Consider the following 57,492-nt stretch of genomic DNA (forward strand, 5'->3'; position numbering starts at 1 on the left):
TTTAGAGATTTAAATCATAGGAAATTAAAGTTTACCTTATGATTTTCTTATTTTTTCAATACAATTAGCAATAAATATCTATTTTGTGGAGATAAATTAATGCAAGTAAAGGCAGCCGTAGCGTATGAAGCAGGAAAACCACTGACTATTGAAATGATTGATCTTGAAGGACCTAAGCCAGGTGAAGTTCTAGTGGAAATTAAGGCAACGGGCGTATGTCATACAGATTTATTTACCTTGTCAGGTGATGATCCAGAAGGGCTATTTCCAGCTATCTTAGGCCATGAAGGCGCAGGTATTGTGGTAGAAGTTGGTGCAGGTGTGACTTCAGTAAAGACTGGCGATCACGTCATTCCTTTATACACGCCCGAGTGTCGCCAATGTGAATATTGTCTTTCTCAAAAAACAAATCTTTGCCAGGCAATCCGTAGTACTCAGGGACAAGGGCTTATGCCAGATGGAACCAGTCGTTTTAGTATGAATGGTAATAAATTATTTCATTACATGGGTACGTCAACCTTTGCTAACTACACTGTATTACCGGAAATAGCTGTAGCAAAAATTCGTGAGGATGCTCCTTTTGAGAAAGTATGTTATATCGGTTGTGGTGTAACTACAGGTATTGGCGCCGTAATCTACACGGCGAAAGTTACGCCTGGTTCTAAAGTAGTTGTTTTTGGCTTAGGAGGTATTGGGCTTAATGTCATTCAAGGAGCACGTTTAGTTGGAGCAGCTGAGATTATTGGGGTCGATATTAATTCAGAACGTCAGATATTAGCGAGAAAAATGGGAATGACTAACTTTGTAAACCCTAAAGAAATAGGCAATAAAGATTTAGTTGCCTACCTTATTGAACTCACTAAAGGTGGGGCTGATTATAGTTTTGAGTGTGTTGGAAATACTACTTTAATGCGCCAGGCCTTAGAGTGCTGTCATAAAGGTTGGGGCGTTTCCACTATTATTGGGGTAGCTGGCGCAGGTCAGGAAATATCCACAAGACCTTTTCAGTTAGTGACGGGAAGAGTATGGAAAGGTTCTGCATTTGGTGGCGCCCGAGGACGTTCTGATGTGCCTAAAATTGTTGATTGGTATATGGATGGGAAAATTAATATTGATGATTTAATTACTCACGTTATGCCTATAGAACAAATTAATGACGCGTTTGATTTAATGCATCATGGGAAATCAATTCGTACGGTAGTTACTTTTTAATTTTTACATTGAGGTCTAATTATAATGACTGTGGAACTTATTGAAGAGCATCTTTGTTTTGGTGGATTACAACGTGTGTATGCGCATCAATCTATAACTGCTCAGTGCACCATGCGTTTCGGCCTCTTTTTGCCGCCTCAAGCGGCTAAACATAAAGTCCCGGTCTTGTATTGGCTTTCAGGATTAACCTGTAATGAGCAAAACTTTATTACCAAAGCAGGAGCGCAACGAGTTGCAGCCAAGCTAGGTTTAGCACTTGTTGTTCCTGATACTAGCCCCCGTGGAATTAATTTGCCTGGTGACCAGGACAGTTATGACTTTGGAGTTGGTGCTGGATTTTATATTGATGCCATACAAACACCATGGTCAAAGCATTATCGAATGGCTACCTATATTCAAGAGGAATTACCTACGCTTTTACAAAAATTTGCGCCATTTGATAAAGAAGCCTGTGGTATTTTTGGACATTCAATGGGGGGACATGGCGCGCTTACTCTAGCATTGAAAAATCCAGAGCAATATCGTTCTGTTTCTGCTTTTGCACCTATCTGTGCACCAAGCCAATGTCCTTGGGGACAAAAGGCATTCACTGGTTACTTGGGAACAGATAAGGCCATTTGGAAAGATTATGATGCGTGTGAATTAATCGCTGCTAGAGGATGGCCTCATCAAGTTATTTTAATTGATCAAGGCACACAAGATCCATTTTTACAAGAACAGTTAAAGCCGAGGTTATTTCAAGAAGCTTGTAAGCAAACTGAAGTCACACTTAATCTACGTATGCAAGATGGTTATGATCACAGTTATTATTTCATTGCTAGTTTTATTGAAGATCATTTACGTTTTCATGCAGATAGATTAAAGAAAAAGTAGGCAAGGATTAAGCTGTTTGATGTATTTGATGGTAATGCAAATGAAGCTCTTCTTTAATTTCTAGAATAATAACCATACTCGTTGTAATAACACATGAACTTTAATTATCGCAAGCCAGTTCACTTAAAATGAAGATGAACAGAAAAATATTTTCAATTAAAAATAAGGATAACTCAGGATCATTGAGTATTGTACTTAAACTAAGCAAAATAAAATAATTTAAGTTCGATATGTTAGATAAGATGGTTAATTTATTGATTATAAATGTAATTTAGGTTTTAGAAGGTTGTAACACCACTTAAGCTACCAACAAGTACTTTATCAGCTAAACGTTGGGCAAATAATCCATTTTCAACCACGCCTGGAATTAATTTAATTACTTTTTCTAATGTTAGAGGTTCATTAATCGTTAAATTATAAATATCTAAAATGATATTACCATTATCTGTAATAAAACCTTCGCGGTAAACCGGGTCTCCCCCTAATTTTACAATTTCACGAGCTACAAAACTACGGGCCAAAGGTAACACTTCAACAGCAATTGGAAAGTTACCTAGATGAGAAACTACTTTTGCTTCATCAACAATACATATAAACTGTTCGGCAGCAGTTGCTAAAATTTTTTCACGAGTCAAAGCGCCACCACCGCCTTTTATTGTTTCTCTTCGCTTATTTACTTCATCTGCTCCATCAATATAAAGGGGTAACTCATCTGCAACATTTAAGTCAATGACTGGAATATCCACTGCTTTAAGGCGAGTTTCAGTTACTTTAGAACTGGCAACACATGCATCAATACGATGCTTAATTTTTGCTAGCGCCTCAATTAAAAAATTGACTGTAGAGCCTGTCCCTACACCTAGTATAATATTATCCTCTATATAATCTAACGCAGCTATGGCTGCTTTTTGTTTTAATTCATTCATAGTTTTAATTATTAATATTAAAATTTTTAATTGTGCTTACGTCAATTAAGGTTTTATCTTTATAGCCTGCCAGTATAATATCTTTTTTCTTACTAGGATATCTAGGATATTATACTGGTTATTAATGTTAATCGTTACTTTAATATTTAGTTAGCAGTAGAAACGACATAAAACCTTAACTAAGATTAGCTTAGTACTTAAATTAACTGGTCTAGTCAAGTTAAATTTTTACTAAGTTTATTAATCCACTGCGGGCGTCATTGTTGGTACTACCGGCGAATCTAGAGCACTTCCTGCTGTAGCACTTGCCTTAGGCGTAGTTGTCGCTGCAGAGCTTGCACTTGAAGTGCCAGAATTATAATCAGTGTCGTTAGATGTATCTGAGGCTGCTCGTGCTGTTGTATTAGCCGCTTTATTTTTAACAGATGATGAGGGAGTACTAGTTTCAGTTCTCGATGTCTTCTTATTAAATTTATAATTATTTTGATATTGAGTAGTATTCTTAGGATTTGAATAATAAGGTCTATTGTTATCGCCCCATAAACCTGGTAATGCATCACAACCTACAAGCAACAATGGCGCGCCGAATAAAGCAGCGTAAAAACTCCCTATAAATAAATGATTTTTTTTCATAGTATCATCCTTATTATTATTTTATTTTAAAGTTTAGTCCTACTGTTAACAGATGTAAAATTAAGAATAAACTATAATTCATATTATCTCTTTAAGAGTGAAAAAAATATTATAGATAATTAGTGAATAACTTGCATTTGAGATATTAAGAGCTGGCCTTTATAGCAAGGCATTGACTTAAATAAAAATAATTTCGTAAGGGAATATTATGTTATCTAACAAATATTTTAACTTTTTAAAAGATCTCTATTCACATTATAGTGAAGACCGAATTGCTATTTTTGCTGCTGCCTTAGCTTATTATACTGCATTTGCACTAGCTCCCTTTTTAATTATTTGTACCTCCGTGGTAGGCTTAGTTTATAGTCATGATGCAGCACAAGGACAAATAATTGATCAAGTTCGGGTAGTAGTCGGCAAAGAGAGTGCTGATCTTATACAAACGATGATTGCCAATGCTAGTAAACCTAGTTCAGGTATTACAGCCCAGATTGTTAGTATTGTTCTTTTAATACTTGCTACATCAGGTGTGTTTGGCCAAATACAGACGGGTTTAAACTACATTTGGGGTGTTGAACCTAAACCTGGGCGAGGAATATGGGGAATCATAAAAGATAGATTTTTATCGTTTACCATTGTATTAGGTGTCGCTTTCTTATTACTTGTATCCCTTATTTTAAGCGTAGTCATTACCTTTATGAGTGACTATTTAGGCCAGGTATTACCCGGTGGTGATTTAATTGCTTGGAGTTTAAACTTTGCTATCTCTTTAGCTGTCATTACTCTTTTATTTGCCATGATTTTTAAAATTCTGCCTGATGTAGAATTAACAATACTTGATGTCATTTGGGGCGCGTTTTGGACAGCTGTTTTATTCACTATTGGTAAAACTTTATTAGGTGTTTATTTAGGACAAAGCCACGTTGCAAATGCTTTTGGCCCAGCAGGCTCACTCATCGTCATTTTAATTTGGGTTTATTACACAGCTCAAATTCTTTTTATTGGAGCTGAGTTAACCAAAATGCATGTTACTAAACATGGTAATAAAATTAAACCTGATGTTGATGCTTATGTTAAGGAAGAGAAGCAACGCCTGGCGAATTAATTTACTGAAAAATTTGATAATTTTATTAGGCGGCGACGTTTTAGATCGTTATACTATTTTTATATTCATTATTTATGGTCTAACTATGATTTATCAAAATATCCTCGCAACTATAGGTAAGACACCTGTAATAAAAATTAATCGATTAAGTGAGGGGCTGGCCTGCGAACTGTATGCAAAATGTGAATTTTTCAATCCTGGTGGCTCAGTTAAAGATCGTATTGGCTATGAAATGGTAAAGCAAGCTGAACACGATGGGATTATCAAACGAGGTGATACTTTAATTGAACCTACATCTGGCAATACTGGAATAGGCATTGCACTAGCAGGCGCTGTTTTAGGATATAACGTAATTATTACAATGCCTGAAAAAATGAGTCAGGAAAAACAATTCGTTTTAGAACGCCTAGGGGCAACAATTTATAGAACACCTACCGCAGCTGCTTGGAATGATCCAGATAGCCATATTTCGTTAGCAAAAAAATTACAACAAGAAATTCCTAATGCTCATATTTTAGATCAGTATACCAATCCCCATAACCCTAATGCCCATTATTATGGTACAGCTCAGGAAATCATTGATGATTTCGGTACCGATTTAGATATGGTAGTTGCTGGTGTTGGTACTGGTGGAACAATTACAGGAATTGCTAAGCGTTTAAAAGAATTTAATCCAAGTATCAAAATTATTGGTGTTGATCCAATCGGTTCAATTTTAGGTGGAGGCCACGAAGTTAAACCTTATCATGTAGAGGGGATAGGATATGATTTCTTTCCTGAAGTGTTAGATAATCAATTAATTGATGAGTACATTAAAATTAACGACACAGATTCTTTTATAACTGCTAGACGTCTCATTCGTGAGGAAGGCTTACTCATTGGCGGCTCAAGCGGCGCTGCAATGTGGGGTGCTTTGCAAGCCGCTAAAACATTAAGCGCAGATCAGAAATGTTTAGTGATTCTACCTGACTCGATTCGAAATTATATGTCTAAGTTTGTGAGTGATACTTGGATGGAAGCTGAGGGCTTTGCTATTTCTTAGTCTAATTAACTAACTCCAAATCCATGTTTATGAGAGGTTGGTTGATCGAGAGATTCATAAACCAAATTCTCATCTAATCGCCCAATAGTCATTTCACGTGCCAATGTATTAATAAGCTCTTGAATAACGTGGCTATCATAATTAACGACATTTGGATTACTAACTACACTACTAGAACTTGTCATAGGACGCTGTGTTTGGTTGTCTTGGATGACTTCAAAGAAGTGCTCGCTACCGTGCTCAGTTCCAACATACTTAGTACTCTCAATTAATTGTTTCCTATCTTTCACGCTACTAATATAGATAGCAATTAACTGATCTTTAGTAGCCTCCATGCCATGAATAAGACTCATATCTTGAACAAGAAATTCTAGACGTCGTTTATGTGCTTTAAAGCTAGCCAGTAAATCTTGTCTTTTTAAGTCAATCTTATCAAGAACAGTTTCTATTGGCGGATCATTTTCCACAGATTCTTTTGGATGGATTATTTGATTAGAAGAGTAAGTTGTTTGAAAGCTTGCAGGGTTTCTTAGATAAGGGATATAAGCTTTACCTTCTAAGCGGATCTGCACCCCCTGGGGTGTATTAAAGCTTGGCTTAGAATCAGGACCATAATCTAGCGTTGCATGTAAACTTTCTCTAGGTAGCGCAGGATTAATTATAATGGGAATGCTTAGAGCATCTGCTAGCGCAGCAATGAGTGTTTTTCCATTCGTCGTATTAGGATCTCGCATATCTCTTATTGAACTGTCCTTATTTTCTTCGAGAAACGTAAGCATATAACGTTCTGGATCTTTAAGTAATTGATCCATAGCGATTTGTCTAAGAGTATAAGCAAACTCTGCTACAAATTTTGCCATTTTTTCTGGTCTATCTGGTCTATTAATAAGCTGTAATAACCGCTCAGTCGGCGTTAATAAACCTGCGCCTTCTGGTAAATTAAAATACTTACTGTAACGCTCTAGAATTTTGTCTAATAAAGGTTTATTCGCGGTTATTCTGCGATCATTTAATACATTATCAATAAGAGCGGCAGCCACGGCACGAAAAGCACTATCAGCAACCTTACCAGTGCTTTGTAATAAAATACGTTTAGCCAATTTCTGGCTTGTGAAAAATGTAGTTGCCATAACCTGCTCATTTATAAAAAATATATCTATATTTTATTTCATAAAGATTAAGAAAATATTAATTATAAGCTTGTTCCAATTGATCAAAGATCAAACAAATAGCCTATTTTCTAAATAAAATTATTAGCCTAGCACTTAATTTATAGTTAAGAAGTCTTAAAAAGACAATGTTTGTATATAAATTTATTAATTATATCAAAAAATTGCTTGTCCCAAAGGTTATTGTGACCTCTTTTTTCAAAATCTATAAATTCTTTAGGCTCATTGGCTTTATTATAGAGCTCAAGACCTTGCGCATAAGGCACAATGTTATCTTGTCTGCCATGAAGAATTAGCACAGGCGCTGTAATTTCATTAATCCGTTTAATTGAATCAAATTTATCTCTGAGCGGAATAGGCAACCAGGGATAATGGACTCTAGCTAAGGCAGATAAACTTGTATAAGGAGATTGTAAAATTATCGCACAAACCTTGTATTGTGTGCCTAGTTTAGTGGCAACACCTGTACCTAATGATTCGCCATATAAAATTATTTTTGGAAGCAAGATGCCTTGTTCTTGTAAAAATTTAATGGCCGCTTGTCCATCTAAATATAACCCCTGTTCATTAATTTTACCTTCATTACCTCCATAACCTCGATATTCAACAAGTAAAACACCATACCCTTCATTTAAGAAATAGCGAATAAATGGCATACGATAACCAATATGTCCCGCATTGCCATGAAAGTAAATGATGGTAGGCATGTCAGATTGCGCTGGTTTATACCAAGCCAAAAGCTTTAATTTATCTTCAGTATTTAAATAAACCTCCTGCATATCATCAGCGGCAAAAAATTGGCGAATTGGCATTACTCTTGCTGGAAAATAAATAAACTGGCGCTGGAGCAGGTACATACTTACCATGACCAAAATGATAAAAATCAACAGAAAAACAAGATTTTGTTTTAGCATCGTTTTCTCTTTAAAGGAGTTAATCGTAAGACATAATTCATAGCTATAAGACAGTAAGACTTAATCTTTTAAAAATAGATTATTAATCTATATCTAACAATGATACAAATATAATTTCATAGTGCTATTAACAGTAGCCTTACGGTGTTAACAGTAATAAAAAAGTAGGAGAAGAATTATGGAAACACTTCATGATTCTGATATAACAAAATTAAAGGAGTTATTACGTCACTTAGGAGAATTTATTGCCTATTTTGAAATAGCTGAGTCTAAGATGATGGCCTGGCATCAGGAGCTGGAAACGCATTCCCAGATTCAAGAAAAAAAAATAAATCATCAACTACAACATTTACACCAAGAGCTTGAAGGTTTACAAGAAATATTAACTCATGCGGGGATTGCAAGGTTAAGGCATAATCTTGAAAAAGCATTAAAAGATGGCGAAGCTCATCTTGGGCTATTAGAGAAAACTAGCCAAAAAATCTTAGCTAACTTAGACTTAAAACAACAAGAAGTTAACAAGCTCATGCTATCAGGACTTAATCAAATAGAGCAGTATACCTTACAAGCTCTCGAGCAAATTAATAGTCAATTAGCAGATTATGATATTGATCATTTTCGTAGGGTCACAAGTGAAAGTTGTCTTCATGTTGAAAAAGTAGCCACTTTAGCTATGCGTAAAAGTGCTAATTTATTAAAAGCTTTCCAATGGCGCTCAATTGCCTTGGCTTTAGCTACTACTTTTTTAACCGCTTTTGCAATTAGTTTATATGTAAGCAGTGAAACACCTTGGGAAAGTCACCAACGCGCGTTAAATGAACGGCAGGCAGGACGAGTTTTAATTAAAGCTTGGCCACAGCTTTCTCATCAAGAAAAAGATAAAATATTAGCTAGTTATATGCAACAAAAAAGTTAATATGTTAATTATTTTAACCAGCTTAATAGTCTTAATAGTAATAAGTCTTAGTCTGCTGTTACTTTACCAGAATAAACCAGATAAAAAGATAAAAAAGTGGCAACGCTCTCTTCAACTTAATATACATCAGCCCATCTTTAATAAATTATACGCAGATATTAATGGTTTTGCCCTTTCGAAAGCAGCCCGAGTTAATCAAGATGCTATTGAATATACGTATGGCGAGATCGAGTTTGAATCATTTATTGCTTTATTATCACTTTGTAAACCGCAATCAAATACCGTCTTTTATGATCTTGGCAGCGGGACTGGTAAGGCTGTGATTGCCTGCGCTATGGTATTTGATATTTGTAAAAGCTATGGTATTGAATTATTTTTACCTCTACATAAGTGTGCTCAAAAACAACTACAATGTTTAGCACAAATAGAAATTTACCAAGAGAAAGCTAAGAAAATAATTTTAAAACATGAAAATTTTTTAAAATCGTCTATTTTAGATGGAACAATTATTTTTATTAATGCGACAACTTTTATCGCTGAACTTTGGGAGCAAATAAGCAAGCATGTTGAACAAGTCAAGCCAGGTACTTTAATCATCTCAACAAGTAAGGCACTGACGTCAAAACACTTTATTGTAACAAGAATTGTACCGCTTAAAGTAAGCTGGGGGGTTGTAAATGCTTATATTCAGCAACGCATATAAGATGAATAAGTTTTCCTGAATTTAAAAAGCTATTTACCTCTAATTAACGTGAATTCGACATAAGAGCTATCTAATAGCTTTTATGTCGAATTTGTTTATTTTGCTTTGAATCCCACACAAATGCTACGCATTTTACGGGATAACGTTCGTTTAACGACAAAAAAGAGCCTGCAGCTCTTTTTTGTCGAACTCACGTTAATTATATTGCAATAATAAGCAAAGTATTGATACAGTTAATTGATAAATTGAATAATTTTGTTCTGAGTCTATACTAAAGATATTGATAACTGCTATCTACTGTTGTGTCTTAAGGGATAGCACTATGAAAACGCGGCTAACCGAGGTGGGTATGATTAAATCTGAACTCATAGCAAGCCTTGCTTCCAAAATGACACATCTACCTGAAAAGCAAGTCACAGATAGTATTAACCGCATCCTTGAATTAATGAGTGATGCTTTAGTTAATGGGCAAAGGATTGAAATTCGAGGTTTTGGTAGTTTTTCTCTTCACTATAGACCTCCACGCAATGCTCATAATCCTAAAACAGGTGAAAAAGTAGTTACTGAAGCTAAATACAGTCCTCACTTTAAGCCAGGAAAAGAGTTACGTGAACGCGTTGACGCTTCGCGTGATAAAATTAATTTAGAAGCTGAGGAATAGTTTAGAATCCATTAAAAATAAAAAGAACTATATGCAGCTAGTGTATTAATGCGTAATAGTAGGGATATGCCACTATCTTGGTGAAGGGTCGGAGTTGAGAGTGCAGGTTGTATGAAAATAATTCTGAAAAAGCGCAGCATAGCTATCTATGTGAGCATCCCCATCTACATGGGGACAGGCTTTGACGGATTATTTTCGTGCAAGATGCGCCAAAGACAGCCCTTCGGCGGTAGGAGCTCATCACTTACATTAGTGCTATGTACGAGGTAAAGTCACGCCCGTCTGACCTTGATATTTACCGCCTCTATCTCGATAAGAAATAGCACAGACTTCGTCTGATTCTAGAAATAACATTTGTGCCACGCCTTCATACGCATAGATTTTTGCAGGCAATGGCGTTGTATTAGAAAATTCTAAAGTAACATGCCCTTCCCACTCAGGCTCTAGAGGCGTAACATTAACAATAATACCACAACGTGCATAGGTAGATTTACCCAAACAGATTGTTAAAACATTTCGTGGAATACGAAAATATTCTATAGTTCTCGCTAGAGCGAACGAATTAGGCGGAATGATGCATACATCTGATTGAATATCTACAAAACTATTCGCATCGAAAGCCTTAGGATCAACAATAGCTGAATTAATATTAGTAAATATTTTAAATTCATCGGCACAGCGTACATCATAACCATAACTAGATACACCATAGGAGATAATACGCCCACGATCATTTTCACGTATCTGACCTGATTGAAATGGAGAAATCATGCCATGTTCTAGAGCCATTTTTTCTATCCAGCGATCAGATTTAATTGTCATATTTACTCCATCTATATAATTAACCTAAAACTACCAACTAAGATATTCATAGTATTTCAATGAATCACAAGCGATAACGGTAAAAAATAGACTTAAGCCGATGCAGATATCATTCTAGAGCATCTACTGCTCATTAAGTAGCTACCTTAAGCTTAAGTCCCTCCTGTAACCTAAAAATATACACCTATTTGAGCAACAACTGTATCAGAAGTTCGGCCAGTTCCAAAAGTATTCGCATTAATAATTCCGGGTGGTGCAGCCCCATTTGCATAATTATTGACGCCATAATCGATATCATGACGGTACTCAATACTTTCAACCGTATCCTTCCAAATTGAGATATTAAATACACCACTGATACGTTGTTTGGGTAAATTTAAAGCTAAGGCTTCTTTTGACCATTGATAGCCAATTGCTACTGATGCTGGTTTATCAAACGCTCTAAAGGTCATACCAGTCTCAAGTTGAAGCGCTTGCGGTTTAGCTCCTTGGCCATTGTAACTTAAATCCTGCGACCTAAACGCGCGACCTGCGCCTACCCATTCGGCAGTTACAGTGTAGCGATCAAAACTGACATTACCATGTAGATTTAAACCATTAACTTTTTTAACAGCCTCCGAGCCATTTGTAGGCGAGCCAAAGCCGCCAAAAGTAGTAAACGGTGGAGAGCCATTAATTTGCATGCCTTGCGAGTCATTAAGAGATCCGATTAGACCTGCACCTATTTCACCTAGGAAATTCCCTGCGCCAAGTATATAACCTAAGTTAACACCTCCTACTCCGTCATGGCCTAGCGTTGTATCTGATACAAAACCATAGGCTGCTGCATAAGGGCCAGAATCTCTTTGTGATTTGTAACCTAAAATAAAAGGTCTCGTTTTGGTACGTGCTAAAGACATAGTAAGTGGCGCACTAATCATTGAACTTGCATACTTCCCAAATGGTGCATAGAGTTGTCCTGCTGTAAAATAGAAAGGTGATTTGTCTAAATCGCCAATATTAACAAACCCCAAGTTTAAACTAAATGCAGAGTTTGCAATTCTCGGCCCCCCTATACTAGGCGGCGATTCGTCATAAGCAATCGATATAAATGCCTCCACATCCCTATTTAAAATTGCAGCAACATCCAATTCACTTGAGCCTAAAGTAAAATCGCCTTGGGAATTACCATTACGTGGTCTATTTAGAGTAGCAACTGGTTCTGATTTCCCGCTGACTGCGATAATCGGTATATTAGGTATAGGGTAGCCTATTTGCTGATAGGCACGAAATAAACGCCGGCGTTGTTGCATTAATCGTATGTCACGGTTAATACTAGAAATATTGACAATATAATCAGAGCCATCAAAAGCAGGCCTGTCACCCAAATAAGGAGATGTTACAACAGGTGTTCCAGCAATGTAGGTAATAATTCGATTATCTGCTATTAAAGCAGTTGGGTAAAAACTAATTGACTCTGGATGCGATTCAAGAGTGTGAACTACAATATGGCTTTCATGAAAATTAACTATTTTACCTGATTTAGCTCCCGTTTGTGCTTCTGGCACAGGAGCAGCTGACTTATTAATGGGAGCAGATAAATCTTGGGCATTTTTATGAGTTATCGATTTTTTTGGCTGTCTAGGCACAGTACTATTTGACTGCGTAGATTTATTTACCAGTTGTTTTCTTAAATCCTTTAATTGCGTCTGTAAAGTTTCTGTCTGTTCTTCTAATTGTTTAATCTTTGCTTGCAGTTGATCCGAGTCGGCAGCAATAAGTGTTGAGGATAAAGGAATAGTGGCTAAGGCCAAAATAATTGCTTTAGGTTTCACGCGCTATACTCCTGACTTATTTTTTTACTTCTTTGTCATTGCGCTTGCCAATTGTTGCTTTCTGAAAATATGACTTATACATATTTTGTTTAACTAAACAAATTTTCAACAAAAACGCTGGTAGATTATATACCTGATAATGCCAGTTGTGCGAGTTTTAGTCGCCTATTTTAGAATTTAATTTGCTAGTGATTTTTGTAAAATACTCTAATTAAGATAATACACCCTTTATTGAATGGATTGAGTGACATAAGCCTTAAATTAATCAAGGTTTGCACTCAATCATTATAATGATATTAAATTGTATAGAAGATGTTAGGCACTACCTAACCATTTAACGCCCAAGTAAGGACCATGTAATCCAAAGTCACTGCTAGCGAGCTTTGTTGGAGCTGTAAGTTGAGGACCTTGTAGCGCATTAAAGTAGTTGATAGCTTGATAGCCTCCTTCAATCCTTAATAAACCTTGAGCGAGTGGATACGCGTATGCTGCGCCTACTTTAGCTTCAATGCTTGGCACTATTTGCTTACGACTACCGTATATAGAAGCTGGAATTAAACCATTGTTATAAATGTTCATTGATTCAAATCGAGCTGTTCCATATAAAATAGATCCCGAAGTATTTGCAGTGAGGCTGAATCCATAAGGTAGTACATATGAGTAATCAACGCCCATTGTCGGCCCAAAACCATTGAAATCCGAATTAACAGGACCTCTCACCCCACCAATTGCAGCAGCAAAAATTGGGCTAATATTATAAGTACAAAGTGCATCAGCTTGTATATCAGAATACTGGGCGCCTGCATAGAAACGGACTTTCTTAAATAATCCAAAATCGACATGTTGGCCCACAACTAAATTAACTTGCTCTAACTTATTAGTAATAAATGCACTAAAGGTAGCTGGAAGTACTACAGCCGAACCGCCAGGTAATAATTGCACATATTGGCCATTAAACGTTCCCAGGTTATCATCATCAACATCATAATGTAACCAATTCATTGTAATATCATTGCCAGTATTAAAATGATAGGAACCTTCTACGCGATAACCCCAGCCAAAATCAGGCTCAACAGCTCTTAGGCCTTCTGGAGCCGGTAAGAAAGCGCGACTACCATTATAGATAGGCTGTAAGTATAAAGCTTGTACTCCTAGATCCCACAAACTAGCTTCACATGGCACAGTGACATCACCTGGAACACAAGTAGGAACAGGGGGGGTAGAATACATACCAGCTGCGGCAATTCCACTAACCGATAAGCCCAGTATCATTAAAGATAATTTCTTCACCATTTTTACTCCCTTGGTAAAAAAAAACCCATCAGCAAGTGATGGGTTAAAAAAAGCTTTAAGTTAGATTAGACGTTGCCAACCCACTTCAAACCAGCGTATGGGCCATGGAGAGCAAAGTCACTGCTTGTAAAGCTTGTATGCTGAGCATTGAAGTAGTTGATCCACATATAACCTACATCTAAAGTCACATCGCCTTGTGGCATTGCGTAAGTATATGCAACTCCTAATCTAGCTTCTAACTCAGGAACTAATGCATCCCTCTCGCCATAACCAGTACCAGTGAATGTACCTAAAGCATTAACACTATCACGGAACTTAGACTCACCAATTAAGAGAGCACTAGCGCCTTTACCATAGATTGCTAAGCCATTACCTAAATTGAAATTCATGTCTGCACCAATTCGAGGACCGAAGCCGTGGAATCTAGTGTAGCCAGCAGCAGTACCAGCTGGGATGATAGAAACTGGAGAAGGGAAAGCAGCAACGTTAAGTTCATGTTCAATACGAACGAATTGAACACCACCATGGAAGCGAATATCTTTAAATTCACCAAAATCTACATGTTGACCTAATTCAACGTTAACAGCATCCCATTCAGGCTCAGCGCTCACGCTAACAGGATAGTTTCCAGCAGGAAGCACTGGAGTACCAGGAGTACCTATAATTTCTGGGCTAAAAACTAAATAGCTTGAGTGGTTATCATCGCTCTTAAAGTGGTACCAATTCACGTTAAGGTCGTTACCAGTTCCGAAGTGGTAAGAAGCTTCTAATCTAAAGCCCCAATCCCAATCTGGCTCAATTTCATTATAGTGACGGCCACCTAATGGATCTAAATAGAAACCTGCGTAATGATCAACAACAGGTTGGAGGTACAATGCTTGCACACCAAAATCCCAAGCCATTCTTTCGCAAGGAACAGTAACACTGCCGGGGGTGCACACAGGACCCATTGTTCCAGCAAATACTGCACTGCTACCTAAAGCAAGGACAGCTACTGCTGTTTTTTTTAGATTTAACATGCTTCATCTCCACTTTTTTATTATTAATTTCCGGTTTTTATTGCCAAACCAAACATGGTGTTGACCGCAGTACGCAATCATCGCTCTAACCGAGAACGTACATGGGCAAATTATCAAACGCCACTTTCGCAAAGTCAACACTATTTCGCTTGAATTTCATCATAATTTTAATTAATTAGGTATTGCAAGCTAATATATGTTTCTTTTATGCGCATAGTTATTAATTGCCCGCCATCTTTAAAATTTATATCTAACTAAAATTAAGTTATTTAATGTACAATCTCATATTTTAAATTCTATAAAAAATACTTTTTCAATTTAAATAAAAATACAAGTTGTTGAAAATTTGGTATTATCTTTTCTTCATGCTATAAGAATTTATAAAAGATTAATTTAAATTAGTAAATAGAAATTTTTAAATTTATGAAATTTTTTTATTGGAAAAAGTTATTTCTTAATAAAAAATTAATAACTCTATTAATTAGGTAATAGGATTTATGTTGCAATTAACTATTAATCGCCCTGATGACTGGCATCTCCATTTAAGAGATGGCTTAGCATTAAAAGATACAGTCGTAGCGACTGCTAAATATTTCGAGCGTGCGCTAGTAATGCCTAATTTAAAACCTGCATTAACATCACTTAACAGTCTACTAGCTTATCGAGAACGAATTTTATTAAACATTCCAGAACATTACTCTTTTACTCCTTTAATGACCTTCTACCTTAATGAGGAAGTTCACCCAGAAGATCTTATTGAAAGTAAGAACTATTCTTTTATTACTGGAGCAAAGCTTTATCCTGCAGGTGCGACAACAAACTCTGAGGCTGGAGCACGCTCATTAAAAAGTCTTTACCCACTGCTTGATCTCATGCAACAACTTGATTTGGTTTTGCAGATTCACGGCGAAATAGTGCATGGTGATATTTTTGAGCGTGAAGCTAACTTTATTACAGAGCAGCTACAACCTATTATTGCAAATTTTCCAAGATTACGGATTGTTCTAGAACATATTTCTACTAGGGAAGCTGTTAATTTTATTAGTACTACGCCAGATAATGTGGCAGCAACTATAACACCACATCATCTTCTTTATAATCGCAATCAATTATTAGCTGGCGGGATTAAGCCTCACTATTATTGTTTGCCAATTTTAAAACATGAAAGAGATCAACATGTTCTACAGCAAGCTGCAATAAGTGGTAACCCAAAATTTTTTGCAGGAACTGATAGTGCGCCTCATAGTCAACAAATGAAAGAAACTGCCTGTGGTTGTGCAGGTATTTATTCAGCGCCCTATGCTGTAGCACTTTATGCGCAAGTTTTTGAAAAGTATAATAAACTTAACAATCTTAATGCCTTTATGAGTCATTTTGGCGCTAATTTTTATCATTATCCAATTAATAAGCAAAAACTTATACTTGTTAAACAAACACAAAAAGTGCCAGACATCTTGCCTCTGGGTGACCAGAAAGTTATTCCTATAGCCGCTGGAAGTACTTTACCTTGGAGTGTTTTACATGAAAGGAAATGAAGATAGAATTAATCTAACTTTAAAAAGTCGTTTCCGAGGATTCCTGCCTGTGGTTGTAGATATAGAAACAGCTGGTATTGATCCATTTAAAAATGCACTACTTGAAGTATGCATTGTTTTAATTAATAGAAATGAGCAAGGCTTGTTTGATCGAGAAGCCACTTATTTTGAACATATTATTCCCTTTGAAGGCTCAGAATTGGATGAACAATCCTTAGCATTTATTCAGGTTGATCCTTTTCAACCCTTGCGATTTGCCATCAGCGAGGCAGAGGCATTGAAAAATCTATTTGCACCTATCGAGCAGGCTTTAAAGATAAGTAAATGTCAGCGAGCTGTTTTAGTTGGCCATAATGCTTGGTTTGATCTTCTTTTCTTAAAGGAAGCAGTTAAAAGAACGAAGGTAAAGTCCCCTTTCCATGCTTTCACATGCTTTGATACGGCAACCCTGGCTGGCTTTATGTATGGCCAAACAGTATTAGCAAAAGCGGTAGAAGCCGCAGGCATTCCATTTGATAAAAACGAAGCCCATTCTGCTATTTATGATGCTGAGAAAACTGCTGATCTTTTCTGCGCCATGTTAAATGTATGGGAAGAAAAATTTTCTGGAACGATTTAAAATTATCTATTATTTTTAACGGTAAGTAACCTATTGACATAAATACCATGTTCAAAACATGGTATTTATAATGGACTTAAAGAATTTAAGTTGTCTTGCTTGTTATAATTCTTCAGAGTAAGTCGTTAAATACTCAGCTACGCCTTTAGGAGAAGCCTTCATGCCCGCTTTTCCTTTTTCCCAGCCAGCAGGACAAACTTCACCATTTTCTTCAAAAAATTGCACCGCATCAATGATTCGAATTAATTCGTCTATATTACGACCAATAGGCAAATCATTAACAATCTGTGAACGAACTATACCTTTATTATCGATAACAAAAGCACCACGAAATGCTACCCCAGCCACTGGGTGTTCAACGCCGTAAGATTGACAAATGCTATGGGTAATATCAGCCGCTAAAGTAAAGTTTACAGATCCTATACCGCCATCCTTTATAGCAGTATTACGATAAGCATTATGAGTAAACTGCGAATCAATAGATACTGCGACCACTTCCACATTGCGATTCTTAAATTCATTCATACGTCGGTCTAGAGCAATCAGCTCGGATGGACACACAAAAGTGAAATCAAGAGGATAAAAGAAAATTAAACCATATTTGTTAAGTAAGGCAGTATGCAAGTTAAATTTATCGGTTATTTCACCACTACCTAGTACAGCAGGTACAGTAAAATCAGGGGCTTTTCTGCCAACTAAAACGGTCATCTCAATCTCCTTAGTTAAGTGCAAACAGCACTTTACTACTTTAAAATTCACAAAAATTCGTAGCTTCAGTTTATAAAAGTAATAAAACTATGAATTAATTTAATCTATAAGAGTAAATAAATTAATCAGAGAGCAACAGCTTCACGTAATATTAATTCTAATTCGCCTTGTTGATAAAGCTCAATAATAATATCAGAGCCGCCAATTAACTTACCTTTAACATACAGCTGAGGAAAAGTAGGCCAATCAGCGTATTGAGGTAGAGTTTGCCGAATATCTGGATTAGCTAATACATCAACATAAGCAAAGTCAACGCCACAGGCGTCAATGCACTGTACTGCACGAGCAGAAAATCCACATTGAGGCATTTTTGGCGTACCTTTCATGTAAAGTAATACTGCATTCTCAGCAATTTGCTGTTTAATTTTATTAAGTGTTTCCGTTGTATCCACTGAAGTCACCTCTACGATTAAAATGATCCTAATTATGGCGAAAATACGAACAATTCGCAACTAAAGATTGACTACGAAGTTAAGCTAGGTACTAGAATTTTAATGAAGATTTGATACCTCTTTCTTAGTTTAGTATAGAATAACTCAAGCTATTTTTGTTACATTAGCTGTTAAATTATATGTCCTATAACTTATCTTTATCTGCATTGAATATGTTAGACATCCTGCTAAACTTAATACTTTAACTTTTACTGGAGATTCTTTATGGCTTTTACTCTTCCTCCTTTGCCGTACGCAATGGATGCTCTTGCACCTCATATTTCTAAGGAAACATTAGAATATCACTATGGAAAGCATCACAATACCTATGTAACAAATTTAAATAAGCTAATTATTAATACAGAATTTGAAAACTCAAGCTTAGAAGACATTATTAAAAAATCAACAGGTGGCATATTTAATAATGCAGCACAAGTTTGGAACCATACTTTTTACTGGAACTGTTTAAGTCCAAATGGTGGCGGGGAACCCCAAGGAGAACTTGCAGACGCGATTAATAAGGCATTTGGATCCTTTGATGCGTTTAAAGAGAAATTTACCCAAACGGCAATTACCACGTTTGGTTCTGGATGGGCTTGGCTAATTCAAGATAATGAAGGAGCACTACAAGTTATTAGTACGAGTAATGCAGATACACCCATGACTAAAGGCCAAAAAGCCCTACTTACTTGTGATGTTTGGGAGCATGCTTATTATATTGATTACCGTAATGCAAGACCGGACTATGTAAAAGCTTTCTGGTCTCTTGTTAATTGGGAGTTTGTAGCAAATAATCAACGTTAAGTATGTTAATATAAGATGTGCCGTTTAAATCTATTTGGAGATAAATATTAATAGCGGCTTTCTGTATATAAAGGAGTTGTAATGACATTAATTACGAGTTATAGCCCGCTTCCTATTACCTTCACTCATGGTGAAGGTATTTGGCTTTATGATGAGCAAGGAAAAGCTTATTTAGATGGTTTAAGCGGTATTGCGGTATGTGGCCTAGGCCATGCGCATCCTGATGTTACACGTACAATTCAACAACAGGCAGCTAAATTACTCCATACCTCCAATCTCTTTCAAATCAAAGAACAGCAACAGCTTGCCAAAAAATTAACTTCGCTTACCGGAATGGAGCAAGCTTTTTTTGCTAATTCAGGTGCTGAGGTAAATGAAGCAGCCATTAAACTCACTCGGCTTTATGGTCATAAAAAAGGGATAGAAACGCCATCCATTATTGTTATGGATAGAGCTTTTCATGGGCGAACGATGGCAACTTTAACTGCCTCAGGAAGTCGTAAAGTTCAGGCAGGCTTTGAACCTTTGGTACCAGGTTTTATAAGAGCGCCTTTTAATGATATTGAGGCATTAAAGATCATCGCGCAAAATCGCGATGATATTGTCGCTATTATGATTGAACCCATTCAGGGTGAGGGTGGTATTTATGTAGCCGATGACTCCTATCTACGTGCCGTAAGAGAACTATGTGATCAGCATGAATGGCTTCTTATTTTAGATGAAATACAAACAGGCAATGGCCGCACAGGAAAATTATTTGCTTACATGCATAATCATATTTCTCCCGATATATTAACAACAGCAAAAGGGCTAGGCAATGGCGTACCTATTGGCGCCTGTTTAATGCGTAATGAAGCTTGTAATCTTTTTAAGCCAGGAAATCATGGTTCAACATTTGGCGGTAATCCACTAGCATGTGCTACTGCTCTTACAGTTTTAGACGTTATTGAACGTGATAATTTATGTGAAAAAGCTAAGCGTAATGGTAACTTAATTAAAGAAAAATTAATGCAAGAGTTAGGTTCAAGCTTGTGTGCAATTCGTGGTCGAGGTTTAATGCTTGGCATCGAACTTGACCGACCTGCAGCAGATGCAAGAAAGATTGGTCTTGAGCATGGAATTATATTTAATGTTACCGCTGATAATGTTATCCGCTTACTGCCACCTCTTATTATAAACGAAGAAGAGATCGATGAGCTCGTGAAACGTTTCACAAAAACCTTGCATCAATTTCTAGAAAATTAAACGCTTTAGACCTCTTGCATAACCCGCCCATTTTAGGTAAGGGCAAGACGCAAGTATTTCGAGGAGCGGAGTTTACATTAAATGAGCACCGGAGAAACACTCGCAACGCAGCAATCGCATAAGATGGGCAGGTTATGCAGAGGTCTTTTGTATAGTGCTACCTACTAAGCTTTAACGCCGCTACATGATTCTTTTTTAAATACCTGAAGTTTACTTATGGGAATGACCTCAAAAATTAAAACTTTGACCCCTAGAGACAAAACCTAAGAAGCCGTCTGCTTTTGCGTCAGGTAAGTTTTGCTTATTACTATAATGATAGAGCCACATTTTATGCTTAATGTCGGCCGGTAATTGTATTAACTCATTATAATGAGCATGCACGCCAGACTTAATTTTTTGTGTCTCACAATCATGAAAAATAAGATCGACCTCTTTATTTAATTGTTGAATTAAATAAGGGTTATATTGTGTATCGGCCGAATAAAATATTCGAGTTGAGCCACAGGAAAATAAAAGCCCATAGCAAGGTAATAATTGATAGTCATTATATACATGAATAGCTTGTATTAGCTTAAATTGGATTTTCTGCCAAGTGAAAGAGTGCTCCTGACCTATAACCTGCACATTAAAATAAGTATTTAAAGAGGACTGTTTATAAGCTAGTGTACTTAGGCCACCAACCAGTGAGTGGTTCCAGAGTTCCTTCACTATTTTTTCTGCAACAAATAAAGTTGGCTTTCCCGAATAGGCATCATCAAAATAAGTGGCTAAAGCAAGCCACTCTAGGCCACCAATATGATCGCTATGTAAATGAGTAATATAAATATTACGAATATCATAATAATTACGATTTAATGCAAAAAGTGAATGACGTAAATCAGAACCTGCATCAATTAATAATGAATCACCATTACTTTCCAACAGGACATTTGACTGAAAGTTATCCTCTCCTACAGTAAATGCTGACCCTGTTCCAAGAAAAGTCATTTTTAATGGCATAATTTAATCCTATTTATAATTAACTAGCCTCATATCGAGCTCACGTTAATTAGGATAAGCATCATAAACTTTAGCTACCTTTAAATCGTTATATCAGAAGTCCTAAATACAATTTCATCATTTTCAAACCAGGCCTTAGTAATTGAATATTCAGGGAGCTCTATCCAAGTGGTTCTATCAGATGTCAAGGGCTCAGAAGCAAATAAAATATTTTGCCGCTTGCTACTACCGCACATTTTATAAATACCGCCACTACTTCCATAGGCCTCCCCAAAAGTGGCCCATAAGCTGTGATATTCAAAAAAAGCTTTTTGGACATTATTTTCATTATGGCCAAAGTTATAAACAAAACGGGTCACAATTAAGTAGTCACCATTTGTTAGGAATAAATTAACTGGTGAGGCAATTTTAATGCCGCACTTCTTTCTAACGTCACGAATAATAACTAGCGTTTTAATAACTGCATTAAAGGCTTCATCTAAACTAACCTCACTAGTATAGTCGGTTAATTGTGATAAAAATAAAGCATATAGCCACTCGCTATCTGTTGTCCCTTTTATTTGAGCAAAGATAGAGGGCTTCATCTCTTGACTTAGAGCATGCTTCATTTCAGCCATATTTGCCAAACTACCATTATGAGCAAAAGCAATTTGTGTGGTTTCGAATTTAAAGGGATGAATGTTTTGCTCAGAAATAACTTCGCTAATGCTATATTCAACGCCCCTTACATGAGCGAGCAAACAATTAGCCCAAATTTTTTTAGATAAACGGTATAAATTTTTATCAAAAAAGGGTAATGACGTTGTTTTATAATAAAAAGGAATAAGCGGCTCAGGGGAGCTAACTGACCAAGCGCAAAAACCTAAACCAGCCAGATTTTGAATATGTTGCATTAATTTAGGCGCATAACTCTGATGAGCCAAAGAATTATCAGGTCCATATAATAAATCATATAAAGGCACCTGTTGTTTACCTAAATAAATAAGAACTCTACACATTTTATCCTCATGAAATAGGGTTCATGTATTCGCAATCAATTCTTATAAACTGACGATTAATCATGTAAAGCGATCGCACAAAAGCAGTATGAATGTATTGGCTTATCTTATAAAAAATTTCTGCATCTAGCTGCCTTAATTGCTGATATTGATGAATATTTAGCTCTAAGATTATACTTTCCTCACAAGTTACAAATTTGAAAAGTGACTTTAGATCTTGCGCAAACAAAGGCTGTAAAAATAAATCACCAATACTAATAATACCTATCGATTTAACTAACTTCGTTTGATTAGCTAAAAAAAACATAACAGCACCAGAGAAAACCAAACTAATTTTTCCTAAACTTTGTTTATCTAATTGATATCCTTTTTCATATAAACGCGCCTGCATAACCATAAGAAGTTCGTCAATTTGCGCTTTGGTAAGTAGGTTTAAAAATGCTAACTTATCTAAAAGCTGCCTATTTATAGACTTGATATTTAAATCTTGATACTTGGCTTCTTTATTCGGCAAGTAATACGCATGATCAGAGCGTAAATTATGTTTAGCTCGCAATGATAGAAGAAAATTAATTAATTTTTTTCCATTATTACTAATCTTCTCATTCGTTTGATTAATAATAGCACATTCAATTTTAAATGAAATTTCTGGATGAGTAACACGTAAAGCATCTAAAACAGAACGTTTAAGCAAAAAGCAATGAACAGGTGTTTTAGCAACCATGGTTGTAGTCATTAATTCATTAGCAAGAAAAGCTTCTTCGCCAAAAATTTGCGGTGCAGTTAAAATAGAAGTCGGTTTTATAAAATCACCTGGCAAAGTAACATAAACATCAACGCTACCTTTTTCAATAATATAAAGATGCTCACTAATACTGCCCTGAGAAATAATTAAATCGCCAGGGTCAAATGACGCCCTACTTATAAAATTAACAAGAAAAATTAATTCTTTTTCCGTAAAATTTTGGAAAAAAAACTTAATCATACTAATTTGACTTACAATCCCCATATTAGATAGTCCACTGTGCTATAGGTAATTCTTGATACTGATTATTCAGATAGCTATCTAGCATATTGTGAAAATCACGACCATATTTATCTATAAATTGGCACTGCCAAGCACTACCATTCATTCTTTTCGTAATACGCTCATCTATAATGCTTAAATATAGCTCAATATCATCATAATTGATGCCTAGAGCTAATAATCCTTGGCGTGCCAAAGGAAGTAATTCTTTTAATAATAGAAAAGCATTAATTTTTTTACCTAAAAACCAAACAAATTTTGCATCAAAGCCATAACGTGCCGCTTCAAAAAAATTTCTTTTTGCCAAACAGAAGGGTAATAAATATTCTATGGGTGTTGATTGCAAAGAGAAATAACTTAATAACCCATAAAAAAAAGTCGCATTAGCTATCATATCGATAATAGTAGGACCTGAGGATAAGCCACGATGCTCAATTCGCAAGTGCGGTTGACCTTTATCATTAAAATCAATAACTGGCCTATTCCACCGATAAATAACACCATTTTGCCGCCTTACATGAAACATCTTATCCTTTGGCGATTTATAAGAGACTTCAGGTATAAGCCTTGGAAAAAAATGATAATTTTGATCAAATAATTCAAAGAAGGAATTTTTTAAATAACCAATACCAAAAAAACAGCACTTAAATCCTGAAGCCCTATCAAAACGAGGTAAGGTCATCGCTTGTTCGAAAAGAAAGACACGAGAATCGGCCCAAATATGTTTACCTAAAATAAAAGGACTATTACACGCTAAAGCTAGCATAGGACCTGCAATAGCTTGCGCAATATTATAGTATTTTACTGATTGACTTAGGCCAACTTGAATATGTATTTGAAATGCTGAAATCAATCCATTAACAGTCAAAGAATATAAGGGAAACTTAAGATGCTCAGCGCCCAAAAGATTAATTAAGATTGGCTGGCCGGCGCATTGATCTTGAATACTATCATTAATAAGATGATAGCGCTTTTTATTTGTCATGTATTTTATATCAATATGTTTCCCAGTGGCTGTAGGTAATGTGCCTATTAAGGCTAAATGGTACTGATTTTGGCGAGCAATATTGCAGCATTTGCGCCAAAAACTTAAGATACTCTGATGCAATTTACTCAAACCGTCTTTGTATAAATGTACATGACGAGTGTTAATTTCCAGATGAGCAGCGCCTACTTCAGGAATTAGTGCCGACTGGTTAACTTTTTTGATGAAATCTAAGTTATAAGGTGCTGGATTATATTGATTATCTAATAAAAATAGCTCAATTTCTGATCCTGCTTCTAATTCTCTTTCAATGAAAATTTGCTCAATAAACCACTTTTCAAGCAGATTAGTTTCTGCAAGAAGGCGCTTGTCAAATTCCTGATATCGCCTTTGATTAATATTTATATTTCCAAGCTGGATCATATTAGCCTTTTATTAGTATTAGAAATACCTAATGTATTTTAATAACTTAAAGTTAAGCTATGCTTGAAATTATAGTATATAGCTAAAAAACAAGCTTAATTAAGAAATGACTAAATTTTGTTAGCAAGCAGTACGTTGACGAACTACCTCATATAAAGACACACCAGCAGCGACAGAGACATTCAAGCTTTCTACATTGCCTAGCATAGGAATAGAAAATAACTCATCACAATGCTCGCGTGTTAAGCGGCGCATACCTTGGCCTTCAGCGCCAAATATAAGGGCAATAGGTAATTTGAAATCCAGCGAGTAAATCGTTTTATTGGCCTCTCCTGCAGCCCCATAAATCCAAACGCCTTCTTGTTTTAGGAATTCTAAGCTACGCACTAAATTGGTCACACGCACTAAAGGTATCGTTTCAGCAGCACCGCATGCTACTTTACTTACTACTGGCGTAAGGCTTGCACTTTTATCTTTTGGCAAGATAATAAAATCAACACCTGTTGCATCTGCGGTGCGCAGACAAGCGCCTAGATTATGTGGATCAGTAATAGCATCTAAAATCAATAACAAAGGTGGCTTTTTACTTTTATGTAGTAAGGAAGATAAGTCATTCTCACTAAAGATAGGCAGTGCATCGACATAGGCTACAACACCTTGATGAGTAAATTGAGCAAACCGCTGATTCATCTGCTGTGCTGTTAAACGCTCAATAGGAATACGACGTTCCATCGCTAGATTAAGTAATTGCTGCAGGCGTTGATCGCGGCGCTCCATATTAAACAGAAGCTTTCTTATAGGACGCTGACCTTGCTTTAATAGAGCAGTCACGGCATGCATGCCGTACATAATTTGCTCACTCATTATTAGCGTCCGGAGCTTCAGCTAATTCAAAATCAATCTTGCGCTCATCTAGGTCGACTCGAGATACTAGCACTCTAATTTTATCACCAAGTCGGTAAGTTTGGCCACAGCGTGTTCCTCTTAAACGATGTTTAATAGGATCAAACTCGTAGTAATCATTTTTTAATGAAGTTACATGAACTAAACCTTCAACAAAAATTTCATTTAATTCGACAAAAATACCAAAACCGGTAACAGCTGAAATAGTTCCATCAAAGGTTTGACCAAGTTTATCTTGCATATATTCACATTTTAACCAGGCAGTCACTTCTCGAGTAGCTTCATCTGCTCGTCTCTCTGTTCCTGAGCAAGCCTTGCCAAATCGATTCATATCCTCTTCAGTGTAAACAAACTCTTCAATTGGCTGGCTGTCTATTAAATGGCCAATAGCGCGATGAATAAGTAGATCAGGATAACGTCTAATAGGGGAAGTAAAATGGGTGTATGCAGGATAGGCTAACCCAAAATGCCCATCATTTTTTTCTGCATATTGAGCCTGCTTTAACGAACGTAAAATAACTGTTTCTATTAGGTGCTTCTCAGGTTTATCACCAATAGAGGCAATAGTAGCTTGGAAATCTTTTGGATGCGGCTTTTTGCCACCACCTAAACGCAAACCTAGTTCACCTAAAAATTGCCGCAATGCCATAATTTTATCTTCATCAGGCGTAGCATGTACCCTATATAACGCTGGAATTCCTGATTTTTCCAAAAAACGAGCAGTTGCAACATTAGCGGCTAGCATACATTCTTCAATTAGTCGATGAGCATCATTGCGCACAACAGGCACGATACGCTGAATTTTCCTATTTTCATCAAATTCAATTGAGGTTTCTGTTGTATCAAAATCCATTGCGCCGCGCTTCTTACGCGCTCGTAATAGTATTTTATAAAGGCTATATAAATCTTTTAAATTCGTCCAAACTGCTTGTTTATCTGAATCAACAGCATCTTTCTCTAACCAGTTTGCTACTTGCGTGTAAGTTAGACGCGCTTGTGAATGAAAGACAGCTCGATAAAATTTTGAGCGAGTAATTTTACCTTCAGCACTAATTGCGATTTCAGCAGCTATACATAACCTGTCAACATGTGGATTTAACGAACAAATACCATTGGATAATGCCTCTGGGAGCATAGGAACAACTTTGCCTGGAAAATATACCGAGTTGCCACGACGAGCTGCTTCTTTATCTAAGGGCGAACCCATCGGAACATAATGACTCACATCAGCAATAGCAACATAAAGCTGATACCCGCCTTTTGCTTTTTTATAACAGTAAACGGCATCATCAAAATCTTTAGCATCTTCACCATCAATGGTAACAAAAGGCAGATGTCTTAAATCCGTACGGTCAACACATTGCTCGGGCGTAACATGTTGTGAAATTCTAGCAACGAAAGCCAAAACATCATCGGGCCACTGATGTGGAATGCCATGAGCATAAATAGCTACTTCAATTTCCATACCCGGTGCCATATGCTCACCAAGTATGTGAATTACTTTTCCAACCGCCTGATTTCGTTTACTAGGAAATGCAATCACTTCAACTAAAACGATCTGGCTCTGTTTTGCATTATTAGCAAACTCTAGGGGAATAGAGATATCTTGAGTTAGGCGCTTATTATCAGGAATAACAAAGCCTACGCCCTGTTCCGTGAAAAAGCGGCCCACGACTGTTACGTTGGCATGCTCAATAACCTCATGAATTTTTCCTTCTGGCCGCCCACGCCTATCTTGACCACTTTGATAGGCGAGGACAGTATCACCATGCATGACGGCCCGCATCTCGGTTGCTGATAGCAACATATCATCGCTGCCATCATCGGGAATAAAAAAGCCATACCCATCCGGATGTCCCTGTATTGTCCCTTTCTTTAGATTAATACGTTGTAAGAGGCAAAATCTATTGCGGCGATCTTGCATGATTTGCCCATCTCGCAGCATCGCCTTTAAGCGAAAGCCTAATGCCTCTTGTTCACTTTCTGAATGGATATCTAGTTTATTGATTAATTGATTTCGTGACATAGGACGACCGTATTCTTCTAGCACTTGCATAATTAACTCTCGGCTAGGAATAGGTAGGCCATATTTTTCTTTTTCACGTTGATAGTAAGGATCTTTTTTCTTTTTACTCACAAGCACCACATTATTATTAAGTTCATTATAGACAGTTCATTTTTACTTTCTTAGGCCACGCAGTTTATCATTTATTGAGCAGTCGGTAATTGAAAGCCCCTACCCCCTAAGTATGCGCTTAAAGATTCTAAAGTCATATTTTCACCAGCCCAAAAAGTACCTGTTGCACTTGCTGGTAATTTAACCTTTGGCCAATGACATATAGCTAACATGCCAGCACAAGGAATTTGCTGCTCATGACCCGGCCTTGATTCAATACAACTTAATTCAAAAGAATTCTTATCAAGTGCTAAGGCTGACCAGTGCTGCGCTTCAAGGCGACTACTCCAGCCTGCACTAGCACTTGGTTCCGAAACAGGATGCGTAATCCACAAATCATTAGGGGAATTGTTATAAATTAAGTAAAGTGTTGGCTGTTTAGTTTTTAATATAACTGTTTCACCTTCTACAGCAACAGGATTACAGCCAGTAGGAAATATAACTTGACCATAGGCTAAAGTATTTACAATAAATGATAGCATTATTGTGCACCAAACTTTCATGAAAATCTCCATCTGTGTCTTAATTAAGGTCTATAAATTAAGATAGTTTCAAATACGTTAGCAAATTAGCTTCTCAAGTTATAACAAAATTTTGTTATTTTATTAATACTACACTTTTTGCGCAGAAATTGGTAATTAACATCGTTAGATATTAATTAAAGTTTATTTAACTTCTGTAATTCCACGTTTAAAAATATGATACACTCAAACTTTTCACAGTGATTAACTAATTATGAAACCTGATGTATTAGTTGCTGAAATCATTAACTTACATCGTAATAGCATTATCGCATGGAAAAGTAATGAAGTTACTTATAGTCATAAAAACTTTCTAGCTTTAGTTGAAGAAAACCATGGCTTTAACTATAAGCTTTGGCACGCTGAAGATAAAGCGCGTCGCGATGATATGGGTTATGAGTTTGTTTATCAGGCAAAACGAGAAATTGATTACTATAATCAACAACGTAATAACCGAATGGAAGCGATTGATGAATGGCTCTTTACTTATTTAAAACCAGCTCCCCAATCAGAGTTTTGCCCCACACATTCTGAAACACCCGGCATGATCATTGATAGGCTTTCTATTCTCGCTCTTAAAATTTATCACATGAAGCAACAAACCTTGCGTCAGGAGGTAAATAAAGAGCATATTTTTCAGTGCGAACAAAAACTTGATATTTTATTACAACAACAAAGTCAATTATCTCTTTGTTTAGAGCAACTACTTAAAGAATTTAAAAACCAGACACGAACATTTAGAATTTATCGACAATTAAAAATGTACAATGATCCTAGTCTAAACCCGCAACTTTATCAGAATGAAAAAGCTTGACTAAATAATTATCACAAGAAGATATTTTAAAGCTGTCTAGCTCGGTGTCGGTGTCACAGTACTTATAACGGGAGAGAGGAAATTGTCTTTTCTTGAAAATAATGAAAAGGAAGATGAGCCTAGTCGTAATGCTTTAGTTAAGTTGGGCTTCTTAATTATGCGAGTATCAGATTGAGCGGAGCTGACAGTATTTTGGTTCAATCCGCCTAGCTTCTCTTCTGCAATGTCATTTTTACTAAAAAATCTATTTGTTGTTAATTTAGCTTTCTCTGTTCGGTCATTTGAGCTTTGACTAGTGTGATGGAATAATAGAGAAGTGAAGCGGGATATCGGGATTGGCTGGGTGGGTTTTCTTGAGCAATGTTGAGCTAATTGAGAATTATTCGCTACCCTCTCAGCCACTATGAATTCACTGTCTCTTGATGGTGGCGCTTGTAGCTGCTGTTGAGGATCTTTTACTTTAATTTTTTGATTTATAGGCGGAGGATGATCCGGTTTATCGCCATTTGTCAGAGTCGGCTCAGCTTTAGGATCTGCTGCTTCAACACTAGCTGCCTGTTTACCGTCCATAGGATTAGGCTGAGAGATAGGAGGGCGGCCAAAACTTCGAGCATGAGCGCGTAGCGCCAAGGTAAAAGCATATAATGCTGATGCTGCAAATGAAATACCTATCATAACTGGCGTATCATGATAGTGCCCGTCACTTGCTAATTCTTGCAATGGATTAAGTGTATAATCTACAGCTTTAGTACCTTTACTTAATCCTGAAAAAAAAGAACGTATGGTTTCAAACCATTGTTGAAAAATAAATTCAGGCGCACTTGGCACTTTTTTACCATCATCAATAACCTTTTTCACTTCCTCTTTAAAATCTCTTGGCTTTTCAGAGCACTCAGGGTCTTTAAGTAGTTTAGTATTCCGTTGCTGTATTTGCTTTAAATCTTTTAACATGTCGTTTAACTTTTCGTAAGGCTTATCAGCAACAATGTCTTCTTTAGTTCTATGCTTGTAATGTTGATACATGGAGTAAGCAACGAAGCCAGCTAGAAATATAATACCCGCAGAAATACAACTGATAATTAACGCCGGCGGAAATGTCGCGGTGGTAAAAACAATGATTGTTGCAATAGCAAACACCACACTTGAAAGAGCGCCATATGCAGCTAAACCATGCCTCATTCCTTCTAAACAAGCTTGCAACGGTGATAGAGTTGCTAAAGATTTAAGATGATCACGCTTATTTTTAAATTCTAGTAACGTTGCTTTTATATTTGCGGTTAGCTTATCTTGTTCCTCAAGAAGAGCTTTCGTTTTATCACCTAATGCTATAAGTTCAGATATTTCCTGCAACCGTGCGAAATTAGTTTGCAAAACCGGGGTATTTTCCTTAATAAATAATGCTAGATCAATTTTTACTTGTGAGATTTTAAGCTTGCGCTGATGGTCATACTCCTCATACATCCGTGTCGCAATACAAACAAGGGAGTAAGTAACACAAAGGGTAGCCATTGCTAATAATAATGGCCAGTTAAATGAGCATAACGTTAGTATTCCTATATAATAATAAAGGCTATCTGCTATACCACTATACGCTACTGCTACATAAGCAAATCGATGCCTATTCTTTACTTCCTCAGCTTGGTCGAAAATAGAATTTCTTATTCTTTTATAGTCTTCGCTCGTTAGATTTTCGTTATTCTCAATTGATTCCAGCAATATAGCATTTGCTCTCATCATATCCTTACGCAAACTTATCATATGACGTAGCCAAATTCGATTCATTATTGTCAAGCCACTTATCACTAAACCTACTGGAAGAATTAAAAGGTTTAAATGAAAGCCGCCCAATAAATTAGCAACTTGAACCGCACTACGCACACCCTTATAACCATTTTTTAATCCTTTTAATGAATCACGAAGATAAGGCCAGGTAACAGCGATATAACGTTTAAAAAGATTCTTGTCACTGTCTTTAAAATGATTGGCAAGCATTGAAAAAACAATTAATGTGATTGATTCTGTTGCTGCAACTAACATTCCTGCAGGAGTTAATGTCCATTCATGCATAGCATCAGATGAGGAAGTTTTACTATTCGTTAAGACAACATCGAAGAAGTATTTAAGGGTACTGTAGGAAAGATTTAGACCATCAAGTAAGCCATAAAGAAGATAGATATGACCCGCTTCATGCAGCTGCTTAGCCAACAAGCGACTTTGAACATCTAGCCTACCCGCGATAGCATAAATAGAACTTTCATTATCAATTGAAGAGCCTGTATCATTCGCTAAATTGGTCTTGGTCGTCATGGAATTAATGCAACGGCTAAGATGGGCCGCATTTTACATGACTTCCTCGCAAATGACAATATATTTTTCATCTTGATTTAAAATAGACCAAAATAGCTAGTCCATCAACAATATTAACATAATTATCTAAAAATAAAAGTAAAATTTTTGTTATTCTTTGGCTAGCTGATTTCTTGCTGTCCTTTACATTACGAGGTTACCTAATGAATGCTTTTTGCTTTCTTTATAAACCTTCTGCTATTAATATTTACTTAAATCTTTAAGCCTGTAATTCTTAATGATTTTTTTTCTTTCTAACATCTCGTTAAACTAAGATTTCTTATCTTACTGCATAGATATACAATTATCTCTTGCCAAATGCGTAATAAATGAGTATAAAGAAACTACTGTGATATATAATTGCACACTTAAAATTATGCAGCAGGCTATCTTATCAATGACTAAAAAGAGAGTAATTTATAATTTTAACCTCCGATTAATTAATTATGTGGCCGCCTAGGCCGTTTACGCTCGCTCAATATTCAAATTTGCTCTAGCTTAAAACCATCTATTTAAAGCCCTTAAATAGACTCTTAGGCTAAATCTTAATCTTAAATCGGTAGGAAAATCTTTTCATGCAGCAGTATAAATTAACATTAATCTATGGGTTCGCAATTTTTGTAATGTTTTTTGGCTCTGGTAATTTAGTATTTCCTTTACAAATTGGCCATATAGGTGGCTCACACTGGTTTTTAGGGTTTCTAGGTTTACTACTGACCGGTATTTTTTTACCCTTATTAGGTTTATTTGTAATTAAACTTTATCATGGTAATTATCTTCATTTTTTTAATGAAGCAGGAAAATTAGCGGGCGCATTTCTACCCTTTCTTATCTTATCTCTTCTGGGTTCATTTGGTGTAGTTCCCCGGTGCATTACCGTTGCTTATGGCAGTATAAGCTATCTTTTTCCACAAATTTCTTTGATGTGGTTTAGTTTAGCTTTCTGTCTTATCACTTTTTTCCTTTGCTTAAACGATACCTTTATGGTTAAAGCGCTAGGAAAATGGATGAGCCCCTTACTACTGTCTACCCTTGTTATTTTAATTTTAATTGCAGTAATAAAAGCCCCTGCGAATCTTCATGAAACTATAGCTAGTCAAGCCTTCAGCAATGGCTTTTTAACAGGTTACCAAACGATGGATCTCTTTGCTGCTTTTTTCTTCTCATCATTAATTTTTAAGCAAATACAAAAAGAGTTTCCCGAATCTTCTAATCAAGAAATTATTCGCTTTGCAATTAAGCCTAGTATTTTAGGAGCTGCTTTATTGGGGCTTATTTATTTAGGGTTAGTTTATCTAGGTTCTCACTACGCTGCATTACTCTCTAATGTTAGGCCTGAGTTGATTTTGCCTACTATTGCTGCGCATGCGTTAGGCAGCCAAGCTACTTTATTTATGGCTATTACGATGTTTTTTTCCTGTTTAACAACAGCAGTTGCTTTAAATAATTTATTTGCACGTTATCTTGCTACAACCTGTAAAGCAGGCAGGAATAAGTTCTTTATTTTTTTAATTCTTACAACAGGATTTGCGTTTATTATATCTTTATTAGATTTTAGAGGCATTGCAGCTTTTCTAAATCCTATTTTACAACTTACTTATCCTGCTTTAATTGTATTAACAGTCTTATGCTTATTTCTACGCAAAGGACAGCGCTTTAAAATGGCAAGTTTTTATTTTATTACAGGCTTAATTGGGCTTACCTCTTTTCATTTAGCAAATTAAAGAACATAGTTAGTGGCTATTAATGTAATTTCTTTAATTAAACTGGAAACAATTTTCCTATACTATGAAGGCCTGGGCACAGTCTCACTAAACTGGTAAGATTTATAGATTTAACTAACGAGAGCTCGACACAAAAGAGCCGAGGGCTCTTTTGTGCCGCTAAACGAACGTTATCCCGTAAAATGCAAAGCATTTGTACGGGATCTAGACTAAAAAAGCTAGTTCAACCGAAAAGATTACAAAATCTTTTCGGTTGAACTCACGTTAACTAGAGGGGAAGAGATGAAGTTATCTACATTGCTCATTTTAGTTTGCATAATATTTTCAGGATATACAATGGCTTCAGAAAATAAAATTGTTTATGGCTATGTTGAAAAAGCTATCCTGGTTGATAAAAACCTTCCATTGTCAGCCAAGCTAGATACTGGCGCAAAGTCTGCCTCACTTAGTGCAATTCATATTCAACAGGTTGAGCAAAATGGTAAAACTTATTTAAGTTTTCTTGTTCCTACCAAAGAAGGAGATATTCCATTTATAGCCAAATATTTGGGAGATGTAAAAATTAAAGTAAGAGCTGGTGAACATTTAAAATCTAAACAAGACCCTTTAAATAGACCTGTTGTACTAATGCGTATTCGAATTGGTGATAGGGAACGCGCCATCCCTGTTAATCTAGCTAATCGTAAACGCTTCTTATATCCTCTCTTACTAGGGCGAGATGCTATCAAAGCATTCTCAGGTTTAGTCGATCCAAGCATTACTTTTAATGTTAAACCAGCAGTGTTGAATAATAATGAAGTCAAATAAACATCATGTCTACGGTTTAATTATAACCTTGTTTGTTTTTGGTATAGGGTTATTTTTATATCGCCACTTGTTTTTAGATGTACCACTTACTGATACTGAAACTGTTAATAGCTGGATGGTCGAAGCAAACCTTCGCTTCACAGCTGAGCGAAATACGCCAGTTAAAGCAAACTTTATTATTCCTTACATGCCACCTTATTTTGCTATTTTAGATGAATACTTTGTTTCACATAATTATGGTGTTACAACAAATTTAGTTGGTTATAATCGACAAACAGTCTGGTCGTTACGCCGCGGCGCAGGTGATCAATCACTTTATTATCGAGCAATATTTCGTGAAACAGATACAAATGAAGCAACTCTACCCAAACCACCACCTATTAAAGGGCTGTCCTTGGCAGAAAATCAAAAATCAGCAGTCAATAACATTACTAACCTAGTTCGCCAGTCTTCAGCAGATATCCAAACTTTTGCACAAGGGACAATAAAAGAATTAAATAAAAAAGAGGGAAACGCTAAACTTCTTATTGGCAGTGATTTCTCTGAAGAGAATGTTCTTAATGCAGCAATCTTGATACTAAATCAAGCCAAGATTTATGCAATGTCTGTAAAAGGAGTTTACTTAAGCCAGCAAAATAAAGCTGAGTTTAAATCATTTATGGCCGTTTATAATGGTAAAGAATGGCTCTATATTAATCCACGTACTGGCAGTGCAGGCTTACCTAAAAACTTCTTAGTCTGGCAATACGGTTCTGAACCCTTATACACTGTGGTGGGTGGTAAACGAGCTACATTTAATTTAACTATCTCGCCTACGCCTATCAATGCTCTAACTATTGCTAAAGCCAGGGGCCTACAAACAGACTCAGAGATGTTAAGGTTTTCCTTACTTCAGTTACCCGTTAATGCTCAAGAAACTTATAAGATTTTACTTACTGTACCGATTGGCGCTTTTATTATTCTACTGTTGCGTAACTTTATTGGTTTAAAAACATTTGGAACATTTATGCCAGTGTTAATTGCACTTGCCTTTCGAGAAACGCATGTTATTTGGGGTATATCATTATTTATACTTATAGTATCTTTTGGATTATTAGCTCGGTTTTACTTAGATCAGCTTAGACTTCTTTTAGTACCACGACTTGCAGCTATATTAACCATTGTTATTCTTTTGATGATTTTTATCAGCGTGCTGAGTCAAAATTTAGGTCTTGAATCTGGTCTTTCCGTTGCCCTATTTCCTATGGTTATTTTAACCATGACTATTGAAAGAATGTGTATAACATGGGATGAGCGTGGTCCAAGTGAGGCAATTAAGTCGGGGCTAGGTAGTCTATTAGCGGCAATTATAGCTTTTTGGGCTATGAGTTATGCGCCAATACAATACTTATTTTTTGCTTTTCCAGAATTATTATTAGTTTTATTGGCTTTAATTTTACTTGTTGGCCAGTATAGAGGTTATCGGCTCTTTGAACTGTTCCGCTTTAAAGTGCTGGCTGGAGCTGGAGGTCCTTAATGTGGCATGTTTATCGTCGTTTGAAGCAGAAAGGTATTTTAAGTATTAACCAACGTAATAGTGATTATGTATTACGTTATAATCACCGTAAGCTTTATCCGTTAGTAGATGATAAATTACAAACTAAACATTTGGCTTTAAAAGCTGGGATTGCTGTTCCCCCACTCTATAAAATAATAGAAACAGAACATCAGATAAAAAACATTAAACAACTTTTAGCTCCTTATAAAGATTTTGTGATAAAACCTGCCCACGGAGCAGGTGGCGATGGCATTATTGTTATCACAGAGCGAGTCTTTGGACGTTATAGGCAGATAAATGGTAAATTACTTACAGATCAAGAGCTAAGCTATCATCTCTCTTCTTTATTATCAGGCGCTTATAGCCTTGGCGGCCATGCTGATTATGCCATTATAGAACATCGTGTTATCGTTGACTCAGTTTTTAAAGAGATAAGTTATGAAGGTGTGCCTGATATTCGTGTTATTACTCTGTTAGGTTATCCTGCTATGGCCATGATTCGTTTACCAACACGTTTATCAGGAGGAAAAGCCAATTTACATCAAGGCGCTATTGGTGCAGGTATTAATCTTGCAACTGGAAAAACCTTAGGTGGTGTTTTTCACAATGACACGATTGATTATCATCCTGATACCTTAAATCCAATTGTAGATATTGAAGTCCCTCACTGGGATAAAATCCTTGAAATTGCTGCAAGTTGTTATGAGCTAACTGGATTAGGGTATCTAGGTGTCGATATTGTTCTTGATAGAGACCATGGCCCCTTAATGCTTGAATTAAATGCAAGACCAGGGCTAAATATACAAATTGCTAATCGGGAAGGTGCTGTTAAACGATATAAATTAATTGAGGCACGTGCATCTACTAAAGAGACTATTCTTGACAGAGTTGCCTTTAGTAAACAACAATTTGCGCGGTAAGTCACAAATTTAAAGCCCTAAGTTTCTAGCAATAGGGCTTAAGGAAATGTAGTCTGCACTAAACAAACATTATTTGTTAAAAGAAACTATTTTAGATCAGAAGCTAATTGTCTCTAAGAAAGTAGCCTTACTTCCTAACAATTAAATTGTTTTGTACACCTTTTACGCCAGGCACTTTAGTAGCTAATTCAAGAGCAGTATCACTTTGTCGAATGGTTTTAACATATCCACTTAATTCTACAATACCATTATTAGATTGTACGTCGATGGGTATTCCTGCAAGTTGATTATTGTTAGCAAAAGTAGCCCGCACTGAATCAATAATTGCAGCGTCAGAATGCATCATAAAAGGTATATTACTGCTGGAAAGCATATTATTATTCTGGCACCCAAACAACAACATCATTAACGTTGCTATAACCGCTATCTTAAAGCAATTTTTCATGGGTTCTCCTTAGTTAACGTGAATTCAACATAAAGATATCTGATATATTTATGTCAAATTTGTTTATTTTTGATCTGGATCCCGTACAAATGCTGCGCATTCTACGGGATAACGTTCGTTTAGCGACACAAAAGAGCCTTTGGCTCTTTATGTCGAACTCACGTTAGTTAAATCAACTGTCTGACCTTATCATGACTATTTCATATTAACAACTTCTCATTAGTTAATTGAATTAAATCAATGATTGATTATAATGATTTGCTTGTTTTACGTGTTAGAGTGAGGAATAAGATGCTTATTTCGCAAGAACCTGCTGCTGAGAAGAAGACCCAATTTCGTATTAGAATAAGTAAAGCAGTTTATGACGAAATAACAGAATACTGTGAACGTGCTGGTATCCGCTATAGAGATTTCTTTATTGAACATGCCTGCCGCTATATTTTTAAACATGACGATGATTGGCAAGCATTTAAGGCAAGTAAGGAAATCGAATAATTATTGATTATATATTTATTTATATTGTATTAACATTTTAATAAGTACCAATACTGTTAAATGCAAAGGGTAGTAAATCCAAAACAGGTATCGTAACCGTGGAAATTTAATATCTATTAAAGTTGCTAACAGAATAATCGGAATCGTTGCCATAGCCCAGTTATTATCATTAACTGGGTTTAATAGAAAATAAGAAATTAAAATAAAAATAGCAAATAATCCTGATGGTTTACGTAAATAAAGCCAAAAAGAGACACTTAAAGCTAATCCTGACCAGCTATACTCTACAAGGAGTCCTCCTAGAAAAAACATACAAAAAGCAAGGGCTTGTCCTCTTTTCTGTGAATAAATGAAAATAATTGTTGCAGCCATCCAAAGTGTAAACATAATGTTTAAAGGAAAAAGGCTTTTTAAGTGCAGCATCATGATGTAGCCCGGAGTTGCTAAAAGACCAAATAATAGAAACCTCCTACTCATTTTTAAATAAATCTTACTTGTAAGATTTGCAGGTCTTGCCAAATTATAAGCAAAAACAAAGGCAAATAAAGGCATTGCTAATCGACCGATACAAAAGGCAGGATAATAGCTTGGGTTGAAAAAAATGCGGTTAATATGATCAATTGTCATGAATAGCAAAGCCAGCCATTTTAAGGCTTCAATTGTACCATCTGGAATTTTTATCTGTGGAAATTTGAACACAGCAACACTTATCAAGTTAAACTTGTATCATATCAATAATTTTTTATTATTTAATTAATTTATAATTTAAATAGGCAAGCCTGTATAATGATTTATAATTAAGGTTATATAATAATTAGCTTGTAAAGAAACGTTGCTTGATTAGATGACTAATGTTAATTTAGCAGCATTATTGGAAGTAAATATTTAGCAAATCTGAATAAATTTTAAATTTATTTTTATGTTAACTGAGGTAAAGCCATGGAACTAACGAATCAGAAAGTTGGTATTTTAATTGAGAATGACTATCAAGAGTTAGAATTTTGGTATCCTTATTTACGTCTACAGGAAGAAGGAATAGAGCCTTTAATTATAGGAAAAGAAGTTAAAAGTTATAAAAGTAAACTAGGTTATGAAGCAAAAGCTGATATTACGGCAGAAGAAGCAAGCAGTATGTATTTTGACGCCATCATTATTCCGGGTGGTTATGCACCAGATAAGATGCGTGTTCAACCAGCAATGTTACGTTTAGTGAAGAATACTTATGAACAAGGAAGTATCGTTGCAGCTATTTGTCATGCTGGATGGGTATTAATCTCTGCTAAAATTTTAAATGGTAAAAAAGTAACAGGCGTTAAATCAATTCAAGATGATTTAATTAATGCCGGCGCTCAATTTCTTGATGAGCAGGTTGTAGTAGATAATAATCTAATTACCTCAAGAACCCCAGTCGATCTACCTTTCTTTTGCCAGCAAATTATTAAGAAATTAAATAATAAAAAATAGTTTTTAATTCTAATTCGCTCTTAACCACTGCTTGACAAAAGAAGCTGTATCTCTTCGCGAATTTTTGGAGCGTAATTTCCTTACCATCTCTACATCTAATTGGCAGATCATATAATGAAGAGCACATAAAATTAGCCCTTGTTTAATGCTAAATTACTATAAACTTATTATTATTTTAAAAATTAAACCAACTTAAATAATTTGCATGTTTGTTTATCATTGGCTATTCTCAATAATAGCTTTATTATAATTAATATCTAATTAATAGTCTTAATTCTGCTGTATTAATATAATCTACAAATAATAAATTTTGTTGATTTCAATTTATAATCAATATTCACAATAATTATCTTAGATCTAAATAAAAATAGCTTAAAAACACAATAATAAACTGGCTAATCACTCAATTGGAGAGAGGATAAAAGTAAGTAAATGGTAGTTTATTGTCTTTTTTTCTTATTGCATAATATTTATCGAGGTTAAAAAATAGAAAATCATATAGTTATTAAAATAACTTACCGTCAAGCTGATAAAACCTACATGCATTTTAAATGTAAGGAAAGGAGGTTAGCCATGAACATGCAAATAGTAAATACAGACGATGTTATTGGAGCTGACGTGAAAAATTCACAAGGTGAAGATTTAGGTACGATTGAAACGCTTATGATTGATAAACTGCAGGGACAAGTCGCTTATGTAGTATTATCTTATGGTGGCTTTCTGGGCATGGGCAAAAAATTATTTGCTCTACCTTGGGGCTTGTTTTCTTATGATTCAAAGCGAGAATGTTTTATTGTACCAATTGATAGAAAGACGCTAGAAGCATCGCCTGGTTTTGATAAAGATCATTGGCCAGATATGTCTTCTCAGGCTTGGAAAAAAACAATGACTGATTATTATGGAAGTTATTTATCTCACCCAAATCAACATTAATAGAAAATAGCGCCGAAGTGAATTTCGGCGCTTTTAAATATTTTAAAATTAAATTACAAGGAGATAGTATGAAAAAATTACTCTCAATATTGGGAGCTACCTTCGCCATACCTTTATTAGTTCATGCTGAACTACAGCCCCCTACCACTAGCCCTACCGAGAATGATACTGCTACGCAAACATCAATTCCAAAAGTTGGCAGTAAATCACCAGAAACTGCAAAGAAAGCTGAAAATAAAGATGAAAAAGTCTTAGATGATAGTATGGTAAATGAAGATTCGCCGGTAAATCCGGTTATTCCACCAACTAATAACATGAATGACTCACCTGGGCCTTAAAATATAATTTTACTGCCAAATATTTAATATTTGGCAGTAGCTAAACGTTTATCATCTACCGCCCAAGGTAGGAAATGGGATTATAGTTGGAATAAGTTTGAAAAATTGTAAAATAAAAATAAGTAATAAAATAAAGACTAAAAAGTTTAATAGTCCTTTTATTATAGGTGCCATAGGAATAAACGCATTAATCCCCCAAAGCACAACACCCACAATAATAATTAAAATAATTAAATGTAAAAGCGTCATAGTTAAGTCCTTTTTACCAGTAGAATAAACACTCTAACTAACCTTTAATAAAAACTCAATTAAAAGTATGAACCCTTTTATTAAATCTTAATAAGTATACAAAAAATATACTTATTAAGATATGAGCTTAGGCCAATTTAGCTTACTATTCCTATAGATAAATAGGAAATCATCTAACAACAAATTAACTAATAACTTGGACGAAGAAGCCTTAATTCCCTATCTAATTTATTATCTAAGATAAAGGTATTTTAATGTTAAACTTACATTCATAAACTTTAATAGTTAAGTTTAGCTAAATAAGTGAGATCAATATGAGAAAATTTAGTCTACTTGATCAAGTTATCCAAGAAGTTGACATAGCCTTGCGTACGATTCTGCCGCCGCCTAAACGAATTAGTAAGAGAGCATCACCAATTGAAAATAAAAATTTTACAGAAGTACTAACACAGGATCAGAAAAAGCATGTCGCAGGTCTTATGAGAGTAAACCATGCCGGTGAAGTTTGTGCGCAAGCCCTCTACCAAGGACAAGCATTAACAGCACAGCTAACTGATGTAAAAGCACAAATGATAAGTGCAGCAGAAGAAGAAGTTGATCATTTAGCCTGGTGTGAAGAGCGTTTAGTTGAGTTAAATAGCCAACCTAGTTTATTAAATCCGATCTGGTATATTGGTTCATTTACGATTGGTGCGTTTGCGGGATTAGTTGGTGATCGATTTAGTTTAGGTTTCTTAGCAGAGACAGAATTGCAAGTAAGTGCCCATTTACAAAAACATTTAGAAAAACTACCTACAGAAGATAAAAGAACAGCACTTATTCTAAAACAAATGCAAGAAGACGAAGCTCATCACGCTGAAATGGCTAAACAAGCAGGCGCAGTTGAATTCCCTGGGATTTTAAAATATTTAATGAATAAAACATCTCAAATCATGACTAAAACAAGTTATTATATTTAATTATGATCAACATTATTTTGATAATTGTTGGCCTTATTCTCGTTGCCCTTAATGCTTTTTTCGTGGCAGCAGAATTTGCGATGGTTAAATTAAGGTCAACCAGAGTAGCCATTATTGCAACTCAGTATCCTTGGCGCGGTGCCATTCTAGCGCGTGTACACCGACAACTGGACGCTTATTTATCAGCATGTCAATTAGGCATTACTTTAGCTTCTTTAGGCTTGGGATGGGTAGGTGAACCTGCCTTTGCTGACTTATTATCACCTTTATTAAAATACCTTGGCCTCACTACGCCAGGATTAATTGAATTTATTAGCTTTACTTTCGCTTTCACCTTTCTATCCTTTCTTCATATCGTTATTGGCGAACTGCTTCCTAAGTCTTGGGCAATAAGACAAAGCGAGCGCGTTGGCTTGTGGACAGCAGTACCACTGTATATTTTTTATTGGCTAATGTACCCTATTATTTGGCTTCTCAACTCCTGCTCTAATTTCTTTTTAAAAAAGTTACGTCTAGATGAAGTGCATCCAGGCGAAGAATCACATTCTACTGAAGAATTAAAACTCATACTTCGTTCCAGCCAATTACATGGTGAGCTTACCTCCCAGGAGAGTAATATTTTAGCTCACACCCTTGAACTTGCTAAATTACAAGCAATTGATGTGATGTGTTCTTATCATGATATGGTAACGCTAGATAGCACTGTCATAAAAAAGGAACTTCTTGATACATTAAGTCGTTATCGCTATAGCCGATATCCTGTTTACAGCCAGCAGGAAAAGAAAATAATTGGCCTTTTACACGTTAAAGATATTCAACCCTTACTACATAACAAAAATGATAATGAATTATTAGATTTACGAGCCTTAGCTAGGCCTATTCCCAAAATTTCACATAGGCTACCTGCTTTAACTTTATTGCGTCAATTTCAAAGTGGAATGCCACATTTTGCCTTAGTCTATAATCGCCAAGGAGATATTGCTGGTTTCGTTACGCTCGATAATCTATTACACTTAGTTATTGGCGTTATTAAAGATGAATTCCATAAAACCCGAGATGCCTGGATAAAACATCCCGATGGCAGCTTAACTGTTAAAGGAAATTGCCCCATATTTGCTTTAGAAAGAGCTTTACAAAGACCATTGACGCTTACAAATGAGCAAGAAGAAATCACAACTATAGGTGGATTAATTTTGCATCAACTTGGCTCTGTACCAATAATTGGGCAACGAGTTGAATTTCCAGATTTCTCTGCCGTTATCGAAACGATGAAGAAGGCAAGAATTACTCAAATTAGAATTTTCCCTAAAAGTAAAAAATTTAATGGCGCGGACAGATGATGGCTTCGGAAACTTTCTTTATATTGTTTGTTATCCTAGTTGCCTTTATTTTTGACTTTATTAACGGCTTTCATGATGCAGCCAATTCAATTGCCACCATTGTTACTACAGGTGTTTTAACCCCTAGACAGGCGGTTTTGTGGGCAGCCTTTTTTAATTTCATTGCATTTTTGGTTTTTAAATTAACTGTTGCTCAAACAATTGGAAGTGGGCTTATTGATACCAACATTGTTGAGCCTTATCTTATTTTTGCCGCTTTATGTGGCGCAATTTTTTGGAATCTTTTGACCTGGTATTACGGTATACCGTCAAGCTCTTCACATGCATTAGTTGGTGGACTTGCAGGTGCTGCTTTAGCTAAAGCAGGATTTGGTGTATTAAAACCAATAGGTCTCCTTAAAGTATTAGCTGGTATTTTCATTTCGCCCCTGGCAGGCTTACTATTAGGATTTTTTCTGACAACAATGATTAGTAGATTTACAGAACAACACAATGAACAATCATTACAAAGATCTTTTAGAGGCTTTCAACTAATTTCGTCAGCTTTCTTAAGTTTAACTCATGGCGGGAATGATGCTCAAAAAACAATGGGTATCATTGCCGTGCTGCTATTTTCTTCTTCGTGGCTCGGGGATACTTTTTATGTGCCTTTCTGGGTCGTTATTAGCTGTCATTTAGTTATTGCCCTAGGTACTATGGCTGGGGGCTGGCGTATTGTGCATACAATGGGTACCAAAATTACTGAGTTAAACCCTCTACGTGGCTGCGCGGCTGAAACAGGCGCTGCTATTATGATTTTTATAGCTACTGAATCTGGGATCCCTGTATCTACTACTCATACTGTTACCGGTGCTATTACTGGTACTGGTGTAAGCCGCGGCGTAGAAGAGATACACTTACCTATCTTAAAAAGGATATTTTTTTCATGGTTATTAACAATTCCGGGAGCAGGCATTGTAGCTGGCGCTATGATATTGTTATTTAAATAGGTCACTTTCAGGTTTAAACATCCTCACTAGGTCTACTTAACTATAAATTTATTAAAAGATGGCTTTAAATAGAGTAGTAATAAATATGCCATATAAAATAGCGCCAAAATAAGCGACTAACAAGCACAAACCATCTTCGCCTGTTAAGCCTAGTCCAAATAAAATGATAAGAGCGGCAAAAATAAAATTACTCATGGGAATAGGTAATAATAAGAGAAAGCTTAATAAAAGTAGCATTAAACCATGTACTCTCTCCATAATAGGAGAAGTCATAAGGCGCAGGCGTGGTTTCAGTAATCTTTCGATATATTTTAAATAAGGCAAGGTTTTTTTTATAATTTTGGCAAGCTTCCTTTTGTTAACTTCCTTTTCCGATAAAGATTTTGGTAGCCATATCCGGTGCTTTCCAATAATAATATGCAGTGACACAAAAACAATGGGTAGACCAAAAATAAAAGAAAAACCAGGTACAGCTGAGATGGGAAGCGCACTTGGCAAAGCAAAAAGAACAGTAATAAGGCCAAATCCTTGCTCACCTAATCCTTCAACAATACTCCCATAAGTCATTTTCTTTTCTTTTGCTGCACTATCTGCTAATTGCTTTAACGCTCTCGACATAGGGTAACTTCTTTCTCTACTTTCCTTAGCCAAAATAGTTCCTTAGTATTAATTTTTAAGCATCTTGCTCGTTTAGAGCACTATGAAATCGACCATAAGCAAAATAAATAATTAATCCTAGAACCATCCATATAACAAAACGTAGCACTGTAACCCACGGTAAATGGATAAGTAGATAAGTACAACTTAGTACACCTAATATAGGAATAAGAGGCATGAATGGTGTTTTAAAAGGTCGAGGTAATTCCGGATGTCTGTAGCGTAAAATAATTACGCCTACACAAACTATCATAAAGGCAAACAAGGTACCGATATTAACTAACTCGGCTAAATCACTTATTGGTATGAAAGCAGCAATTAGAGCCATAAGAATGCCACAAATTAAAATAATTCTTACAGGCGTTTTAGAATGAGTTCCAGTATGGGCAAAAAATTCAGGTAATAAGCCATCTCTCGCTATAGCAAGAAAAATACGCGTAAGCCCATAAAACATGACAAGCATCACTGTGGTTAACCCAGCAATTGCGCCAACCCCAATTAAGCCTGCAGCGATTTTATGTCCTAAAAGTAACATAGCATGACTTATAGGCGAAGGCTCATTTAATAAAGAATAATGTACTATTCCAGTTAATAGTCCTGAGACGATAATATATAAAACTGTACATATAACCAATGAACCCATAATGCCTAAGGGCAAGTCACGTTGCGGGTTAATAGCTTCTTCAGCAGCTGTTGATACGGCATCAAAACCGATGTAAGCGAAAAAAATTAATGAAGCGCCATGCATCACACCTTTCCAGCCAAAAGGCATAAAAGGCGACCAATTCGCTGGGTCGACATTAATACTTGCTATAACAATAAATAGCAAGATCACAGCCAATTTAATGATAACCATCAAGTTATTAAAACGTGAGCTTGTTTTCACGCCCCAAATTAACAAGCCTGCTAAGAGTAGGATAATGCTAGGGGCTAAAATATTAATCCATCCCCCCTCAAACGGTCCTTTTAATAGAAAAGACGGTAAAGTTATTCTCAGCGTTTTTAATAAATCATTGAAATAGCCACTCCAGCCAGTTGATACTGCTGAGACAGCAATTGAATATTCTAGAATTAAGTCCCAACCTACAATCCAAGCAATTAATTCACCAAATCCAGCATATGCATAGCCGTAAGCACTTCCGCAGCCGCCCACTAATGCAGCTAGTTCAGCATAAGATAAGGCTGAAAAAGCACAAGCAAGTCCTGCCATCACATAAGAGAAAATAATTGCAGGTCCCGCTTGGGTAGCAGCTACTATGCCTGTTAAAACGAAAATACCGGCACCGATAATTGCACCAACGCCAAGGGAGATTAGGTCAAAAGCAGATAAGCATTTTGCTAGATGACTATGCGAATGACTATGCTCAATAATGAATTTTTTACGAAACAAGTCCATGTTATGCTCTCTTTCCTATTTAGATAGTAGATTTAGAACAATAGTATGCTAAAGTCACTTTAGCACTAAATATTGTATCTGGGAATTAAGACTAAAATTTAATTGCAAACTTATGAAACGAGCCATTACTGTGCTGTTCCTAACATTCTTTTTGCAATATAGCCATGCTGGAGAAATCGAGCATTGTGCAAACTGGCCGTATTGGTTTAAAAGTGCTTGTCAGCGACTATACCAGATATGGGAACAAGGCGATAATGAACTCTATTTCTCAGGGTATGCTTGGCATAATCGTTATACTTATAGTGCTAAAAAAGTTAAAACTTATAATGAGCAGGCTTGGGGAGCCGGCTTAGGAAAAGGTTTTTACGATGAAAAAGGGAATTGGCATGGTTTATCTGCTATTGCCTTTCTTGATTCTCATAAAAATATTGAACCAGCTATTGGTTACGCTTATCTAAAAATGGCCCATTTTAATGAGAACATACGATTTGGTATAGGCTATTCAATTTTGGTGACAGCTCGGCCTGATATATTTAACAATATTCCTTTTCCTGGCATATTGCCTTGGGCCTCATTTTCTTATCGCCACTTAACTTTATCGGCTACTTATATTCCTGGCGCTGAAGGTGCAGGTAATGTACTTTTCCTCATAGGAAAATGGACTTTCGATCATATTTGAAATACTGGTAACCTGTTAGGCATCACTTTTAAAAATCTTAAAACTATTTCTCCCAGCTTGCTTAGCTTGATAAAGAGCATAATCAGCGTCTGCCATTAGTTTAGTAGGTGAATCATCCTCTCCCTTATAAAAAGTAATCCCAATACTGATTGTTACCACTAAAACTAGATCCTTAAATTTAAATGGATCACTGACCTTTTTAATAAGTTTATTGGCTATAACAATAGCATCTTGCCAGGAAGTTAATTCCTCTAAAAGAATAATAAATTCATCGCCTTCTAAACGAGCGAATGTATCATAGTCACGTATACTGCGCTTAATACGTGCACTAAACGCCTTTAATAACTCATCCCCTATAACATGCCCATAGGTATCATTAACCGATTTAAAATAATCAATATCTAAATACATTAAACCTAATAAACAGCCGTGACGCTTTACATGCGACATTGAGCGCTTTAATATTTCATCAAATGATTTTCTATTGATAAGTTGCGTTAAATAATCGTGATGAGCTAAATAAGATAATTTTTCTTGTACTTCTTGTAATTGTTTTAAAACTTTAGTCCGTTCCTTTAAAATACGCTCCTTAGTTTCATATAAAATCTGATGTGCTAAACCCGCGGCAATAAAACCAGCCATTAATTGTAATATGTGAATATCATTAACAGAAAAAGCATGCGGTTTATCAGATAAGATCTTAAGGACACCAATAGGCTTACTTTCATAAACTAATGGCGCAACAACAAGTGAGCGCGCCTGCACTTTCCTACAGGTTTCAATGTTAACCCGCTCATCTTGCTCCGTATCCTCGGAATAAAGTACTTCATTTCTCACAACACATAAATCAGAAATACTGCCATCTCTATTAAGACGTAAACCTACGTGGTTAGCAATTGTGCCTGCTGCGACTCGATAAACCATTTCATCTTTTTCTAGTAATTCAACCACTGCACCTGTAGCGGGTGTAAGTAATTGTACTTGCTCAGCAACAAACTGCATAAATGCATCTAAATCAAAATTTGCTTGCCCTAGTAAAGATTGTGTTTTAATAATTTGCTTTAAAAAAGCAGATTCCTGCTGCAAACTAGATTTCTTAGCTGATTGCTTTGTCCTCATGAATCACGCTCCTCAAAGAGCAGTTTTTTGGCCTTATAATCTCAAATTAATTAGCATTACTTCTCTTCTAGTAATAAATTATTTCGTAGTTAAGGCCTCAAATGCATAATATTCTTCTTCCTGATCAAATTTTGATCTGCAATCTTTTATTAGTTAAAATAAATCCTAATTTACTTTAATCAAATTAATAGTAGCAGCAAACGCTTATGGTTGCTTGGTTATTATAGATTTATGCAAAAGTGATTAGATGTTTTTCACAAACAAGGACAATAATATGAAAGCTTTAATAGGTAATTTCTTACTTTTAATCGCAAATTTTACTTGGGCAATGAATAGCAATTTTTTATTTTTACAACACGCAAGCACGGGTGAACTGATTAAAAATAAAGATAATAGCTATAGTTTAACATTACGTGACGTACCGCCTTGTATTAGTTATTTTACTGACAAACCAAAAAAGCAAGCAGGTATTTTACCCTTATCGCAATTTATTGAATTGTTGGCAGGTAAAAACTTACGTAATCATTTCTCTGCTATCCTGCCTAATGCAACCTTGGCGATGATGTCTACTTCAGGTCAACCACAAAATTTTATTGCTCTTTTATCAAAACCGCACTATATCGAGAATAACACCATCACCTACCAATTAAAAATAAGGAGTAAAAATCCGGTTCTTACCGGTAATATGAAATACATTAGTATGTTTATTGATGATGTACATTGGCAGCCCAATAAAATGACTAATTAAACTAAGTTCAACATAAAATATTTCACTTCTTTATATTGTATTTAGATTATCTTTCAGCTAAATCGATATAGGCAATTTGATACCGTAAAATAATTACGATATCAAATTATAGATATTGAACCACTGTTTATCTGTAAGAATGGCTATGAGTATGTGAATTGTGATAGTCCACTCGAGGATCCTGCCTTCTAGTATTATCTCTCCAAGGTGAGTTGTAATGTGCAGGTGGCGGAGTCGTAGTTAAATAGGGATGGGAATTAGTAGGCACTATGATTTGCTGCGGTTGTACTGTTGAATGATGCTGGTGATGGTTATGATGATGGTGATTCCTATTATCCTGTGTAACCACGACAGTGGTCGCAGGGACAGAGCCTAGGCCAACTAAGATAGTACTCGTTGATTGTTGTGGATTTGGTCTGCTCATTTTAGTCCTCCAATGTCTAAAGAAGAGACTATATAATTAATTTTACAATTATGCAATATTCTTAACATAATTGTAAAATTCATCAAGCAAGTCTTTTTAATAAAAAAGTAAACTAATTTATTCTACAAAGATCACTAACCTTAACAACAATCATTTTAACTTAAAGTTCTAAATGTTTAATTAAAAAACAATGATGAATACGCTTGTTACGTCTAAAATCAAGATCAATTGTTTCTGCGGTAATGTTTTGCACTTTATACTTTTCAGTAATGATGGGAAGCAATTTAAATTGGCGGAAATTGGTTGAAAAATATAATCTACCGCCACGGGCAAGCAACCGCATCGCACTATCAATTAATGTCTCTTGATCTCTTTGGATATCTAATGTAGTTGTCATTCTTTTGGAATTAGAAAAACTAGGCGGATCAAGAAAAATAATATCAAATTTATCGCGAGCTACTTTTAGCCATGTCAGGCAATCTGCTTGAATAAAGCGATGTTTAGTAAGATCTAAATTATTTAATTTAAAATTATCTTGTGCCCAGTTAAGATATGTTTTTGAAAGATCAACATTTGTCGTTAGAGCGCCTGCTAGTGCTGCATGAACACTTGCAGTAGCGGTATAACAAAAGCAGTTTAAAAAACCTACGCCCTTAGGTAAGTTAGCAAATTTTAAACGTAGTAGACGATGATCTAAGAATAGGCCTGTATCTAAGTAGTCATAAAGATTAACTTTAAACTTTGCTTGCCCCTCAGTAACGACCAGCGTACGTTTAGTTTGATTTATTTTTTGATACTGATTTGCCCCTTTCTGTTGTTTGCGTTGCTTAACGACTAACTTATCGGAAGAAATTCCTAGTGCTTTAGGCACAACCTGCATAACTTCTAAGCTTCTTTTTTCTGCTTTATGAGGCGCAATGGTTGCGGGTGCAGCATATTCTTGTAAGACAGCGTAATCATTATATAAATCAATAGCATAGGCATATTCTGGAATATCTGCATCATAAACACGGTAGCAGCTAATTTGCTCACGCGTTGCCCATTTTTTTAAATGTTGATAATTTTTCTGTAAACGATTGCCAAGCATCTGTGCGCCACCTGAAAGAGTATCTACATTAGTGTTATTTTTTAAGCGATTTTCAGTATTTAAACTTAGACAATATAACTTACATTCTAAAGGCCCATTAAAGAAAGTATATTGCTTAGTAGCACGCAATCCTACTGCTTTAGCTAACATTGGATTAGAAGTTAGGAAAGCCATTTGCCAACCTTGAAAGGCACTGTAAGCTGTTGTGCCTATTTGTTGATACAAGGGAATAAGTTGAGTAGCATCTGCTAAACGTTCTCCATAGGGAGGATTACAAATTAGCAATCCGTGCGCACTTTCTGCGCGGCAATCCTTAATTGCCTGCTCGGTAAAAGAAACTAAAGGCAATACACCTGCTCGCTCTGCATTAGCCTTTGCATGCATAATTAGCTTAGGATTGGTATCTGTACCTTTTAATTTAATTTTAGTGGGTCTAACTTGGGTGAGTGCATGAGCACGCAATTTTTCCCACAGAGCGGGCTGGTGTCTAACCCAGTAAATTAATGATTGGTCTTGACGCAATAATCCTGGTGCAATATGACCAGCTATCATTGCTGCTTCGATAACGAGTGTTCCTGAACCACAGAAAGGATCATGAAAAGCATAACCTTTATCTGCTAACTGTGGCCAATTAGCACGTACTAATAATGCAGCAGCTAACGTTTCTTTTAAAGGCGCGTCTCCCGCCTGCAGGCGATAACCACGCTGATGTAGACTGTATCCTGTTAAATCAAAACTTACAGTTAATATGTCATTTTTTAAATGGGCATGGAGACGAATCTGTGGCTTATCTTTATCGACTGTAGGACGCTGTCCGCTTAATTTGCGAAAATGATCCACAATCGCATCTTTAATGACTTGAGCTCCGTACATAGAATTCCGAATATGCGTTGAAGTACCATGAAATTCAATAGCTAGCGTTTTATCTGTAGTAAAAACTGTTTGCCAAGGAAATTGATGACAAAGTTTATATAAACTCTGTTCTTCAAAAACTTGACCACTAAATAATATCAACTGAACTCGATTTGCCAGGCGAGACCATAGACATATTTGATAAATCAAAGCCTCATTCGCTTCCCCATAAACACCTTGGGGACTGACACGCGTAACTTGTAATCCGATTGTTTTTAATTCTGCTTCAAGCAGATATTCTAAACCTTTTGCGCAACTGATAAATAAAGAATAGTTCATTATAGATACGACCTTAACAAACGAAATAATGCCTTGCTTGCTCCTTTAGGTTGGCCCTTTACTTTTTCCTCAATGGCTTTTTTAATTAATTGACGTAAAGACTGCGCATCTGCATTAGGATAAGCGTTAATAAATTCAGTAAGCGCAGGCTTACCTTCCACAATTAAGCGATCACGCCATTGTTCTAATTCATGAAATGAAGCGGTTTTAGCATTTTCTTCTGCTTTCATCTCTGAGTAAGCAGCACTTATTGCTTCGCTATCTACAGAGCGCATTATCTTACCAATAAGCTGCATTTGCCGCTTTAAAGCACCATGACTTTTAATCGATTTTGCATCCATTATCGCCTGGCGTAAATTATCAGGTAGTGGAAGGATAGCCAATTTTGCTGCAGGTAAAGACATTAATTCCTCGCCAATATCCTGCAGCGCATGCGCTTCTCTCTTCCGTTGCGATTTACTTACAAAATCATCTGCCATCAATAAACCTTTCTTAATTTTTATTCGGGTAAAACAGGCTGTAAACCTGCCTTATCAATTAATGTTCTCACTTGTTGAGCTATTATTTTATGGACAGCTGTTGTTGGATGAACTTGATCCCAAAACACATAATTGCCGCATTGCATTGGCTCAGTTTGCTCATTTGCTGGTAACAAGTTAAATAAGTAACTGGTTAAAGCTGCCTCATATAATTGAGGATTATTCTTTATTAATAGCCATTCTTTTTCAGTTAATTTCGGTGAACGTGCTTTTAAACTTGCAAATAATGTTTCATCATCTGGCTTTAACGTATTTAACCAACCCGTATAGCTTCCTAAATAACAGGGTTCATCTGTGTTTATAAAGCCATAATCTTCAGAATGATCAATAGACTGATTAAAAAAATTATAAGCATCGAAATAAAGAAATAAAACTTGAGGATACTTTAACTTTAACTCGTCAATTCGAGTAGTTAATTTACGATTATGTGTTTCAGCTAAATAAGTCAATAGCCACTGTCTAGATGAATTTTTAGCATGAGGTAAGCGAGCTAAATCTGGGAGATTAATTAGCACAAATTTGTTGCCGCCCTTAGCAATTAACCGCTCTACAGCGTTACCAATTGCATTCACAACACCGGTTGTTAAATCTTCGACATTAGTTGGTTCATTAATATAATTATTAGCGCCAATCCAAATAGTATATAGGGTTGTATCTTTTCTACCATAAGTATGCCAATAAAAGTAGTTGTTTAGTTCTGCTGCTAGTGTAAAGGGCAAATTTTCTTTATAAGAGAGTACAGCCCCTGCTCCTCCAACAGCATAATCTTGAAAACCTTCTATATAAGTTTCAGGAAAAAGATCAGCATAAAGATATTCAGTCCATACAGGGCCATCACTAAAGCGGCCTAGGTAATAAGGTGGTGACGAGGGCAAATAATGCCACATGTAATTATATAAATTTCCATTATCCGACAGGCTATCACCAAAAATTACCATAGTATCAAAGCGGTTATTAAATGCATAAGTATGTAAAGTTAATAGCAGACTGAAGCAAAACATTATTATTTTTTTCATGGATCATCCTTAAATCACTAAATACAAAGGTTAATTATAAATTCGCTACCTATCCTTAAATGTAAAATAATTTGCTTTAAGCGCTAAAATTCGTATAAGAAATTTGCACTTTAATCAAGTAACTCACAAAAACGATAAGAGCTTTTTTGACTAAGGTCAATAACAAATACTTCTAAAATTAATCCACGACTGTCAAAGGCATCGTTGCGTTAGCTTCAGCATGCAAAGATTTATTATAAAAATAAGTCCTACTAATTGCATATAAATTATAGATCATGATACCAAGGAGGAGGGAATGTAACCACGTAACCGTTAAATGAGTAAATATTTGTAGCGTTATTAAAACGCCCACGCAGCCCGCTATACTTAAAATCAGTGTTTTCTTTAAAGGGATCTTATCTTGTTGTAAAAATACAAGTGTAGTAAGTGGTTGCTGCATAGCACCAGCAGTCGTCATGATAGGAAAAGCAACAAGCGGGGACACATTTAACAAAAATAAAATACCTTGCACCATAACAAACAGGCCTATTCCAACTGAAGTTAAGCCGCCGCAAATTACCATAGCTATAAAACCTATTATTAGTTTCCAACCATGTAATGCCACTAAATCGCCACCAATGGGCATAATACGTAATTGATGGCAAATAAGTAAAGCAATGATAATCGCAAAGCAGCATATCATACCTAGGCGTATTGCTTGCTTACTTAATCGGCTAACAATGGTGCCACCAATTAAGCCACCGATACAAGCACCAATGACTAAGGTCAATAGCGTATTTAAGTCAACATCAATAAGTTGCATAAAGAAAAATGATTCAATAACGCCAGGGATAACTTGAGCGCCGTTATTAACAGCCGGTAATTGATCATCAGGAAAGGTATTTAACAACTTAGCTAAGGCAACATTAACAGCAAAACTACCTATTCCTAAAGTATCAGCAATAAAAGCGATAACGCCACTGCCAATTAATTTTACATAATCCAAAATTGATAAGTGCACAGAGCGCTGCTGCCTTAACTTATAAAACATGCCTATAACACAAACTAAACTTAGCAGCAAAATGATGTAAAATATTAATGTTATCGCCATGACACTCTCATATAGATTTTAATCGTTATAAATGAAGCTGCTTGGAGGATTTAAACCTTAATAATGACGATTAGCAGCCCTGTGTGCGCATTGATTATACATCAATTACTTTGCAGAGCCAAGACAATTTTATTTAAAAATTATACTTTAAGTTTATTTTTAGAGCAAAAGTAAATTTTACTTAAGTAAAGTAGTTTCTGGGAATAAATTAGAAACGCTGATTGCGAAAGTCATCTATTGCTTGCATAATTTCCTGTTCCGTATTCATTACAAAGGGCCCTAAACGAGCAATAGGTTCCTTTAGCTTTTTAGCGGCAATAAGTAAAAAATGTGAGTCCTTTTCTGCCTTAAGATTTAAATTTTTACCGTGGCTTAGGATAGCTAATTGATACTCTTTAACATTCTTATCTTTAATACTTAAGCTTCCAGCTAAGTTAAATAAAATAGATTGATGAGTATCTGGGATAAGCGTAGTAAAATGATTACCAGTAGGCAATTTAATATCTAGAAATAAGGGCTCTGTTGCAATACCTTTAATAGGTGATTCAGTACCCTCTATAGTTTTGCCAGCAATAACTTTTATTATGATACCATTGTCATGACATTCTACAGGTAACTGGTTTGCTGCATATTCTTGGTAGCGAGGAGGCGACATTTTAGCAGCCGCAGGTAAATTTAACCATAATTGTAGCCCTGTGAACTTACCTTCTGTTTGAGCAGGCATTTCAGAATGAATAACCCCCTTTCCGGCTGTCATCCACTGCACATCTCCTGGGCCGATTAGACCTTGGTGTCCAGTGTTGTCTTCATGTAGTAATTTACCTTGCAGCAAATAAGTTATCGTTTCAAAACCCCGATGAGGATGGGCTGGAAAGCCGCCTAAATAATCTAAAGGCTCACTACTATCAAAAAAATCAAATAATAAAATAGGCTCATAGTTATCAGTTCGCTCAAGTCCGATATAGCGACGTAATTTTACCCCAGCACCTTCTCGTATTAATATACCATCTAAACATTGACTAATTTCTATGTGCGACATAATAAGTTCCTAGTTTCAGAATAGAGCGCTTGCCTAACCTGCATTTTTACTTTATTGCTGTGTTACAAACGTTTCTGCTCATTTACTCCTTGTAAACTCTGCTCCTCGAAACCTTTGTGCCTGGCACTAAAGTAAAATCTACAAGTAGGCAAGCGCTCTAATAATAAAATTAGACAATCCCTGACTTTAGAACTTAGCAGTTTAGTTATTACACTGATTAATAGTTAACCTTCAATGGCTTTCTTTAGCGAGTTTATTGTCTGACTACCATACAGCGCTTCTCGAAAATTTCCGGCCGGATCGAAAACAAAGGTTGCAGGAACGCCTCGTAGATCACCTAAATTTAACGCAGCTCGTGGATCATGAGCTAAGCTAGGATAATTTATATTTAATTTTTTAATTAATTGCACTTGCTCACGTTTAGATAATTCATCAAAGTTAACAGCGAATAAGTAAATTTTATCTTTGTTAAGTTGATAGAAATGGTTTAACTCTTTAATTTCATCTAAACAAGGTTGGCACCAACTTGCCCAATAATTAATTAAAACCCATTTTCCTTTTAAATTTGTAAAGGGAATTCTTTCACCACTAAGTGTCGTTAGCACTGCATTTGCATAACTTGCTGTAACACTAATAATTAATAATCCAGTAATTAAAATTTTTAAACGCATAGTTAAGCCTTAGTAATAAAAGACAATCCTATAGCACCGCCTACTAAGCTTTATCCTGCGTTGCAAGCTCACTCGGTTCAATCAGGTACTTATGTTTACACTCCTTCACCTCGCTTCACTTGCGCCTTGTCTAAAGCTTAAAGGGCGGCGCTATAGAAGATTGCTTTTCAATTAAGATTATTTTTATCTGCAAATAACATACGCTTTTGTGTTTGCGTTAATTTAGCAGTTATATACCAGCCATCTTCACCTTCATTTACAGTCTCATTTAATATAGCATCTAACTCATAAAGTTGAGCACGTAATCGAGCTTGACTTGAAGGAATAAAAAACTCTTCCTCTAAAGCAACCCCTTGTAACTGAGTTGCAATAGCTTCCAATAATAGATTTATACCTGCACCTGTTTTAGCTGAAAGCCAAACTTTGCAATTATCTTTTTGCCAATCGACCTTGGGTTGCCAACCCTCTTGTTGATCAATTTTATTAAAAACCTGAATAATTGGAATATCTGCTGTGTCGATCTCTGTTAATACTTTTTCTACGGCGCTAACTGTATCACGCCAGTTTGGATCAGCAATATCAATAATATGCAGTAATAAATCAGCTTGTTCTGTTTCTTCTAGAGTTGCGCGAAATGCTTCTACTAATTGATGAGGTAAATCTCTAATAAACCCTACTGTATCAGCAAGAATGATAGAGGTAGAGCCTGAAAGCTGAACTTTTCGCATTGTAGGGTCTAACGTTGCAAAAAGTTGGTTAGCAGCATAGATATTTTCGCCAGTTAGAGTATTAAATAAAGTTGATTTACCAGCATTTGTATAGCCAACTAGAGAAACTGTTGGCATTGCTGCCTTTTTACGCGCACGCCGATTTTGATCACGGTTTTTGCGAACTTTTTCTAATCGTTTATTAATTGTCTTAATACGCTCACGTAATAAGCGCCTATCTGTTTCAAGCTGAGTTTCACCAGGACCACGTAGCCCAATACCCCCTTTTTGACGTTCAAGGTGAGTCCAACCACGAATTAAGCGAGTTGATAAGTGTTGTAATTGTGCTAATTCAACCTGTAACTTCCCTTCAAATGTCTGAGCGCGCTGGGCAAAAATATCAAGGATAAGTCCACTGCGGCTTACAACTCTACATTGCAGCAATCGCTCAAGATTACGTTCTTGCGAAGGAGACAAATCATGATTAATTAAAACAAGCTCGGCATCATGCGTAAGAACTTGCTCCCGAATTTCTTCTGCTTTACCAAGGCCAACATAATATTTAGCCTCAGGCGTATAGCGTGCGCCTTGCACACAAGCAACAATTTCAGCCTGCGCTGATAATGCAAGCTCTTTAAATTCAGACAATGCTTGCTCAGTATCTAGTCCTGGTAAAGCCAATTGCACCAAAACGGCACGCTCACCACCTTGTGGACGTTCAAACAAAACGCATACCTCTTTAAAATTAAAACTATTTAAATTTTATCATGCTAAGTTACAGCTTAGCACTAAAATTCATACTATGAATAAATAATACAAACCAATTTTATTAATTAAAATTAAATCTCCCTAAGAGAAAATCTAATTATTACCTGGCTGTTGTTCTTCTTCATTATCTTCATTAAATGGTAATTTAACTAGCCTTGAAGGCACAATCGTAGAAATTGCATGCTTATAGACCATTTGTGTTACTGAATTCTTAAGCATAACCACGTATTGATCAAATGAATCTACCACGCCATGTAATTTAATACCGTTTACTAAAAAAATAGATACGGGCACCTTTTCTTTACGTAATTCATTAAGAAAGGCATCCTGCAACAGATTAATTTTAGACATTGCCTTCTCCTTTTTATTCTTGTTGAGGCAACAACACTCATAGCTATCATCGTCAGTTTTGGCTAAAACTTAAGTAATTTTTTATCTCGCTTATTTAATCTTGACTTGCATCTC

At 35.9% G+C, this 57,492-nt stretch carries 58 protein-coding genes; 25 read left to right on the plus strand and 33 right to left on the minus strand.

Annotated features, from left to right (window positions below; translation table 11 throughout):
- Positions 1 to 99 precede the first annotated feature (99 nt).
- The gene (locus tag ACQUW5_RS11080) at positions 100 to 1,212 is read left to right on the plus strand and encodes an S-(hydroxymethyl)glutathione dehydrogenase/class III alcohol dehydrogenase (protein WP_444991317.1); all 1,113 of its coding nucleotides are present in this window, start codon (positions 100 to 102) and stop codon (positions 1,210 to 1,212) included.
- A 24-nt stretch (positions 1,213 to 1,236) separates the two neighbouring features.
- Positions 1,237 to 2,085, plus strand: a complete 849-nt coding sequence (gene fghA, locus ACQUW5_RS11085; protein ID WP_444991318.1) for an S-formylglutathione hydrolase — start codon at positions 1,237 to 1,239, stop codon at positions 2,083 to 2,085.
- A 278-nt stretch (positions 2,086 to 2,363) separates the two neighbouring features.
- Here fghA and rpiA read toward each other — a convergent pair whose 3' ends face one another.
- Together rpiA and ACQUW5_RS11095 are read right to left on the minus strand one after the other, a co-directional pair.
- Complete coding sequence (rpiA, locus tag ACQUW5_RS11090) at positions 2,364 to 3,011, minus strand: ribose-5-phosphate isomerase RpiA (RefSeq protein WP_444991319.1); 648 nt, start codon at positions 3,009 to 3,011, stop codon at positions 2,364 to 2,366.
- A 240-nt stretch (positions 3,012 to 3,251) separates the two neighbouring features.
- Positions 3,252 to 3,644 (minus strand): hypothetical protein, encoded by a 393-nt coding sequence (locus ACQUW5_RS11095; protein ID WP_444991320.1) that lies wholly within the window; start codon positions 3,642 to 3,644, stop codon positions 3,252 to 3,254.
- Positions 3,645 to 3,852: 208 nt separating this feature from the next.
- On the opposite strand from ACQUW5_RS11095, the gene ACQUW5_RS11100 reads away from it, so the two are divergent.
- Together ACQUW5_RS11100 and ACQUW5_RS11105 are read left to right on the plus strand one after the other, a co-directional pair.
- A complete protein-coding gene (locus tag ACQUW5_RS11100; protein ID WP_444991321.1) occupies positions 3,853 to 4,749 on the plus strand; it encodes a YihY/virulence factor BrkB family protein in 897 nt (298 codons plus the stop codon).
- Positions 4,750 to 4,834: 85 nt separating this feature from the next.
- Positions 4,835 to 5,791, plus strand: coding sequence for a pyridoxal-phosphate dependent enzyme (locus tag ACQUW5_RS11105; protein WP_444991425.1), 957 nt, complete (start codon positions 4,835 to 4,837; stop codon positions 5,789 to 5,791).
- A 5-nt stretch (positions 5,792 to 5,796) separates the two neighbouring features.
- Here ACQUW5_RS11105 and ACQUW5_RS11110 read toward each other — a convergent pair whose 3' ends face one another.
- The gene (locus tag ACQUW5_RS11110) at positions 5,797 to 6,921 is read right to left on the minus strand and encodes an OTU domain-containing protein (protein ID WP_444991322.1); all 1,125 of its coding nucleotides are present in this window, start codon (positions 6,919 to 6,921) and stop codon (positions 5,797 to 5,799) included.
- A gap of 146 nt (positions 6,922 to 7,067) precedes the next feature.
- Positions 7,068 to 7,874 (minus strand): alpha/beta hydrolase, encoded by an 807-nt coding sequence (locus ACQUW5_RS11115; protein WP_444991323.1) that lies wholly within the window; start codon positions 7,872 to 7,874, stop codon positions 7,068 to 7,070.
- 178 nt (positions 7,875 to 8,052) lie between these two features.
- Between ACQUW5_RS11115 and ACQUW5_RS11120 the strand changes: the two genes are divergently transcribed.
- The 3 genes from ACQUW5_RS11120 to ACQUW5_RS11130 all read left to right on the plus strand — a co-directional run bounded on the left by ACQUW5_RS11120 (position 8,053) and on the right by ACQUW5_RS11130 (position 10,154).
- Positions 8,053 to 8,790: a hypothetical protein gene (locus ACQUW5_RS11120; protein WP_444991324.1), complete on the plus strand. Its 738-nt coding sequence runs from the start codon at positions 8,053 to 8,055 to the stop codon at positions 8,788 to 8,790.
- Between the two features lies 1 nt (position 8,791).
- Positions 8,792 to 9,493, plus strand: a complete 702-nt coding sequence (locus ACQUW5_RS11125) for a class I SAM-dependent methyltransferase (protein ID WP_444991325.1) — start codon at positions 8,792 to 8,794, stop codon at positions 9,491 to 9,493.
- A 322-nt stretch (positions 9,494 to 9,815) separates the two neighbouring features.
- On the plus strand, positions 9,816 to 10,154 hold the full coding sequence (locus ACQUW5_RS11130; RefSeq protein WP_444991326.1) for an integration host factor subunit beta: 339 nt from the start codon (positions 9,816 to 9,818) through the stop codon (positions 10,152 to 10,154).
- 255 nt (positions 10,155 to 10,409) lie between these two features.
- On the opposite strand, the gene dcd is transcribed toward ACQUW5_RS11130, so the two are convergent.
- From dcd to ACQUW5_RS11150, 4 genes are all read right to left on the minus strand, one after another.
- The gene (dcd, locus tag ACQUW5_RS11135; protein ID WP_444991327.1) at positions 10,410 to 10,976 is read right to left on the minus strand and encodes a dCTP deaminase; all 567 of its coding nucleotides are present in this window, start codon (positions 10,974 to 10,976) and stop codon (positions 10,410 to 10,412) included.
- A gap of 170 nt (positions 10,977 to 11,146) precedes the next feature.
- The gene (locus ACQUW5_RS11140) at positions 11,147 to 12,790 is read right to left on the minus strand and encodes an LbtU family siderophore porin (RefSeq protein ID WP_444991328.1); all 1,644 of its coding nucleotides are present in this window, start codon (positions 12,788 to 12,790) and stop codon (positions 11,147 to 11,149) included.
- A 315-nt stretch (positions 12,791 to 13,105) separates the two neighbouring features.
- Positions 13,106 to 14,083 (minus strand): Lpg1974 family pore-forming outer membrane protein, encoded by a 978-nt coding sequence (locus ACQUW5_RS11145; RefSeq protein ID WP_444991329.1) that lies wholly within the window; start codon positions 14,081 to 14,083, stop codon positions 13,106 to 13,108.
- A gap of 65 nt (positions 14,084 to 14,148) precedes the next feature.
- Complete coding sequence (locus tag ACQUW5_RS11150; protein ID WP_444991330.1) at positions 14,149 to 15,102, minus strand: Lpg1974 family pore-forming outer membrane protein; 954 nt, start codon at positions 15,100 to 15,102, stop codon at positions 14,149 to 14,151.
- A 497-nt stretch (positions 15,103 to 15,599) separates the two neighbouring features.
- Here ACQUW5_RS11150 and pyrC point away from each other — a divergent pair, with 497 nt between their 5' ends.
- Both pyrC and rnt read left to right on the plus strand, forming a co-directional pair.
- On the plus strand, positions 15,600 to 16,637 hold the full coding sequence (gene pyrC / locus ACQUW5_RS11155) for a dihydroorotase (protein WP_444991331.1): 1,038 nt from the start codon (positions 15,600 to 15,602) through the stop codon (positions 16,635 to 16,637).
- The gene (gene rnt / locus ACQUW5_RS11160; protein WP_444991332.1) at positions 16,624 to 17,256 is read left to right on the plus strand and encodes a ribonuclease T; all 633 of its coding nucleotides are present in this window, start codon (positions 16,624 to 16,626) and stop codon (positions 17,254 to 17,256) included. The genes pyrC and rnt overlap by 14 nt, the downstream gene beginning before the upstream one ends.
- Before the next feature lie 102 nt (positions 17,257 to 17,358).
- Here rnt and ACQUW5_RS11165 read toward each other — a convergent pair whose 3' ends face one another.
- Positions 17,359 to 17,964 (minus strand): peroxiredoxin, encoded by a 606-nt coding sequence (locus ACQUW5_RS11165; RefSeq protein WP_444991333.1) that lies wholly within the window; start codon positions 17,962 to 17,964, stop codon positions 17,359 to 17,361.
- 125 nt (positions 17,965 to 18,089) lie between these two features.
- Positions 18,090 to 18,416 carry a Grx4 family monothiol glutaredoxin gene (gene grxD, locus ACQUW5_RS11170; RefSeq protein ID WP_444991334.1) on the minus strand — a complete coding sequence of 109 codons (327 nt, stop codon included), beginning with the start codon at positions 18,414 to 18,416 and terminating at the stop codon, positions 18,090 to 18,092.
- A 264-nt stretch (positions 18,417 to 18,680) separates the two neighbouring features.
- Here grxD and ACQUW5_RS11175 point away from each other — a divergent pair, with 264 nt between their 5' ends.
- Positions 18,681 to 19,259, plus strand: a complete 579-nt coding sequence (locus tag ACQUW5_RS11175; RefSeq protein WP_444991335.1) for a superoxide dismutase — start codon at positions 18,681 to 18,683, stop codon at positions 19,257 to 19,259.
- Positions 19,260 to 19,340: 81 nt separating this feature from the next.
- A complete protein-coding gene (locus ACQUW5_RS11180) occupies positions 19,341 to 20,504 on the plus strand; it encodes an aspartate aminotransferase family protein (RefSeq protein WP_444991336.1) in 1,164 nt (387 codons plus the stop codon).
- 228 nt (positions 20,505 to 20,732) lie between these two features.
- Here the strand turns inward: ACQUW5_RS11180 and ACQUW5_RS11185 are convergent, their stop codons facing one another.
- The 7 genes from ACQUW5_RS11185 to ACQUW5_RS11215 all read right to left on the minus strand — a co-directional run bounded on the left by ACQUW5_RS11185 (position 20,733) and on the right by ACQUW5_RS11215 (position 28,518).
- Positions 20,733 to 21,503: an MBL fold metallo-hydrolase gene (locus tag ACQUW5_RS11185; RefSeq protein WP_444991337.1), complete on the minus strand. Its 771-nt coding sequence runs from the start codon at positions 21,501 to 21,503 to the stop codon at positions 20,733 to 20,735.
- An 80-nt stretch (positions 21,504 to 21,583) separates the two neighbouring features.
- Positions 21,584 to 22,501 carry a class II glutamine amidotransferase gene (locus ACQUW5_RS11190; protein ID WP_444991338.1) on the minus strand — a complete coding sequence of 306 codons (918 nt, stop codon included), beginning with the start codon at positions 22,499 to 22,501 and terminating at the stop codon, positions 21,584 to 21,586.
- A 7-nt stretch (positions 22,502 to 22,508) separates the two neighbouring features.
- The gene (locus ACQUW5_RS11195; RefSeq protein ID WP_444991339.1) at positions 22,509 to 23,510 is read right to left on the minus strand and encodes a cyclic nucleotide-binding domain-containing protein; all 1,002 of its coding nucleotides are present in this window, start codon (positions 23,508 to 23,510) and stop codon (positions 22,509 to 22,511) included.
- Position 23,511: 1 nt separating this feature from the next.
- Complete coding sequence (locus tag ACQUW5_RS11200; protein WP_444991340.1) at positions 23,512 to 24,936, minus strand: glutamate-cysteine ligase family protein; 1,425 nt, start codon at positions 24,934 to 24,936, stop codon at positions 23,512 to 23,514.
- 120 nt (positions 24,937 to 25,056) lie between these two features.
- On the minus strand, positions 25,057 to 25,800 hold the full coding sequence (gene rlmB, locus ACQUW5_RS11205) for a 23S rRNA (guanosine(2251)-2'-O)-methyltransferase RlmB (RefSeq protein WP_444991341.1): 744 nt from the start codon (positions 25,798 to 25,800) through the stop codon (positions 25,057 to 25,059).
- The gene (gene rnr, locus ACQUW5_RS11210; protein WP_444991342.1) at positions 25,793 to 27,976 is read right to left on the minus strand and encodes a ribonuclease R; all 2,184 of its coding nucleotides are present in this window, start codon (positions 27,974 to 27,976) and stop codon (positions 25,793 to 25,795) included. The genes rlmB and rnr overlap by 8 nt, the downstream gene beginning before the upstream one ends.
- 71 nt (positions 27,977 to 28,047) lie before the next feature.
- Positions 28,048 to 28,518, minus strand: coding sequence for a hypothetical protein (locus tag ACQUW5_RS11215; protein ID WP_444991343.1), 471 nt, complete (start codon positions 28,516 to 28,518; stop codon positions 28,048 to 28,050).
- Between the two features lie 232 nt (positions 28,519 to 28,750).
- Between ACQUW5_RS11215 and ACQUW5_RS11220 the strand changes: the two genes are divergently transcribed.
- Positions 28,751 to 29,350 (plus strand): DUF4254 domain-containing protein, encoded by a 600-nt coding sequence (locus tag ACQUW5_RS11220; protein WP_444991344.1) that lies wholly within the window; start codon positions 28,751 to 28,753, stop codon positions 29,348 to 29,350.
- Positions 29,351 to 29,386: 36 nt separating this feature from the next.
- Here ACQUW5_RS11220 and ACQUW5_RS11225 read toward each other — a convergent pair whose 3' ends face one another.
- A complete protein-coding gene (locus ACQUW5_RS11225) occupies positions 29,387 to 31,657 on the minus strand; it encodes a hypothetical protein (RefSeq protein ID WP_444991345.1) in 2,271 nt (756 codons plus the stop codon).
- 614 nt (positions 31,658 to 32,271) lie between these two features.
- Here ACQUW5_RS11225 and ACQUW5_RS11230 point away from each other — a divergent pair.
- The 4 genes from ACQUW5_RS11230 (at position 32,272) to ACQUW5_RS11245 (ending at position 36,684) form a co-directional block, all read left to right on the plus strand.
- Positions 32,272 to 33,420 (plus strand): branched-chain amino acid transport system II carrier protein, encoded by a 1,149-nt coding sequence (locus ACQUW5_RS11230; RefSeq protein ID WP_444991346.1) that lies wholly within the window; start codon positions 32,272 to 32,274, stop codon positions 33,418 to 33,420.
- Positions 33,421 to 33,756: 336 nt separating this feature from the next.
- A complete protein-coding gene (locus tag ACQUW5_RS11235) occupies positions 33,757 to 34,227 on the plus strand; it encodes an ATP-dependent zinc protease family protein (protein WP_444991347.1) in 471 nt (156 codons plus the stop codon).
- Entirely contained in the window at positions 34,214 to 35,743 is a 1,530-nt protein-coding gene (locus tag ACQUW5_RS11240; protein WP_444991348.1) for an inactive transglutaminase family protein, read from the plus strand. The genes ACQUW5_RS11235 and ACQUW5_RS11240 overlap by 14 nt, the downstream gene beginning before the upstream one ends.
- Positions 35,743 to 36,684: an alpha-L-glutamate ligase-like protein gene (locus tag ACQUW5_RS11245; protein WP_444991349.1), complete on the plus strand. Its 942-nt coding sequence runs from the start codon at positions 35,743 to 35,745 to the stop codon at positions 36,682 to 36,684. Before ACQUW5_RS11240 ends, ACQUW5_RS11245 begins: the two co-directional genes overlap by 1 nt.
- A 127-nt stretch (positions 36,685 to 36,811) precedes the next feature.
- Here ACQUW5_RS11245 and ACQUW5_RS11250 read toward each other — a convergent pair whose 3' ends face one another.
- Positions 36,812 to 37,129, minus strand: coding sequence for a BON domain-containing protein (locus ACQUW5_RS11250; RefSeq protein ID WP_444991350.1), 318 nt, complete (start codon positions 37,127 to 37,129; stop codon positions 36,812 to 36,814).
- A 291-nt stretch (positions 37,130 to 37,420) separates the two neighbouring features.
- On the opposite strand from ACQUW5_RS11250, the gene ACQUW5_RS11255 reads away from it, so the two are divergent.
- Entirely contained in the window at positions 37,421 to 37,624 is a 204-nt protein-coding gene (locus tag ACQUW5_RS11255) for a hypothetical protein (RefSeq protein ID WP_444991351.1), read from the plus strand.
- Positions 37,625 to 37,639: 15 nt separating this feature from the next.
- Here the strand turns inward: ACQUW5_RS11255 and ACQUW5_RS11260 are convergent, their stop codons facing one another.
- A complete protein-coding gene (locus ACQUW5_RS11260; protein ID WP_444991352.1) occupies positions 37,640 to 38,323 on the minus strand; it encodes a TraX family protein in 684 nt (227 codons plus the stop codon).
- Between the two features lie 240 nt (positions 38,324 to 38,563).
- Here ACQUW5_RS11260 and ACQUW5_RS11265 point away from each other — a divergent pair, with 240 nt between their 5' ends.
- From ACQUW5_RS11265 to ACQUW5_RS11275, 3 genes are all read left to right on the plus strand, one after another.
- Positions 38,564 to 39,088, plus strand: coding sequence for a type 1 glutamine amidotransferase domain-containing protein (locus ACQUW5_RS11265; RefSeq protein ID WP_444991353.1), 525 nt, complete (start codon positions 38,564 to 38,566; stop codon positions 39,086 to 39,088).
- Between the two features lie 573 nt (positions 39,089 to 39,661).
- A complete protein-coding gene (locus ACQUW5_RS11270) occupies positions 39,662 to 40,021 on the plus strand; it encodes a PRC-barrel domain-containing protein (RefSeq protein WP_444991354.1) in 360 nt (119 codons plus the stop codon).
- 68 nt (positions 40,022 to 40,089) lie between these two features.
- Positions 40,090 to 40,359: a hypothetical protein gene (locus tag ACQUW5_RS11275; protein WP_444991355.1), complete on the plus strand. Its 270-nt coding sequence runs from the start codon at positions 40,090 to 40,092 to the stop codon at positions 40,357 to 40,359.
- Positions 40,360 to 40,410: 51 nt separating this feature from the next.
- Here the strand turns inward: ACQUW5_RS11275 and ACQUW5_RS11280 are convergent, their stop codons facing one another.
- Positions 40,411 to 40,608: a Thivi_2564 family membrane protein gene (locus ACQUW5_RS11280; protein ID WP_444991356.1), complete on the minus strand. Its 198-nt coding sequence runs from the start codon at positions 40,606 to 40,608 to the stop codon at positions 40,411 to 40,413.
- Between the two features lie 314 nt (positions 40,609 to 40,922).
- Here ACQUW5_RS11280 and coq7 point away from each other — a divergent pair, with 314 nt between their 5' ends.
- From coq7 to ACQUW5_RS11295, 3 genes are read left to right on the plus strand one after another with little or no spacing between them, the layout of a single operon-like run.
- Complete coding sequence (coq7, locus tag ACQUW5_RS11285) at positions 40,923 to 41,567, plus strand: 2-polyprenyl-3-methyl-6-methoxy-1,4-benzoquinone monooxygenase (RefSeq protein ID WP_444991357.1); 645 nt, start codon at positions 40,923 to 40,925, stop codon at positions 41,565 to 41,567.
- A gap of 2 nt (positions 41,568 to 41,569) precedes the next feature.
- A complete protein-coding gene (locus ACQUW5_RS11290) occupies positions 41,570 to 42,907 on the plus strand; it encodes a hemolysin family protein (protein WP_444991358.1) in 1,338 nt (445 codons plus the stop codon).
- Positions 42,907 to 43,896 (plus strand): inorganic phosphate transporter, encoded by a 990-nt coding sequence (locus ACQUW5_RS11295; RefSeq protein ID WP_444991426.1) that lies wholly within the window; start codon positions 42,907 to 42,909, stop codon positions 43,894 to 43,896. The genes ACQUW5_RS11290 and ACQUW5_RS11295 overlap by 1 nt, the downstream gene beginning before the upstream one ends.
- Positions 43,897 to 43,947: 51 nt before the next feature.
- Here ACQUW5_RS11295 and ACQUW5_RS11300 read toward each other — a convergent pair whose 3' ends face one another.
- The gene (locus ACQUW5_RS11300; protein WP_444991359.1) at positions 43,948 to 44,547 is read right to left on the minus strand and encodes an exopolysaccharide biosynthesis protein; all 600 of its coding nucleotides are present in this window, start codon (positions 44,545 to 44,547) and stop codon (positions 43,948 to 43,950) included.
- A gap of 22 nt (positions 44,548 to 44,569) precedes the next feature.
- A complete protein-coding gene (locus tag ACQUW5_RS11305; protein ID WP_444991360.1) occupies positions 44,570 to 45,949 on the minus strand; it encodes an amino acid permease in 1,380 nt (459 codons plus the stop codon).
- Positions 45,950 to 46,061: 112 nt separating this feature from the next.
- Between ACQUW5_RS11305 and pagP the strand changes: the two genes are divergently transcribed.
- Entirely contained in the window at positions 46,062 to 46,628 is a 567-nt protein-coding gene (gene pagP / locus ACQUW5_RS11310; protein ID WP_444991361.1) for a lipid IV(A) palmitoyltransferase PagP, read from the plus strand.
- Between the two features lie 15 nt (positions 46,629 to 46,643).
- On the opposite strand, the gene ACQUW5_RS11315 is transcribed toward pagP, so the two are convergent.
- Entirely contained in the window at positions 46,644 to 47,747 is a 1,104-nt protein-coding gene (locus ACQUW5_RS11315; protein WP_444991362.1) for a diguanylate cyclase domain-containing protein, read from the minus strand.
- A gap of 274 nt (positions 47,748 to 48,021) precedes the next feature.
- Between ACQUW5_RS11315 and ACQUW5_RS11320 the strand changes: the two genes are divergently transcribed.
- Positions 48,022 to 48,495, plus strand: coding sequence for a hypothetical protein (locus tag ACQUW5_RS11320; protein ID WP_444991363.1), 474 nt, complete (start codon positions 48,022 to 48,024; stop codon positions 48,493 to 48,495).
- 127 nt (positions 48,496 to 48,622) lie between these two features.
- Here ACQUW5_RS11320 and ACQUW5_RS11325 read toward each other — a convergent pair whose 3' ends face one another.
- From ACQUW5_RS11325 to hfq, 9 genes are all read right to left on the minus strand, one after another.
- Positions 48,623 to 48,919 (minus strand): hypothetical protein, encoded by a 297-nt coding sequence (locus ACQUW5_RS11325; protein WP_444991364.1) that lies wholly within the window; start codon positions 48,917 to 48,919, stop codon positions 48,623 to 48,625.
- Positions 48,920 to 49,079: 160 nt separating this feature from the next.
- Positions 49,080 to 51,197, minus strand: coding sequence for a bifunctional 23S rRNA (guanine(2069)-N(7))-methyltransferase RlmK/23S rRNA (guanine(2445)-N(2))-methyltransferase RlmL (rlmKL, locus tag ACQUW5_RS11330; RefSeq protein ID WP_444991365.1), 2,118 nt, complete (start codon positions 51,195 to 51,197; stop codon positions 49,080 to 49,082).
- Entirely contained in the window at positions 51,197 to 51,676 is a 480-nt protein-coding gene (yjgA, locus tag ACQUW5_RS11335; RefSeq protein ID WP_444991366.1) for a ribosome biogenesis factor YjgA, read from the minus strand. The genes rlmKL and yjgA overlap by 1 nt, the downstream gene beginning before the upstream one ends.
- 20 nt (positions 51,677 to 51,696) lie before the next feature.
- Positions 51,697 to 52,752, minus strand: a complete 1,056-nt coding sequence (locus ACQUW5_RS11340) for an SGNH/GDSL hydrolase family protein (protein ID WP_444991367.1) — start codon at positions 52,750 to 52,752, stop codon at positions 51,697 to 51,699.
- 178 nt (positions 52,753 to 52,930) lie between these two features.
- On the minus strand, positions 52,931 to 53,842 hold the full coding sequence (locus ACQUW5_RS11345; protein WP_444991368.1) for a sulfite exporter TauE/SafE family protein: 912 nt from the start codon (positions 53,840 to 53,842) through the stop codon (positions 52,931 to 52,933).
- Between the two features lie 208 nt (positions 53,843 to 54,050).
- Complete coding sequence (locus ACQUW5_RS11350; RefSeq protein WP_444991369.1) at positions 54,051 to 54,881, minus strand: pirin family protein; 831 nt, start codon at positions 54,879 to 54,881, stop codon at positions 54,051 to 54,053.
- A 224-nt stretch (positions 54,882 to 55,105) separates the two neighbouring features.
- Positions 55,106 to 55,552: a TlpA family protein disulfide reductase gene (locus ACQUW5_RS11355; protein WP_444991370.1), complete on the minus strand. Its 447-nt coding sequence runs from the start codon at positions 55,550 to 55,552 to the stop codon at positions 55,106 to 55,108.
- Between the two features lie 167 nt (positions 55,553 to 55,719).
- Positions 55,720 to 56,985, minus strand: coding sequence for a ribosome rescue GTPase HflX (hflX, locus tag ACQUW5_RS11360; RefSeq protein WP_444991371.1), 1,266 nt, complete (start codon positions 56,983 to 56,985; stop codon positions 55,720 to 55,722).
- 135 nt (positions 56,986 to 57,120) lie between these two features.
- Complete coding sequence (hfq, locus tag ACQUW5_RS11365; protein WP_444991372.1) at positions 57,121 to 57,378, minus strand: RNA chaperone Hfq; 258 nt, start codon at positions 57,376 to 57,378, stop codon at positions 57,121 to 57,123.
- Positions 57,379 to 57,492: the final 114 nt, after the last annotated feature.

It is taken from the genome of Legionella pelazae, from assembly GCF_052527395.1.

What these genes read in the sequence shown, in the direction of transcription:
- ACQUW5_RS11250 (WP_444991350.1), bottom strand. Translation starts at nt 37,129, where the DNA reads ATGAAAAATTGCTTTAAGATAGCGGTTATAGCAACGTTAATGATGTTG.
- ACQUW5_RS11105 (WP_444991425.1), top strand. Translation starts at nt 4,835, where the DNA reads ATGATTTATCAAAATATCCTCGCAACTATAGGTAAGACACCTGTAATA.
- hfq (WP_444991372.1), bottom strand. Translation starts at nt 57,378, where the DNA reads ATGTCTAAAATTAATCTGTTGCAGGATGCCTTTCTTAATGAATTACGT.
- ACQUW5_RS11095 (WP_444991320.1), bottom strand. Translation starts at nt 3,644, where the DNA reads ATGAAAAAAAATCATTTATTTATAGGGAGTTTTTACGCTGCTTTATTC.
- ACQUW5_RS11200 (WP_444991340.1), bottom strand. Translation starts at nt 24,936, where the DNA reads ATGATCCAGCTTGGAAATATAAATATTAATCAAAGGCGATATCAGGAA.
- ACQUW5_RS11355 (WP_444991370.1), bottom strand. Translation starts at nt 55,552, where the DNA reads ATGCGTTTAAAAATTTTAATTACTGGATTATTAATTATTAGTGTTACA.
- rpiA (WP_444991319.1), bottom strand. Translation starts at nt 3,011, where the DNA reads ATGAATGAATTAAAACAAAAAGCAGCCATAGCTGCGTTAGATTATATA.
- ACQUW5_RS11215 (WP_444991343.1), bottom strand. Translation starts at nt 28,518, where the DNA reads ATGAAAGTTTGGTGCACAATAATGCTATCATTTATTGTAAATACTTTA.
- ACQUW5_RS11350 (WP_444991369.1), bottom strand. Translation starts at nt 54,881, where the DNA reads ATGTCGCACATAGAAATTAGTCAATGTTTAGATGGTATATTAATACGA.
- ACQUW5_RS11275 (WP_444991355.1), top strand. Translation starts at nt 40,090, where the DNA reads ATGAAAAAATTACTCTCAATATTGGGAGCTACCTTCGCCATACCTTTA.
- ACQUW5_RS11290 (WP_444991358.1), top strand. Translation starts at nt 41,570, where the DNA reads ATGATCAACATTATTTTGATAATTGTTGGCCTTATTCTCGTTGCCCTT.
- ACQUW5_RS11100 (WP_444991321.1), top strand. Translation starts at nt 3,853, where the DNA reads ATGTTATCTAACAAATATTTTAACTTTTTAAAAGATCTCTATTCACAT.
- ACQUW5_RS11240 (WP_444991348.1), top strand. Translation starts at nt 34,214, where the DNA reads ATGAAGTCAAATAAACATCATGTCTACGGTTTAATTATAACCTTGTTT.
- ACQUW5_RS11305 (WP_444991360.1), bottom strand. Translation starts at nt 45,949, where the DNA reads ATGGACTTGTTTCGTAAAAAATTCATTATTGAGCATAGTCATTCGCAT.
- ACQUW5_RS11130 (WP_444991326.1), top strand. Translation starts at nt 9,816, where the DNA reads ATGAAAACGCGGCTAACCGAGGTGGGTATGATTAAATCTGAACTCATA.
- rlmKL (WP_444991365.1), bottom strand. Translation starts at nt 51,197, where the DNA reads ATGAACTATTCTTTATTTATCAGTTGCGCAAAAGGTTTAGAATATCTG.
- ACQUW5_RS11190 (WP_444991338.1), bottom strand. Translation starts at nt 22,501, where the DNA reads ATGTGTAGAGTTCTTATTTATTTAGGTAAACAACAGGTGCCTTTATAT.
- fghA (WP_444991318.1), top strand. Translation starts at nt 1,237, where the DNA reads ATGACTGTGGAACTTATTGAAGAGCATCTTTGTTTTGGTGGATTACAA.
- ACQUW5_RS11180 (WP_444991336.1), top strand. Translation starts at nt 19,341, where the DNA reads ATGACATTAATTACGAGTTATAGCCCGCTTCCTATTACCTTCACTCAT.
- ACQUW5_RS11150 (WP_444991330.1), bottom strand. Translation starts at nt 15,102, where the DNA reads ATGTTAAATCTAAAAAAAACAGCAGTAGCTGTCCTTGCTTTAGGTAGC.
- ACQUW5_RS11080 (WP_444991317.1), top strand. Translation starts at nt 100, where the DNA reads ATGCAAGTAAAGGCAGCCGTAGCGTATGAAGCAGGAAAACCACTGACT.
- ACQUW5_RS11245 (WP_444991349.1), top strand. Translation starts at nt 35,743, where the DNA reads ATGTGGCATGTTTATCGTCGTTTGAAGCAGAAAGGTATTTTAAGTATT.
- ACQUW5_RS11225 (WP_444991345.1), bottom strand. Translation starts at nt 31,657, where the DNA reads ATGACGACCAAGACCAATTTAGCGAATGATACAGGCTCTTCAATTGAT.
- ACQUW5_RS11265 (WP_444991353.1), top strand. Translation starts at nt 38,564, where the DNA reads ATGGAACTAACGAATCAGAAAGTTGGTATTTTAATTGAGAATGACTAT.
- dcd (WP_444991327.1), bottom strand. Translation starts at nt 10,976, where the DNA reads ATGACAATTAAATCTGATCGCTGGATAGAAAAAATGGCTCTAGAACAT.
- ACQUW5_RS11145 (WP_444991329.1), bottom strand. Translation starts at nt 14,083, where the DNA reads ATGGTGAAGAAATTATCTTTAATGATACTGGGCTTATCGGTTAGTGGA.
- ACQUW5_RS11325 (WP_444991364.1), bottom strand. Translation starts at nt 48,919, where the DNA reads ATGAGCAGACCAAATCCACAACAATCAACGAGTACTATCTTAGTTGGC.
- ACQUW5_RS11165 (WP_444991333.1), bottom strand. Translation starts at nt 17,964, where the DNA reads ATGACCGTTTTAGTTGGCAGAAAAGCCCCTGATTTTACTGTACCTGCT.
- rlmB (WP_444991341.1), bottom strand. Translation starts at nt 25,800, where the DNA reads ATGAGTGAGCAAATTATGTACGGCATGCATGCCGTGACTGCTCTATTA.
- ACQUW5_RS11320 (WP_444991363.1), top strand. Translation starts at nt 48,022, where the DNA reads ATGAAAGCTTTAATAGGTAATTTCTTACTTTTAATCGCAAATTTTACT.
- yjgA (WP_444991366.1), bottom strand. Translation starts at nt 51,676, where the DNA reads ATGGCAGATGATTTTGTAAGTAAATCGCAACGGAAGAGAGAAGCGCAT.
- pagP (WP_444991361.1), top strand. Translation starts at nt 46,062, where the DNA reads ATGAAACGAGCCATTACTGTGCTGTTCCTAACATTCTTTTTGCAATAT.
- ACQUW5_RS11110 (WP_444991322.1), bottom strand. Translation starts at nt 6,921, where the DNA reads ATGGCAACTACATTTTTCACAAGCCAGAAATTGGCTAAACGTATTTTA.
- ACQUW5_RS11295 (WP_444991426.1), top strand. Translation starts at nt 42,907, where the DNA reads ATGGCTTCGGAAACTTTCTTTATATTGTTTGTTATCCTAGTTGCCTTT.
- rnt (WP_444991332.1), top strand. Translation starts at nt 16,624, where the DNA reads ATGAAAGGAAATGAAGATAGAATTAATCTAACTTTAAAAAGTCGTTTC.
- ACQUW5_RS11235 (WP_444991347.1), top strand. Translation starts at nt 33,757, where the DNA reads ATGGCTTCAGAAAATAAAATTGTTTATGGCTATGTTGAAAAAGCTATC.
- ACQUW5_RS11220 (WP_444991344.1), top strand. Translation starts at nt 28,751, where the DNA reads ATGAAACCTGATGTATTAGTTGCTGAAATCATTAACTTACATCGTAAT.
- ACQUW5_RS11255 (WP_444991351.1), top strand. Translation starts at nt 37,421, where the DNA reads ATGCTTATTTCGCAAGAACCTGCTGCTGAGAAGAAGACCCAATTTCGT.
- ACQUW5_RS11280 (WP_444991356.1), bottom strand. Translation starts at nt 40,608, where the DNA reads ATGACGCTTTTACATTTAATTATTTTAATTATTATTGTGGGTGTTGTG.
- ACQUW5_RS11345 (WP_444991368.1), bottom strand. Translation starts at nt 53,842, where the DNA reads ATGGCGATAACATTAATATTTTACATCATTTTGCTGCTAAGTTTAGTT.
- ACQUW5_RS11315 (WP_444991362.1), bottom strand. Translation starts at nt 47,747, where the DNA reads ATGAGGACAAAGCAATCAGCTAAGAAATCTAGTTTGCAGCAGGAATCT.
- ACQUW5_RS11270 (WP_444991354.1), top strand. Translation starts at nt 39,662, where the DNA reads ATGAACATGCAAATAGTAAATACAGACGATGTTATTGGAGCTGACGTG.
- ACQUW5_RS11125 (WP_444991325.1), top strand. Translation starts at nt 8,792, where the DNA reads ATGTTAATTATTTTAACCAGCTTAATAGTCTTAATAGTAATAAGTCTT.
- ACQUW5_RS11195 (WP_444991339.1), bottom strand. Translation starts at nt 23,510, where the DNA reads ATGGGGATTGTAAGTCAAATTAGTATGATTAAGTTTTTTTTCCAAAAT.
- ACQUW5_RS11115 (WP_444991323.1), bottom strand. Translation starts at nt 7,874, where the DNA reads ATGCTAAAACAAAATCTTGTTTTTCTGTTGATTTTTATCATTTTGGTC.
- ACQUW5_RS11120 (WP_444991324.1), top strand. Translation starts at nt 8,053, where the DNA reads ATGGAAACACTTCATGATTCTGATATAACAAAATTAAAGGAGTTATTA.
- coq7 (WP_444991357.1), top strand. Translation starts at nt 40,923, where the DNA reads ATGAGAAAATTTAGTCTACTTGATCAAGTTATCCAAGAAGTTGACATA.
- ACQUW5_RS11340 (WP_444991367.1), bottom strand. Translation starts at nt 52,752, where the DNA reads ATGAAAAAAATAATAATGTTTTGCTTCAGTCTGCTATTAACTTTACAT.
- pyrC (WP_444991331.1), top strand. Translation starts at nt 15,600, where the DNA reads ATGTTGCAATTAACTATTAATCGCCCTGATGACTGGCATCTCCATTTA.
- ACQUW5_RS11185 (WP_444991337.1), bottom strand. Translation starts at nt 21,503, where the DNA reads ATGCCATTAAAAATGACTTTTCTTGGAACAGGGTCAGCATTTACTGTA.
- ACQUW5_RS11230 (WP_444991346.1), top strand. Translation starts at nt 32,272, where the DNA reads ATGCAGCAGTATAAATTAACATTAATCTATGGGTTCGCAATTTTTGTA.
- ACQUW5_RS11175 (WP_444991335.1), top strand. Translation starts at nt 18,681, where the DNA reads ATGGCTTTTACTCTTCCTCCTTTGCCGTACGCAATGGATGCTCTTGCA.